Origin of the sequence: Neobacillus sp. OS1-32 (assembly GCF_030915425.1) — a bacterium.
In the GTDB taxonomy this organism is placed as follows: Bacteria; Bacillota; Bacilli; order Bacillales; family Cytobacillaceae; genus Neobacillus; species Neobacillus paridis.
Genome location: NZ_CP133263.1, coordinates 863,636 through 921,306 on the forward strand (window position 1 = coordinate 863,636; position 57,671 = coordinate 921,306).

General features: G+C 39.7%; 53 protein-coding genes, 1 pseudogene and 1 riboswitch (1 of these 55 cut by a window edge). Of the genes and pseudogenes, 44 read left to right on the plus strand and 10 right to left on the minus strand.

All coding sequences use genetic code 11. The features are described 5' to 3' along the window. From RCG24_RS04530 to RCG24_RS04540, 3 genes are all read left to right on the plus strand, one after another. On the plus strand, nucleotides 1-297 hold the 3' portion of the coding sequence (locus RCG24_RS04530; RefSeq protein WP_202651611.1) for a BC1872 family protein. It extends 27 nt beyond the left edge of the window; the window shows 297 of its 324 coding nt (coding positions 28-324); the start codon falls outside the window, past its left edge; the stop codon is at nucleotides 295-297. Nucleotides 298-347: 50 nt separating this feature from the next. Next, a riboswitch (SAM riboswitch) is annotated at nucleotides 348-454 on the plus strand. A 70-nt stretch (nucleotides 455-524) separates the two neighbouring features. Then, nucleotides 525-848: a hypothetical protein gene (locus RCG24_RS04535; RefSeq protein ID WP_202651609.1), complete on the plus strand. Its 324-nt coding sequence runs from the start codon at nucleotides 525-527 to the stop codon at nucleotides 846-848. Nucleotides 849-1,096: 248 nt separating this feature from the next. Then, nucleotides 1,097-2,317, plus strand: coding sequence for an MFS transporter (locus RCG24_RS04540; protein WP_308078401.1), 1,221 nt, complete (start codon nucleotides 1,097-1,099; stop codon nucleotides 2,315-2,317). A gap of 57 nt (nucleotides 2,318-2,374) precedes the next feature. Here RCG24_RS04540 and RCG24_RS04545 read toward each other — a convergent pair whose 3' ends face one another. Then, nucleotides 2,375-3,676, minus strand: coding sequence for a helix-turn-helix domain-containing protein (locus RCG24_RS04545; RefSeq protein ID WP_308078402.1), 1,302 nt, complete (start codon nucleotides 3,674-3,676; stop codon nucleotides 2,375-2,377). Nucleotides 3,677-3,936: 260 nt separating this feature from the next. Here RCG24_RS04545 and RCG24_RS04550 point away from each other — a divergent pair, with 260 nt between their 5' ends. The 20 genes from RCG24_RS04550 (at nucleotide 3,937) to RCG24_RS04645 (ending at nucleotide 24,485) form a co-directional block, all read left to right on the plus strand. Beyond that, complete coding sequence (locus RCG24_RS04550; RefSeq protein WP_235887805.1) at nucleotides 3,937-4,410, plus strand: flavin reductase family protein; 474 nt, start codon at nucleotides 3,937-3,939, stop codon at nucleotides 4,408-4,410. A gap of 20 nt (nucleotides 4,411-4,430) precedes the next feature. Further along, the gene (locus RCG24_RS04555; protein ID WP_202651602.1) at nucleotides 4,431-5,894 is read left to right on the plus strand and encodes a 4-hydroxyphenylacetate 3-hydroxylase family protein; all 1,464 of its coding nucleotides are present in this window, start codon (nucleotides 4,431-4,433) and stop codon (nucleotides 5,892-5,894) included. A 27-nt stretch (nucleotides 5,895-5,921) separates the two neighbouring features. Then, entirely contained in the window at nucleotides 5,922-6,488 is a 567-nt protein-coding gene (locus RCG24_RS04560) for an FAD synthetase (RefSeq protein ID WP_202651600.1), read from the plus strand. 77 nt (nucleotides 6,489-6,565) lie between these two features. Continuing rightward, nucleotides 6,566-6,877, plus strand: a complete 312-nt coding sequence (locus tag RCG24_RS04565) for a hypothetical protein (RefSeq protein WP_308078403.1) — start codon at nucleotides 6,566-6,568, stop codon at nucleotides 6,875-6,877. A 46-nt stretch (nucleotides 6,878-6,923) separates the two neighbouring features. After that, the gene (locus RCG24_RS04570) at nucleotides 6,924-7,904 is read left to right on the plus strand and encodes a hydantoinase/carbamoylase family amidase (protein WP_308078404.1); all 981 of its coding nucleotides are present in this window, start codon (nucleotides 6,924-6,926) and stop codon (nucleotides 7,902-7,904) included. A gap of 237 nt (nucleotides 7,905-8,141) precedes the next feature. Further along, nucleotides 8,142-9,608: a 4-hydroxyphenylacetate 3-hydroxylase family protein gene (locus RCG24_RS04575; protein WP_308078405.1), complete on the plus strand. Its 1,467-nt coding sequence runs from the start codon at nucleotides 8,142-8,144 to the stop codon at nucleotides 9,606-9,608. A 37-nt stretch (nucleotides 9,609-9,645) separates the two neighbouring features. Beyond that, entirely contained in the window at nucleotides 9,646-10,815 is a 1,170-nt protein-coding gene (locus RCG24_RS04580) for an ABC transporter substrate-binding protein (RefSeq protein WP_308078406.1), read from the plus strand. 10 nt (nucleotides 10,816-10,825) lie between these two features. Continuing rightward, nucleotides 10,826-11,692 carry a branched-chain amino acid ABC transporter permease gene (locus tag RCG24_RS04585; protein WP_308078407.1) on the plus strand — a complete coding sequence of 289 codons (867 nt, stop codon included), beginning with the start codon at nucleotides 10,826-10,828 and terminating at the stop codon, nucleotides 11,690-11,692. A gap of 13 nt (nucleotides 11,693-11,705) precedes the next feature. Beyond that, entirely contained in the window at nucleotides 11,706-12,728 is a 1,023-nt protein-coding gene (locus RCG24_RS04590; RefSeq protein WP_308078408.1) for a branched-chain amino acid ABC transporter permease, read from the plus strand. Next, nucleotides 12,721-13,515, plus strand: a complete 795-nt coding sequence (locus tag RCG24_RS04595; RefSeq protein ID WP_308078409.1) for an ABC transporter ATP-binding protein — start codon at nucleotides 12,721-12,723, stop codon at nucleotides 13,513-13,515. Before RCG24_RS04590 ends, RCG24_RS04595 begins: the two co-directional genes overlap by 8 nt. Next, nucleotides 13,508-14,206, plus strand: a complete 699-nt coding sequence (locus tag RCG24_RS04600; protein WP_308078410.1) for an ABC transporter ATP-binding protein — start codon at nucleotides 13,508-13,510, stop codon at nucleotides 14,204-14,206. The genes RCG24_RS04595 and RCG24_RS04600 overlap by 8 nt, the downstream gene beginning before the upstream one ends. A 124-nt stretch (nucleotides 14,207-14,330) precedes the next feature. Further along, nucleotides 14,331-14,783, plus strand: a complete 453-nt coding sequence (locus RCG24_RS04605) for a RidA family protein (protein WP_308078411.1) — start codon at nucleotides 14,331-14,333, stop codon at nucleotides 14,781-14,783. 77 nt (nucleotides 14,784-14,860) lie between these two features. After that, on the plus strand, nucleotides 14,861-15,535 hold the full coding sequence (locus tag RCG24_RS04610) for a DUF1028 domain-containing protein (RefSeq protein ID WP_308078412.1): 675 nt from the start codon (nucleotides 14,861-14,863) through the stop codon (nucleotides 15,533-15,535). Nucleotides 15,536-15,575: 40 nt separating this feature from the next. Continuing rightward, complete coding sequence (gene nhaC, locus RCG24_RS04615) at nucleotides 15,576-17,033, plus strand: Na+/H+ antiporter NhaC (protein WP_202651583.1); 1,458 nt, start codon at nucleotides 15,576-15,578, stop codon at nucleotides 17,031-17,033. Between the two features lie 80 nt (nucleotides 17,034-17,113). After that, nucleotides 17,114-18,490 (plus strand): aminotransferase family protein, encoded by a 1,377-nt coding sequence (locus RCG24_RS04620; RefSeq protein WP_308078413.1) that lies wholly within the window; start codon nucleotides 17,114-17,116, stop codon nucleotides 18,488-18,490. 75 nt (nucleotides 18,491-18,565) lie between these two features. After that, nucleotides 18,566-20,047 carry an aldehyde dehydrogenase family protein gene (locus RCG24_RS04625; RefSeq protein WP_374049123.1) on the plus strand — a complete coding sequence of 494 codons (1,482 nt, stop codon included), beginning with the start codon at nucleotides 18,566-18,568 and terminating at the stop codon, nucleotides 20,045-20,047. A gap of 101 nt (nucleotides 20,048-20,148) precedes the next feature. Next, a complete protein-coding gene (locus RCG24_RS04630; protein ID WP_308078414.1) occupies nucleotides 20,149-20,454 on the plus strand; it encodes a BC1872 family protein in 306 nt (101 codons plus the stop codon). Next, nucleotides 20,441-21,781, plus strand: coding sequence for a hypothetical protein (locus tag RCG24_RS04635; RefSeq protein WP_308078415.1), 1,341 nt, complete (start codon nucleotides 20,441-20,443; stop codon nucleotides 21,779-21,781). The genes RCG24_RS04630 and RCG24_RS04635 overlap by 14 nt, the downstream gene beginning before the upstream one ends. 162 nt (nucleotides 21,782-21,943) lie before the next feature. Continuing rightward, the gene (locus RCG24_RS04640) at nucleotides 21,944-23,410 is read left to right on the plus strand and encodes a C69 family dipeptidase (RefSeq protein WP_308078416.1); all 1,467 of its coding nucleotides are present in this window, start codon (nucleotides 21,944-21,946) and stop codon (nucleotides 23,408-23,410) included. Between the two features lie 220 nt (nucleotides 23,411-23,630). Continuing rightward, nucleotides 23,631-24,485 (plus strand): HAD family hydrolase, encoded by an 855-nt coding sequence (locus RCG24_RS04645; protein ID WP_202651571.1) that lies wholly within the window; start codon nucleotides 23,631-23,633, stop codon nucleotides 24,483-24,485. A gap of 143 nt (nucleotides 24,486-24,628) precedes the next feature. On the opposite strand, the gene RCG24_RS04650 is transcribed toward RCG24_RS04645, so the two are convergent. Beyond that, entirely contained in the window at nucleotides 24,629-24,946 is a 318-nt protein-coding gene (locus RCG24_RS04650) for a hypothetical protein (RefSeq protein WP_202651569.1), read from the minus strand. A 237-nt stretch (nucleotides 24,947-25,183) separates the two neighbouring features. Here RCG24_RS04650 and RCG24_RS04655 point away from each other — a divergent pair. The 10 genes and pseudogenes from RCG24_RS04655 to RCG24_RS04700 all read left to right on the plus strand — a co-directional run. Continuing rightward, a pseudogene (locus tag RCG24_RS04655) lies at nucleotides 25,184-25,324 on the plus strand (N-methyl-L-tryptophan oxidase); the annotation flags it as partial. An 86-nt stretch (nucleotides 25,325-25,410) separates the two neighbouring features. Further along, nucleotides 25,411-25,986 carry a YitT family protein gene (locus RCG24_RS04660; RefSeq protein WP_308079111.1) on the plus strand — a complete coding sequence of 192 codons (576 nt, stop codon included), beginning with the start codon at nucleotides 25,411-25,413 and terminating at the stop codon, nucleotides 25,984-25,986. 200 nt (nucleotides 25,987-26,186) lie between these two features. Next, a complete protein-coding gene (locus tag RCG24_RS04665; RefSeq protein WP_202651565.1) occupies nucleotides 26,187-26,369 on the plus strand; it encodes a Fur-regulated basic protein FbpA in 183 nt (60 codons plus the stop codon). A gap of 302 nt (nucleotides 26,370-26,671) precedes the next feature. Beyond that, the gene (locus RCG24_RS04670) at nucleotides 26,672-27,250 is read left to right on the plus strand and encodes a DUF2087 domain-containing protein (protein WP_308078417.1); all 579 of its coding nucleotides are present in this window, start codon (nucleotides 26,672-26,674) and stop codon (nucleotides 27,248-27,250) included. A gap of 64 nt (nucleotides 27,251-27,314) precedes the next feature. Beyond that, nucleotides 27,315-27,557, plus strand: coding sequence for a hypothetical protein (locus RCG24_RS04675; protein WP_235887803.1), 243 nt, complete (start codon nucleotides 27,315-27,317; stop codon nucleotides 27,555-27,557). After that, nucleotides 27,521-28,534 (plus strand): MFS transporter, encoded by a 1,014-nt coding sequence (locus RCG24_RS04680; protein WP_308079112.1) that lies wholly within the window; start codon nucleotides 27,521-27,523, stop codon nucleotides 28,532-28,534. The genes RCG24_RS04675 and RCG24_RS04680 overlap by 37 nt, the downstream gene beginning before the upstream one ends. A gap of 95 nt (nucleotides 28,535-28,629) precedes the next feature. Continuing rightward, the gene (locus RCG24_RS04685) at nucleotides 28,630-28,767 is read left to right on the plus strand and encodes a hypothetical protein (protein WP_308078418.1); all 138 of its coding nucleotides are present in this window, start codon (nucleotides 28,630-28,632) and stop codon (nucleotides 28,765-28,767) included. 147 nt (nucleotides 28,768-28,914) lie between these two features. Then, nucleotides 28,915-29,175, plus strand: coding sequence for a CGCGG family putative rSAM-modified RiPP protein (locus RCG24_RS04690; protein ID WP_308078419.1), 261 nt, complete (start codon nucleotides 28,915-28,917; stop codon nucleotides 29,173-29,175). Nucleotides 29,176-29,562: 387 nt separating this feature from the next. After that, entirely contained in the window at nucleotides 29,563-30,414 is an 852-nt protein-coding gene (locus RCG24_RS04695; RefSeq protein WP_308078420.1) for a DUF6612 family protein, read from the plus strand. 487 nt (nucleotides 30,415-30,901) lie between these two features. Next, complete coding sequence (locus RCG24_RS04700; protein WP_308078421.1) at nucleotides 30,902-31,315, plus strand: YjdF family protein; 414 nt, start codon at nucleotides 30,902-30,904, stop codon at nucleotides 31,313-31,315. A 103-nt stretch (nucleotides 31,316-31,418) separates the two neighbouring features. On the opposite strand, the gene RCG24_RS04705 is transcribed toward RCG24_RS04700, so the two are convergent. After that, on the minus strand, nucleotides 31,419-32,831 hold the full coding sequence (locus RCG24_RS04705; protein WP_308078422.1) for a glutamate decarboxylase: 1,413 nt from the start codon (nucleotides 32,829-32,831) through the stop codon (nucleotides 31,419-31,421). A gap of 329 nt (nucleotides 32,832-33,160) precedes the next feature. Here RCG24_RS04705 and RCG24_RS04710 point away from each other — a divergent pair, with 329 nt between their 5' ends. Next, nucleotides 33,161-33,547 (plus strand): hypothetical protein, encoded by a 387-nt coding sequence (locus RCG24_RS04710; RefSeq protein WP_308078423.1) that lies wholly within the window; start codon nucleotides 33,161-33,163, stop codon nucleotides 33,545-33,547. Nucleotides 33,548-33,758: 211 nt separating this feature from the next. Then, entirely contained in the window at nucleotides 33,759-34,247 is a 489-nt protein-coding gene (locus RCG24_RS04715) for a prolyl-tRNA synthetase associated domain-containing protein (RefSeq protein ID WP_308078424.1), read from the plus strand. Between the two features lie 112 nt (nucleotides 34,248-34,359). Here the strand turns inward: RCG24_RS04715 and RCG24_RS04720 are convergent, their stop codons facing one another. Then, entirely contained in the window at nucleotides 34,360-35,079 is a 720-nt protein-coding gene (locus tag RCG24_RS04720; protein ID WP_308078425.1) for a hypothetical protein, read from the minus strand. 147 nt (nucleotides 35,080-35,226) lie between these two features. Here RCG24_RS04720 and RCG24_RS04725 point away from each other — a divergent pair, with 147 nt between their 5' ends. The 5 genes from RCG24_RS04725 (at nucleotide 35,227) to RCG24_RS04745 (ending at nucleotide 41,455) form a co-directional block, all read left to right on the plus strand. Further along, nucleotides 35,227-36,099, plus strand: a complete 873-nt coding sequence (locus RCG24_RS04725) for an SDR family oxidoreductase (RefSeq protein ID WP_308078426.1) — start codon at nucleotides 35,227-35,229, stop codon at nucleotides 36,097-36,099. 154 nt (nucleotides 36,100-36,253) lie between these two features. Beyond that, entirely contained in the window at nucleotides 36,254-37,570 is a 1,317-nt protein-coding gene (locus RCG24_RS04730) for an IS1380 family transposase (protein WP_308077762.1), read from the plus strand. Nucleotides 37,571-37,997: 427 nt separating this feature from the next. Beyond that, a complete protein-coding gene (locus tag RCG24_RS04735; protein ID WP_202651550.1) occupies nucleotides 37,998-38,402 on the plus strand; it encodes a DnaA N-terminal domain-containing protein in 405 nt (134 codons plus the stop codon). 846 nt (nucleotides 38,403-39,248) lie between these two features. Continuing rightward, on the plus strand, nucleotides 39,249-40,346 hold the full coding sequence (locus tag RCG24_RS04740; protein ID WP_308078427.1) for an N-acetyltransferase DgcN family protein: 1,098 nt from the start codon (nucleotides 39,249-39,251) through the stop codon (nucleotides 40,344-40,346). Then, a complete protein-coding gene (locus RCG24_RS04745; protein ID WP_308078428.1) occupies nucleotides 40,343-41,455 on the plus strand; it encodes an alanine/ornithine racemase family PLP-dependent enzyme in 1,113 nt (370 codons plus the stop codon). Before RCG24_RS04740 ends, RCG24_RS04745 begins: the two co-directional genes overlap by 4 nt. 218 nt (nucleotides 41,456-41,673) lie before the next feature. Here the strand turns inward: RCG24_RS04745 and asnB are convergent, their stop codons facing one another. The 4 genes from asnB to RCG24_RS04765 form a co-directional block, all read right to left on the minus strand. Next, a complete protein-coding gene (asnB, locus tag RCG24_RS04750) occupies nucleotides 41,674-43,527 on the minus strand; it encodes an asparagine synthase (glutamine-hydrolyzing) (protein ID WP_308078429.1) in 1,854 nt (617 codons plus the stop codon). A 184-nt stretch (nucleotides 43,528-43,711) separates the two neighbouring features. Beyond that, nucleotides 43,712-48,208: a glutamate synthase large subunit gene (gltB, locus tag RCG24_RS04755; protein ID WP_308079113.1), complete on the minus strand. Its 4,497-nt coding sequence runs from the start codon at nucleotides 48,206-48,208 to the stop codon at nucleotides 43,712-43,714. Nucleotides 48,209-49,272: 1,064 nt separating this feature from the next. Further along, nucleotides 49,273-50,487 carry an MDR family MFS transporter gene (locus RCG24_RS04760; RefSeq protein ID WP_308078430.1) on the minus strand — a complete coding sequence of 405 codons (1,215 nt, stop codon included), beginning with the start codon at nucleotides 50,485-50,487 and terminating at the stop codon, nucleotides 49,273-49,275. Between the two features lie 384 nt (nucleotides 50,488-50,871). Then, nucleotides 50,872-51,153, minus strand: a complete 282-nt coding sequence (locus RCG24_RS04765; RefSeq protein WP_308078431.1) for a hypothetical protein — start codon at nucleotides 51,151-51,153, stop codon at nucleotides 50,872-50,874. A 135-nt stretch (nucleotides 51,154-51,288) separates the two neighbouring features. Here RCG24_RS04765 and RCG24_RS04770 point away from each other — a divergent pair, with 135 nt between their 5' ends. Then, nucleotides 51,289-52,284 (plus strand): LysM peptidoglycan-binding domain-containing protein, encoded by a 996-nt coding sequence (locus tag RCG24_RS04770; protein WP_308078432.1) that lies wholly within the window; start codon nucleotides 51,289-51,291, stop codon nucleotides 52,282-52,284. Between the two features lie 88 nt (nucleotides 52,285-52,372). Here RCG24_RS04770 and RCG24_RS04775 read toward each other — a convergent pair whose 3' ends face one another. Both RCG24_RS04775 and RCG24_RS04780 read right to left on the minus strand, forming a co-directional pair. After that, nucleotides 52,373-53,020: a thermonuclease family protein gene (locus RCG24_RS04775; protein ID WP_308078433.1), complete on the minus strand. Its 648-nt coding sequence runs from the start codon at nucleotides 53,018-53,020 to the stop codon at nucleotides 52,373-52,375. A 196-nt stretch (nucleotides 53,021-53,216) separates the two neighbouring features. Continuing rightward, on the minus strand, nucleotides 53,217-54,260 hold the full coding sequence (locus RCG24_RS04780; protein ID WP_308078434.1) for a phosphotransferase enzyme family protein: 1,044 nt from the start codon (nucleotides 54,258-54,260) through the stop codon (nucleotides 53,217-53,219). A gap of 287 nt (nucleotides 54,261-54,547) precedes the next feature. Between RCG24_RS04780 and RCG24_RS04785 the strand changes: the two genes are divergently transcribed. The 3 genes from RCG24_RS04785 to RCG24_RS04795 all read left to right on the plus strand — a co-directional run bounded on the left by RCG24_RS04785 (nucleotide 54,548) and on the right by RCG24_RS04795 (nucleotide 57,538). Beyond that, on the plus strand, nucleotides 54,548-55,714 hold the full coding sequence (locus tag RCG24_RS04785; RefSeq protein ID WP_202651522.1) for an acyl-CoA dehydrogenase family protein: 1,167 nt from the start codon (nucleotides 54,548-54,550) through the stop codon (nucleotides 55,712-55,714). 284 nt (nucleotides 55,715-55,998) lie between these two features. Beyond that, complete coding sequence (locus RCG24_RS04790; RefSeq protein WP_308078435.1) at nucleotides 55,999-57,138, plus strand: acetyl-CoA acetyltransferase; 1,140 nt, start codon at nucleotides 55,999-56,001, stop codon at nucleotides 57,136-57,138. After that, nucleotides 57,092-57,538 (plus strand): Zn-ribbon domain-containing OB-fold protein, encoded by a 447-nt coding sequence (locus RCG24_RS04795; RefSeq protein WP_308078436.1) that lies wholly within the window; start codon nucleotides 57,092-57,094, stop codon nucleotides 57,536-57,538. Before RCG24_RS04790 ends, RCG24_RS04795 begins: the two co-directional genes overlap by 47 nt. The last annotated feature ends 133 nt before the right edge of the window (nucleotides 57,539-57,671 follow it).

Sequence of the window (57,671 nt, forward strand, 5' to 3'; positions counted from 1 at the left end):
AGAATTATGGGCTGGAAATTAAATCGCTGGGATCGCTGGTACGACTATGAAAAGGGGATTTTCATACAAGATACTGAATTCCAACCGGAGCAAAACCTTAACCATGCGTTGCAAATTGTGGATCGTTTGGAACAGTTGGGTTATACCTATACGGTTAAAGGGACTTCAAGGGTTTGCTTTAATGAAATTTGCGCAACTGGAGAAAACTTAGCCCAAGCGATCACCAATGCTGCCTATACCATCATCGAACATCATTCCATTCCTGACACGACAAGAATGTGGCAGAAATTATGCTAAAATTGTAATAGATATATTGGGATAATTGTAGTACAATAATAATAATTAAATAGTTATCTAGAGTGGCTGAGAGAACTGGCTCAATGACGTCACAGCAACCTGCAGAACGTAAGGTGCTCCCACCAGCAAAGCAATAGACTGCTTTGGATGATAAAACGGCTTTTACCCCCTTTTGGATCCAATGCAGAAGGGGGTTTTATTTTTTAAAACGGAAGGGGAAAGCGAACGTGAATATTAACGGCTATGCAAGGACCTTAAAGGCGCGGGATTTGAATGTCGAAAAATTTCTGTTGTATGTTGCCGAATGTATTGAGCGGCAGCTAAAGGAATGGGATCAACAGTATGAGGTACTGGTCATGAAACTGCAAGACTATCAACTGATTGTAAAATATGGGGAGCGGGATTATAGTGTAAAACTGTCGGAGGAGGAGGCTTTCTTACTGCAGAAAACGAGCCCATACCGTCTCGACCAAGAGATTTGGAAGGGCTTAGAAAAGCAAGGTCTGGAAATTAAAAAGGGTTTTGGCAATTATATTGAGGCGGTTTTATAGCAGAACAATGTGAAAGATCCATTTTTTAAAAGTTTTGTATTGTCATAGTGTTGTCGAAGTGCTAAGATAATAAAGAAAATTTTCCTTTAATTCTGGTCCAGAGAGGCCAAAAAGGGCGAAAGTAATGATCGTATATATGAAACTGTATGTATGAATGCCCTTTTGTTCTATCGGATCAAAGGGCATTTTATTTTTGCCCGAATTCTTTAAATCATAGTCCTGAGAGGCTTGGAAGGAGACTGACAAAAGTGGATTATCAGAAAAAAACTGTTGTAGCATCAGTAGCAGGGTTAACGTTAGAGGGTATGGACATCATGTTTATTTCCTTTGCGATGTCGATGATCATTGCGGAATTTCATTTGGACATGGCAACGGGCGGTCTAATTTCTTCAATTACGAACTTAGGGATGCTGTTTGGAGGAATTATCTTCGGAATCTTAGCTGATAAATTTGGCAGGGTAAAGGTGTTCACGTATACCGTTTTATTATTTGCCATCGGTACAGCGTTAACCGGATTAGCAACAAATGTAGAGCAAGTTTATATTTTTCGGTTTATTGCCGGCTTGGGAGCGGGCGGCGAATATGGAATCGGGATGACATTGGTTGCCGAAGCATGGCCAAAGAATAAGCAGGGACGGGCCTCTTCTTATGTAAGTATCGGTGCCCAATTCGGGGTGATTCTCGCGGCTCTTTTAAGTGCCATCCTTTTACCGCTATGGGGCTGGAGAGGATTATTCTTCGTCGGAATTGTTCCGGTTATATTCGCCTTCTTTGTCCGGAAAAATTTAAATGAATCACCTGAATGGCTGGCAGCTCAAAGAGAAAAACAGCATGTGAAAAAGCAAGGTAGTGTCAAGGAGTTATTTTCCAGCCCAAGAATAGCCTTTACGACCGTCGCCTTAGCGGTGATGGCCACGGTGCAAATTGCCGGCTATAACGGCTTAATGATCTGGCTGCCGTCGATCCTCCAGAAATCACAAGGACTTTCGGTTTCAGGTTCGGCCCTTTGGACGATTAGTACGGCTGTTGGGATGATTGCCGGGATGTTAACATTCGGACAAATTATCGACCGACTGGGAATGAAGAAAGCATTCGGTATCTTCCTTTTTGCTTCAGCCGGGGCGGTATACTTGTACTCCTTTGCGACTGGAGCAGCCGGGGTGTTAATTGGCGGAGCGGTCGTCGGATTTTTCTCGAACGGAATGTTTGCCGGCTACGGTGCTTTAATCAGTCATTATTATCCAGTCGAAGTTCGCAGCACCGCGACCAACAGTATTTTCAACTTTGGCCGGGCATTGGGTGGACTATCACCAATTCTGGTAGGATTCATCTTACAACATGCTAACGTTACCGTCGCCATGACCTACCTCGCTATCCTATACTGCATCTCCTTTATCGCCATGCTAAGTCTGGGAAAAGGGGAAGTCGAGGAGAAGAAGCCTATTAAAACATTAACAGAAGCGATATAAAAGAATCGCTACCAGGCACCATGTGATTTTTCACTTGGTGCCTTCCTCTTTTTATATTTAAAAATGATTAACTCGATATATTTTCCTCGGCCTTCCTTTAGAGGTAGGGGCTTCTTCACCAATGATATCGGCAATGCCATTCTCGACTAACCCTGTTAAAATTCGGCGGGCATTTCTAGGTGTCATTTTAAGCCAATCCGAAATTTGATTAGCAGTGATAGAACCGTTACCCATTCTTTGTTGAACCGATAAAATTTTGTTAAATGTTGTTATAGTTATTCCGCAATGTTTCAGTTTTTCACTAATTTCCTTATTCTCTGTCCGGTATTGGTAAGTGATTGACTCCTGTTCTTTTAATGGGCCTTCAATCGTTCCAGTGTTATCTACAAGGAAAGCGCTAAAAGAATCATAGTTTTGAGCATGATTTAAGGCAAGCCGTGCATTTTCTTCAGCCGTAAGCGCGGTATCACCATAGCCAATTCCAATATTTGCTGAAAAATCGGAAATTAGCGCCAATTCTTCTAACAGAAAACTAATTGGTTTCTTACCTTTTTGTAAAGATCCCCTTGTTGAAAAAATTAAAAATATTCCAGTTCCAATCGAGACAAAGGAACCAGAGATAGTCTCTGCAAAATGTAGAACTGCAGCTTGAATCTTCAAATTTAGACGATGCAAATCATAAGACACCATATTATGGTTATCTTTCTTTTCCATCCCTTGCACTTTTACAAGAATTGCTGCAATCTGTGATTGTTTAAAGTGTATTGTTTCCCATTGTTGAATTGCTGTTGATAATGTTTCTCGGATATTGCTTCTCGTTGGTGTAACCCGATATGTGGGAATATTCTGGGAACATAGCTGTTCAAAGATGGAGCGCAAACAAGTGATGCAAAGTTCTACTTTACCTTCCCGATAAAGTTGTTGATGAAAGGATAAAAGATTTTCAATTGGAGTTTCATTTGTATACTCATGAACGTGGACATGGTTACTAGCAATCCGAAGATCTCGGTAAGTTTCATAAACGTCCCGCTCTGAAAGCATGTCAATGCTAACAGATTCAAGCTGCTTTTTATCATTGTAGCCAATCTCTACTAAAGTCTTTGTTAAACTGGCACCGTCCAATTGCAGGAGAAAAAACGGTTGGTTAATGCCACTTTTTTGAATCTCAATAAACAGGGCGGGTCCTGCAAGAATCCAAAAGTCAACTAGTTGCTGATTTTGTTGAAAAATACTCGCTGCTTGATCTGTATTTTGATAAATAAATGGAACCGGTTGGAGGCGGTCTCGATATTCAACTGCTATTTCAGAAATAAGTTGGACGGTATCTTCTGGTCCAATAATTCCTGCTCTTGGTTTCAAATTTCTCTCCCCCAATTATAGTTTGTTATTTAATTATAACAATAACGATATGAATAAGGAATTAATTTCCTCTCCACTTTTTCAGATAGAAAAAAGAATATTTTCGTGGATATTTTAATGAATTTTTTGAAAATTCTGTTGACACATTTGGGATATATCTGTATATTTTTATTAAAGGAATATATAAAGAATTTTTCCATAATTGAAAGGAGAGGCATTTATCAATGAGTGGAATAAACAAGAACCAGGGGGTTACAACTTTGATTGATGAAACTCAATTCAAGCATGTAATTGGACACTTCACGACTGGTGTATCCGTAATCACTGTAAGGAATAACGGAATTGATTTTGGGATTACTGCTAGTGCTGTTAGTTCTGTTTCTGTTGAACCGCCAATGTTGCTTGTTTGTGTCAATAAAAATACGGGAACATGTCATGCCATTGCAAATGCCAAAACATTTACCGTAAACATCATGAAGGAAACACAAACAGAGTTAGCCCTGAGGTTTGCAAGGGCAAATACAGACAAATTTAGTGAAATTGATTTTACTTGCGGTCATTTAGGGAATCCAGTTTTGGAAGATACATTGGCAACTCTTGAATGTCGAGTGGTAGAAGAAGTGAATGGTGGTACCCATACCGTTTTTTTAGCGGAGGTTCAAACCGCAGAGGCAGCTGATGGAGAACCATTAGTCTACTATCGGGGAAAATTTGGTCAGTTTAACGAGTTTTAATATTTTAGGAGGAATGTGTAATGGGTTTAATGACAGGAAAGCAATACCGTGAATCATTAAATGATGGAAGAGAAGTGTATATTGATGGGGAAAAGGTAAAAAATGTCGCAGACCATCCAGCGTTTAAACCAATTGTTGATGTAAAAGCGAGAATGTATGATATGGCATTTGAAAAGGAGTTAGCTGACAAACTAACTACCACACTGCCGGATGGCGAAGTTGTATCCAGAGCATATAAAGCTCCGGAAAGTAAAGAGGATTTGGCAGCAATACGAAAGCATGTAGAAACAGTATTGGATGACCTCGGAGGGATCGTATACCGAGTAGGGGACGAAACGATCGGTGAAATGTGGTCACTATATGATGCTCAAGATCGATTGAATCAAATTGACCCTACTTATGCTGAAAATATTCGTTATCACGTTGATCGAGTGGCAAGAGAAGATCTCTTTCACGTTTCAGCCAACACCGATCCAAAAGGCGATCGAAGCAAATTATTCAGTGGCAAAGATGGAGGAACCTTGCTTCATGTTGTAGAGGAGAATGATAAAGGAATCGTCGTCAAAGGAGCGAAATTCGAAACAGCTGCTGCCTATGCTCATCAGGCTTTTGTCAAGCCAACCATTTTGGATTGGAATGCTGGGTCAGAAAAAATGGCACCATTTGCCTGTGGTTTTATTTGTGATATGGGCTCACCGGGATTAAAGCACATTTGTCGATCCCCGCTTGGGTTAGGCCAAAACCCGGAGGATTATCCGGTTTCCACGAAATTTGATGAAATTGACACCCTACTTATTTTTGACAACGTTTTAATACCTTGGGAAAATGTTTTATTTCATCGCTCCTTAGAATCAGCCGCGTATATTCGCTCTACTGTTCATCGTTATTCTGCTTATAATTATACCCTAAGAATGCTGCGCAGAGCTGATTATTTAATTGGGATCGCATTATTAAATGTTGAACAAACAGGTTTAAATCAGCTTCAAGCCGTAAAAGAGAAAATTTCCCAGCTCATTAACTACCGTGAAGGGATTAATGCCCATTTAACGGCTGCTGTAACGGAAGCAGAAAGAAGTCCCGGCGGGTTAATGATGCCGAATCAATCCCTTCTTTACACAGGTCGCATGTTTGCCTTGAGAAATTTCCCGGCAATGGCGCATCTAACTAGAGAGCTTGTTGGCGGACAACTGGCGGTTACTCCGGATACTGCGACAATGGCCGATCCGGAAATTAAGCAATATTTTGATCAATATTATGCGGTTGGGGAGTGGACACCTGAGGATCGCGGAAAATTACTTTATTTTGCTAGGGATCTGTTAAATTCTTCTTTTGCAGGCCACTTAACCACCTTTGAATTATTTGCTCAAAGTCCACCTTTTGCCCAGTATGCCGCTGTATTTAATAACTTCGATATGGAACCACAGCGTGAATTAGTGCGCCGCGCTGCTGGACTTAAAAAGAAAGAACCGGTTGTCAGCATCTAAATTGTCCAACGAAAGGAGTTTTTTCTATTGGAAATTCATACACCAGGCAGGTTAAGACTCCCTGCATCGACACTCACAATCGGCGCCCTTGACGGTGTCCACCGGGGGCATCAAGCATTATTGTTAAAAACAAAAGAACGGGCGGCAGAGCTGGGAGTTCCCTTCGTGGTGTATACCTTTGATCCGCCCCCAAAGGTGTTTTTTCAAAAAGGTACTCTGATTACGACACTGGAGGAAAAGCTTAACCGGCTTGAGATGCTTGGCGTAGATCATGTGATTGTTGGGAAATTTAATGAAGCATTTATGCAAAAGACGGTGTCAGACTTTATTGATGAGTTAAAGTTTTTGGACCCGGTTGAAATATGGGAGGGTCCAAATTTCCAATTTGGTAAAGATCGGAAAGGAACGATAGAGGATTTAAAAGGCCACTTTAAGGTTGGAGTTTTAAAGCCATTGAAATGTGAACATGGTGAGTTAATCTCTTCAACCCGTATTCGAATGCTACTACAGCAGGGAAATTATTCATTAGCAAAAAACTTATTGGGAGATATTCGATATATTTCTTTCCTAGAAGGAAAAAATTACGCTGTTTAAAAAAATGTAGCAAAAGGAAGGCAGCAATTAGAACTTCTAATTGTTGCTTCCTGTTTTTTGCAAGTAAAAGTTCCCGATTGGAATTTCGCAAGGCTGGAAATGTATATCTGCAAGAAATAAACCAGAAAGTGAGGGATGGCAGTTTGAAAATAAATTTACATCGTTTATTAGTAGATATAGAGAAGTATGCAGAGTTCGGAAAAAATGAATGTGGGGGAATCACCAGGCCGAGTTTTTCATCAGCTGATCATCAAGTCCGCGAAATGTTTATCAAAGAGTTAGAAGAAATGGGGCTCACTGTAACGATAGACGGTGCAGCCAATATTTGGGCAAAACTGAAAGGTAACGGGAAAAAGAACGGTAGTCTTGTCATTGGCTCTCATCTTTGATTCAGTACCAAATGGAGGGAAATATGACGGTTCTCTTGGAGTCCTCATGGCAAAAGAAATTGTAAAAACAATTATTGAAAATAAAGTTAATCTTGATCACGATCTTGAAATTGTCTCTTTTACTGCGGAAGAATCCAATGATTTTAATTTATCCACCTTTGGCAGCCGCTCATTCGTCGGAAAACTTACAGCGGATCAATTAAAAGAATCTCGGGATTCAACAGGAGCTCTTTTGAATGGTGAATTAAAAAAGGTCGGCGGTGGACTGAACCAATTTCCAGCAATGAAGGACATGCAAGCTGAAAAAAAAGCATTTATTGAACTGCATATTGAACAAGGGAAAAGGCTGGAAAGTGCCGATATTTCGATGGCCGTTATTCATAGCGTCGTCGGGACATATCGCAGTTTTATAAAAGTGATTGGCGAACCAAATCATTCCGGTACGACGATGATGGTGAATCGAATAGATGCCCTTACTGCCGCCGCAGAAATGATTCTTGAGGTTGAAAGATATTGCAGGGAGAAAGGGAATGTGGTTGGAACAGTCGGAAAAATAGCGGTAACACCGAATGCAGCCAATATTATTCCGGGAGAGGTCGAATTTATTTTGGAAATCAGGGCGGAGAAAGAGGAGACGATTGAATTGGCAGTTAACTCCATCCAAGAGGTGTGGGCAGAGATAATGAAAAAACGAGGCGTCCAACTTCATAAAGAGGTAATTCTTGATCAAAAACCGGTAGTTTTGGATCAAGAATTGGCAGCTATTTTCGAAAATACGGCCAGGCAAATGAATGAACCGTATTTGACTTTGCCTAGTATGGCCGTTCATGACGCCGCTCATATGGCCAGTATCACTAGATCAGTGATGGTTTTTGTTAAAAGTATAGCTGGAAAAAGCCATTGCCCGGAGGAATATAGTGAACCTGCTGACATCGAAAAAGCAGGAAATTTAATCTTACATGGAATCATCAACTTAGACCGGGCTCTACCCGAAACGAAGGACCAACTCCAAGTAAATAATAAGTAGAATTACGATTGATTAGTTGAAGGCTGTCCTTAAAAGGAGATAGTCTTTTTTTGATGATTTCTGGTGGATTTTAGAAAAAAGGAATAAAAAAGTTTAGTTTATAAAATATAGAATTTTTTGAAAATTTAATTGACATTATTACTACAATGATGTTATTTTTTAATTAAAAGAATAAATAAAGACAAAATCCGAAAATAGCAAGATATTATCATTTAGTGTTCAGAGGGAGGTAAATTTATGACTTTAATGACAGGTGAGCAATACCGCGAGTCATTAAATGATGGTAGGGAAGTCTATATTGATGGGGAAAAGGTGAAAAATGTCGCCGAGCACCCATCATTTAAGCCCATCATCGATGTAAAAGCAAGAATGTACGACATGGCTTTTGAAGAAAAATTTAAGCCTGTACTAACGACCACACTGGTGGATGGTGAGGTGGTTTCCAGAGCATACAAAGCACCAGAAACAAATGAAGATCTGGCCGCCATTCGAAAACACGTTGAAACCGTTTTGGATGATCTTGGCGGTGTCGTTTACCGGGTCGGAGATGAAACCATTGGCGAAATGTGGTCTTTGTATGATGCTCAAGATAAATTAAACGAAATCGACCCCACCTACGCCAAAAATATTCGCTACCACATTGATCGTGTCGCCAGAGAAGATCTTTTCCATGTTTCCGCAAATACAGATCCAAAAGGGGACAGAAGTAAATTATTCAGCGGGAAAGATGGGGGAACTTTACTTCACGTTGTTGAAGAAAATGATCAAGGCATCGTGGTCAAGGGGGCGAAATTTGAAACAGCGGCTGCCTATGCCCACCAGGCCTTTGTCAAACCAACGATCCTTGACTGGAATGCGGGATCAGAAAAAATGGCTCCATTCGCCTGCGGTTTCATTTGTGACATGGGTTCCCCTGGTTTAAAGCATATTTGCCGTACATCACTCGGAGCAGATCGTAATTCAACCGATTATCCAATTGCTACAAAATTTGAGGAAATTGACACCCTACTTATTTTTGATAATGTTTTAATTCCATGGGAAAATGTACTATTTCATCGTTCTTTAGAATCAGCCGCTTACATCCGTTCTACACTTCATCGTTATTCTGCTTTTAATTACACCCTTAGAATGCTCCGCAGAGCCGATTACTTAATCGGAACCGCTCTATTAAATGTTGAACAAACTGGTCTAAATCAACTCCAAGCAGTAAAAGAGAAAATTTCTCAGCTCATCAATTACCGTGAAGGAATAAACGCTCATTTAACGGCAGCCGTTGCCGAGGCGGAAAGAAGTCCCGGCGGATTAATGATGCCGAATCAATCACTTTTATATACGGGGCGCGTATTTGCCCTTGCTAATTTTCCAGCAATGGCTCATTTAACAAGAGAGCTTGTGGGCGGTCAACTGGCAGTAACTCCTGATTCTACTACAATGGCTGATCCGAAAATCAAACAATATTTCGATCAGTATTATTCTGTAGGAGAGTGGACACCCGAGGATCGTGGGAAATTACTTTATTTTGCAAGAGATTTATTGAATTCCGCTTACGCAGGGCACCGGACAACGTTTGAATTATTTGCTCAAAGTCCGCCATTCGCTCAACAAATGGCCGTTTATAACAATTTCGACATGGCCCCACAACGTGAATTAGTGCGCCGTGCAGCAGGGCTTAAGAATAAACACTCATCTATTAAAAGTTTGTAACTTACAAAAAGAGAGTTTGGATTAAGGAGGGTTAAAGGTGAGATTGTCTAAAAAACTACCAATAAAAAAACTATCCCTGTTTATCATTTTGGCTGTTTTTTTAGTCGGGTGTTCGGCTACTAAATCAACATCAGGAGGTGGAAGTTCCTCATCAAAAGAAGGTGAAACGATCAATATAGGGCTACAAGCACCAATGACGGGGGACAATGCCCAATATGGACAGGATATGAGAAATGGCGTAGAGCTTGCGATTAAAAAAATTAATAGTGAAGGCGGAATCAATGGAAAACAACTAAAACTGATTGTTGGAGACGATAAAGCAACACCATCAGAAGCGGTAGCTGTTGTCAACAAAATGATTATGAATGATGGCGTAAAAGGCATAATTGGAGGATATAATTCCTCCCCTACACTGGCGGCTCAAGATGTTTCGGGACCGGCTAAGGTACTTCATTTAAACATGGGGGCAAGCCCAGATTTGTCTAAGACGGGTAATAAATATCTTTTCCGGGTCATTTTAACGGGTTCTGTTTATGTTCCAGCGGTTTTGAAATATATGGCCGAGGAGAAAAAAGTAAAGAAAATTGCTGCTCTCTTTGAAAATACTGACTATGGAATCACTATGTATGATGCCGCAAAAGAATCAGCAAAAAATCTCGGGGTGGAATTTGTTACAACCGAAAAATATAACCCCGGTGATAAAAACTTCTCCGCACAATTATCAAAGATTAAAACTCTTAATCCAGATGCCGTAATGGTAGTTGGCTTATACAATGAGGTGGCCTTAATTGAACAACAAGCAAAACAGGCCGGATTAAAGGTTCAATTCTTCTCACCGGATGATTCAATGTATTCGCAGCAGCTAATCACATTGGGCGGGGCTGCTGTTGAAAATCATATTTTTGCCTCGATGATTGACTTAAACGCGGATACGGAAGAAATGAAGGAATTTAAAAAAATAGCGGAAGAAAATAAAATTCCAGCACAAGCCAATACCGCTATTGCTTATGATGCCGCAATGGTCCTTGCTAAGGCATTGGAAGAAGGGAAGGGTGACCCTGAAAAATCTCGCGAATCATTAGCAAATATTGATTATAAAGGGATTACAGGACCGATTAGATTTGATGAAAATGGTGACCGTTCCAATTCCCCGATGATTATGCAGGTACAAAAAGGTGACTTTGTCGTAATAAAAGAATCGGAATAGGGTGGTAAAGATGTTTTTCGATCAATTAATAAATGGAATTGTCCTTGGCAGTATTTATGCCTTAATGGCAATTGGTTATACAATGGTTTGGAATGTGCTTCGTTTTATAAACTTTGCACATGGTGAGGTATATATGGGAGGGGCATTCGTGTCCCTTTATCTTTTATTATTGGACACTCCAATATGGTTAGCATACCTTGGCGGCGTTCTGGCGGGTGCTCTCTTGGGATATTTGATGGAAAAAGCAGTGTATATGAGGATGCGAAATGCCCCAAAATTAAATTTATTGATTGCCGCCATTGGGATATCTATCTTTCTACAAAATCTAGCTCAATATATTTGGGGGGCAACTCCGGAGAGATTAACATCGCCATTTCTCTATAAAAATATCCAAATAGGCGATATGATGATCAATCAACACTATATTTTTATCATCATCTTAACGATTCTTGTCATGATGGTTTTAGAGCTATTCATGAATAGGACAATTATGGGGAAAGCAGTTCAAGCCGCATCACAAAATATCAGTGCAACGCAATTAATGGGGATCAATGCCAATAAGGTGATTTCTGTAACCTTTGCCATTGGCTCTGCAGTCGGGGCACTTGCCGGGATTCTAGTAGGTCCGGTATTTTTGGTTTATCCTACCATGGGAATATTTGCTGGACTAAAGGGATTCACAGCCTCGGTTATGGGCGGCATGGGAAATATACCAGGTGCCATGGTTGCTGGACTGCTGCTGGGAATAATTGAAAGTTTTGCAGCTGGCTTTATTTCCTCCGGCTATCGTGATGCAGTGGCAATGGTTATCCTGTTATTTATCTTGTTAGTCCGTCCCCAGGGTATTTTTGGGAAAATTGTCCAACAAAAGGTTTAAAGGAGGAAGAGGGATGGAACAAACGAAAAAATCATATTTTCAAAAAATCATACTCATTATCGTTGGAATCGCCTTATTTCTCCTACCGTTTGCAATCACAAATCCATACATTATGTACATTATTAATCTTATATTAATTTACGCCCTGCTTGCTTTAGGCCTGGATTTAATTGTTGGCTATACCGGTCAAGTGTCAGTCGGTCATGGGGCATTTTTTGGAATTGGTGCCTATACAGCAGCGATCGTTGCTAAAAAAGTAGGCTTATCATTTTGGTTAACACTTCCATTTTCGATTGTTATCACGGCCGCTATTGGATTTATCATTGGATTTATTGGGTTAAAGTTAATCGAGGAATATCTTGTTATGGCTACCCTTGCTTTTGGGACAATCATTTGGCTTATTTTTCTCAACTGGACAGATTTAACGGGCGGCCCGATGGGGATAGCAGGAATTCCAGCACCGCCAACCATTAAGCTGGGGGGATTTGAATTCCCGTTTCTTCAATATCATGATTATTATCCTCTGCTATTGATTTTTGTGTATCTCGGAATTTTGATTACTAGGCTTTTGATTAAGTCGGGTTTTGGTCGCGCCTGTACCGCGATTCGTGATGATGAATTAGCTGCCCAAGCTATGGGAATCCCCGTATTTAAGACGAAAGTGACGATGTTTACGATTTCTGCTACGTTTTGTGGTGCAGCGGGGGCATTATATGCTCATTTTCTGCATGTTGTCAGTCCCGAAACCTTTACTTTTAGTATGTCTGTCACGATTTTAACGATGGTGATGATCGGCGGACAAGGCTCCATCGCAGGTGCCATTATTGGAGCATCCATTCTGACGATTTCCTCGGAAGCATTACGGGAAACACCAGAACTAAGAATGTTAATCTACGGATTTTTGATAGTCATTATGATCATGTTTTTCCCTAAAGGGATCATGGGATTAATCCAAATAATAAAGAGACGTTTCCTTCAAAGAAGTATACTGATTGAGAAATCATCAGTCGAGAAAGAGGGGCTAGGCTATGAGTAATGAAAAGGGATACGATACAGCCATTTTAACTGTCGAGCGTCTTTCTAAGGCTTTCGGGGGTGTAAAGGCCGTGAATAATTTATCATTTTCCGTTACCCAGAATGCGATACATGCCATAATTGGCCCAAATGGTGCAGGGAAAAGTACATTGTTCAACCTGATTACAGGCGTAATAGCTCCCGACGAAGGGAAAATAAAATTATTTAATCATGACATCACTTCTTTACGACCGGATAAAATTGCTCAGTATGGTGTTTCTAGGACGTTCCAAAATATTCGTCTATTTCCAGATATGACAGTGTTTGAAACCGTTTTAATTGGAACCTACTTATTAACAGGCGGAAAACTTCTGCCAGCATTATTTCGTTCCAATGAATTTCGGAAGAGGGAACGTCAGGCAAAGGACCGAATTAAAGAAATTTTGCAGTTTGTCGGGTTGTGGGATATGCGAAATGAATATGCCGCAAAATTATCCTATGGGAATCAAAGAAGGGTGGAAATAGCTCGAGCTTTAGCAACAAATCCACGTTTATTACTGCTTGATGAGCCTACAGCAGGGATGAATCAGAAAGAAACGAAGGAGTTGATGCAGTTATTTTCACAGGTGAATCAACAGGGGATTACCATTTTAATTATCGCTCATGATATGCACTTAGTGAATACATTGTCGAACCAAATCACAGTTATCAATTTTGGCGAAAAATTGGTTGAAGGGCCTCCAGAAGTGATTCAAAACCATCCAGCAGTAGTTGAAGCATATATGGGGAGGGCTGAAGCCAATGCTTAGAGTACAAAATATAAGTACATATTATGGGCAAATATGTGCTTTAGACAATGTTAGTTTAAAGATAGAGGAGAATGAAGCCGTTTCGGTAATAGGTGCGAATGGCGCGGGAAAAAGTACGCTATTGAAAACGATCATTGGGGAACTGCGGCCCAAAAGTGGAGACATTCTACTAAATGGGCAGTCGATCATTTATGAAAAAACTTTTAAGCTTGTGAGTCGTGGTATGACACTTGTTCCTGAAGGCAGGCATGTATTTCCATTACTTTCTGTTTGGGATAATCTAATCTTAGGCGGCTATACGTTACCTGCAAAAGAGCGGCAACAAAGAGCTGAAGAAGTTACCGAGCCTTTTCCTATTCTTAGGGATCGAAAAAATCAATTAGCGGGATTACTTTCGGGTGGGGAACAGCAAATGCTGGCTATTGCCCGTGCGATGATGACGGCCCCAAAACTATTATTGCTTGATGAACCGTCCATGGGTTTATCGCCGAAACTAGTTCTAGAAGTCTATGATAAAATCACCGAGTTGCATAAGCAGGGGACGACGATTCTGTTAGTAGATCAAAATGCGGAGATGGCTATTGATTTTTGCAGCAGGGGATATGTATTAATGGCAGGCCGATTAGCTGGTGAAGGAACAAAAGAAGAGCTGAAGCAAAGCGAGATTGTACAACGATCTTATTTAGGCTAATCTAAGGTAAGGTTATTTTTAAAACTTGACAATTTTCTGAATATATTTTAAATTACATTTAAGGTATATAAAAGGATTTATTCTTTAAATAACAATAATCTAATTTATGGGGAGGATATTGAAAATGTCAATCCATGGTGAAACGAAAAAAGTAGAGATTCAGAGATTTCGTAAGTTTAAAACGGAGCAGTTTTATCCAAAACATTTAGGGAAGCCGGAACATCATATTGCAAATGAATTTTGCATGGCTGTCCGCGCAGGAAATCGGGTTTTCTTAAGAGGTCAAACCGGATTTGATCTGAATGGTAACTTCCATGGAATTGGCGATGCAGCAGCCCAAGCCGAGGTGGCTTGTACTTGTGTAAAGCAATTACTGGAAGAGGCCGGGGCTTCAGTAAAAGATATTTGCAAAATTACCGTTTATTTATTGCATCGGGAAGATCGTAGCAAAGTATATCCTGTCATTGCTAAGCATTTTAAAGATGTTTATCCATGCAGCACAGGGTTGATCGTAAACGGCTTGGCGATGCCGGAAATGTTAATGGAGATTGATGTAGAAGCGGTTATTAGTGAATAGGGATTAGATTTATTACAGTTAATTATTACTATTTGCATGGTGCATAAATATTTTTTATTGCTTAAGGAGGGTTTTTCATGACATTTTCGGTTGCGGGACGTTGTGCCACAACAGGGGAATTCGGGGCAATTGTTACCTCTAGCAGTCCATCTGTTGGTGCAAGATGCCCATGGGCGAAATCAGGGGTTGGTGCTATCTTAACCCAAAATGTAACAGATTCAAGGTTGGCAACCATTGGCTTTTCAGTGTTAGAAAACGGTTTTGATGCCGAGTCGGCAATTCGCTCAATGAAGGGGGCTTCACCTTATCCGGAATATCGGCAGCTGGCAGTGGTTGATGCAAAAGGTAACTCAGCTGCATTTACCGGTAGTAAAGCATTAGGTGTGCATGGAGAGTTTTGCAATAAAAATGTTGCCAGTATCGGCAATCTTTTAAGTGATCCAACCATTCCTGAAGCTATGGGGAGGGTATTTTTACAATTGGAAGGCCAGCCTTTAGCAGAAAGATTAATCTCGGCAATCGAAAAAGGGTTTCAAATGGGTGGAGAACTTGACCAAGAGCATTCAATCGGGCTTTTAGTCTATAGAGATCAGACTTTTCCATATGTTGACTTAAGAATAGATTATAGTGAACAGCCACTTGAGGATTTAAAGAAACTTTGGCAAATATACGAACCCCAGGCAAATGACTACGAAGCTAGAGCCGTGTACCCTGAAGCAGCCCCTTCCTACGGGGTGAAGGGTGACGAATAAAAGTTGGGAGCCTTTCATATCGAATGTGAGGAGGAAGTGAATGAAAAAGGAAAACAATCATAACGTGGATAAATTACCATCGGTTTGGGTTGCATTAATTCCTATTGTTTTTATGGGTGTATCACTTGCCTTTGGAATTGGTGTTTATGGAGCTGATCCACATGTGCCGCTTTTGCTTAGTACGGTTGTCGCGGTATTAGTTGCTTTAAAACTGGGCCATTCATTTCATTCTATTGAAGAGCAGATTACGAAAACAATTAGTGTTTCGATTAAGGCATTACTTATTTTAGTTATTATTGGGGCGTTTATTGGTTCCTGGGTGGCGGCAGGAATTGTTCCTTCTATGATTTATTACGGAATTGGGATATTGTCACCAACCTATTATTTGTTAACCGCATGTATCATTTCAGTATTTGTGAGCATGGCGGGGAATGCGTGGTTTGCTGCCGGGACAATTGGTGTTGCCTTAATGGGTATCGGCCAGGGATTAGGAATACCATTGCCAATGGTTGCCGGTGCAGTCGTTTCAGGTGTGTATTTCGGCGATAAAATGAGTCCGCTATCAGATGTGACAAACTTTACCTCAGCAGTAGTCGGAATCGACCTTTTTGATCATATCCGAAATCTTATGAATACAACATTACCGACACTCATTATTTCACTTCTTTTGTATACCTTTATTGGCTTTAAATTTCACAGCGATGGGGCAAATTTATCACAGGCTGCGGAAATTCAGAAAATTCTTTCAGACAACTTTGTCATTTCACCTCTGTTATTAATTCCACTCCTAATCATTGTTTTAATTTTTGTGCTAAAAATTCCCGCTATTCCTGGATTATCAATCGGAGTCATCATTGGAGCATTAATTGCCGTATTCGTTCAGCAAGCACCACTAGGTGATATGCTTTCGATTATGAACAATGGATTTACAATTGAAACCGGGAATGAAGTGACAGATGAACTATTAAATCAGGGTGGAATCCAGAGCATGATGTATACGGTTTCACTAATTCTCATTGCGTTATCATTTGGTGCTACCCTTGAAAAGGCAAGAATATTGGAGGCCATTCTTGGTGCGTTACTTAATAGAGTAAAACGAACAGGCAGCTTAATCTCAGCAACTGCTGGTACTTGTATTGCGTCAAATGTTGTTGGCTGTGATCAGTTTATGTCTGTGGTCATACCAGGAAGAATGTATTTGAATGAATATAAGAAACGTGGGTTTCATCCAAAATTATTAGGCCGTACATTGGAGGATTGTGGAACAGTCACAGCCTGCCTGCTTCCATGGACGACCTGTGGGATTTTCATGTACTCAGTGCTGGGAGTTTCCGCACTTGAATATGCTCCATACGCCTTTTTCTGCTATTTAAGTACATTTGTGGCCATCACATATGGATATTTTAATTTTAGGATTAACCGGTTATCTCCGGAGGAACAGGCAGAGATGGGGATTGTAATCGATGGGGCAAAAGAATCCAGCGTACCAACTTCATAGGTATTTAGAAACATATTATCAAGACTGCATCCAGATGGCTGAAATATTTCATTCATATTTTAATTAGGAGGTTTTAAAGAATGGCAAACCCACAAACATTATCACAAATTCAAGAATTAATTGAGATCGATAAGAAGTATTACTTACACCCGACAACGGTACCTAAGCAATTTTTAGAAAAAGGTCCAAAAATTATTTTTCAAGAAGGGAAAGGAATTAGGGTAACGGATGTAAAGGGTGATACGTACATTGATGGCGTTTCCATGCTATGGAATGTCAACCTAGGTCACGGAAATCAGGAGCTGGCACAAGCAGCCTATAATCAAATGAGCACAATTGCATATAGTTCTTCATTCTATAGTTATTCCAATCCGAATGCAGTCCGTTTGGCTGAGAAGGTTGTTTCCATTGCCCCTGGCGATTTAAGCGCCATTTTCTATACATCCGGCGGCTCTGAATCCAATGATACAGCCTTCAAATTGGCCAGATTCTACTGGAATTTGAAGGGGCGGCCCACGAAGAAGAAAATTATCTCGATTACCCGCAGCTATCATGGAGCTACTGTATCTGCTGGTACGGCTACTGGAATCGATGCCTTCCATAGCTTTGCAGGTTCAAAGGATAGCGATATTTTACATGCACGTGGCCATGTTACTAACTGCGAGCTAGGTGATAAAACTGATCCAAACTATGAAGGCTGTATCCGTGACACGATTGAAAAGGTAGGTGCGGAAAATATTGCTGCGGTCATTTTAGAGCCAGTTCAAGGTGCCGGCGGGGTTCATGTTTCTCCAGATGGTTACTTAAAGGCTGTAAGAGACCTGTGTACAGCAAATGATGTTTTATTAATTGCTGATGAAGTCATTTGTGGTTTTGGTCGTACCGGTAAATGGTTTGGCGTTGAAAATTGGGACGTTGTACCTGATATCATGAGTGTGGCAAAGGGAATCACCAGCGGTTATGCCCAATTAGGCGGAGTATTAGTTAACAAGGAAATCAGAGATACCGTCGTAGAATACGATCAAATCCTTGGACATGGATTCACGTACAGTGGTCACCCAACTGCCTGTGCTGTAGCTTTGAAAAACTTGGAAATTATCGAACGTGATCATTTTGTTGAAAACGCCAAAAATATGGAACAGGTTCTGAAAAAAGGCTTTGACTATTTAAGTGATAAACATAAACATTTTGCTAAACCAAGAGCTGTTGGACTGCTGGCTGGTTTTGATTTGCAAGCCGATCCTGATACTGACACACCTTTTGAACAATCGATTCGGGCCGCAGCATTTGTTGTTGAGCATTGCTTTACCAATAAATTAATCTTAAGAGCGGCTGATTTTGAAGAAGGAAAGAATATTGTTGCGATTGCACCGCCTCTTATTATTAATAAAGAAGAAGTAGAAGAGATTATTAGTATTGTAGATGATGCACTAACTGCATTTGAAAAAACACTTTAATCCCAATAGGGCATGTCAGAGATAATATCCGTTTGTCTCTGACATGTTTATTTTTTAGTTAAGGAGTGAGTTTAATTGGTGAATCAAGTTCAAGAATTAAGCAATAGGGTGATTGAGTTTTTAAAAGGGACAAAAAAGCTTTATATAAATGGGAAGTTTGTGGAATCTGTCTCTTTAAAAATGTTCGACACTTATAATCCGGCAACTGGAGAAGTTTTGGCAAGCGTTTATGAGGCAGGTGTTGAGGATATTAATCAAGCCGTAAAGGCGGCGAAGGATGCGTTCGAAAAAGGACGATGGTCAACAATGCGGCCTGCTGACAGAGGGCATCTTATATATAAATTGGCAGACCTGATTGAAGAACACAAAGAAGAGTTGGCCCAATTGGACAGTCTGGATAATGGGAAGCCAATCAACGAGACGCGTGCAGTCGACCTTCCCGGAACTATTGAGCAATTTCGTTATTTCGCCGGCTGGGCTACAAAGAATATGGGACAAACGATTCCTGTATCTGATTCATTCTTAAATTACACACGCCACGAACCTGTTGGCGTAGTTGGACAAATTATTCCGTTTAATTATCCAATCAATATGCTTTCCTGGAAAGTTGCTCCTGCACTTGCGGCTGGTTGTACCATCGTGTTGAAGCCAGCAGAACAGACGCCGTTATCAGCTATTTATTTTGCTGAACTGGTTGAAAAAGCTGGCTTCCCAGCTGGTGTTGTAAATATTGTACCTGGTTTTGGTGAAATTGCCGGTAATGCGCTAGTGGAACACCCGAATGTCGATAAAATTTCGTTTACCGGATCTACAAAGGTTGGTAAAAAAATTATGAAAAAAGCGGCTGACACGATGAAACGCCTGACCCTTGAACTGGGGGAGAAATCACCGAATATTATTCTGCCAGATGCAGATTTAGAAAAGGCAATCCCCGGAGTTTTTAACGGTATCATGTTTAATCAAGGGGAGGTTTGCAGCGCCGGTTCCCGTGTTTATGTACATCGGAGCCAATACGATGAGGTTGTGGCAGGAATGGTGGAGCTGGCGAGACAGGTGAAGCTTGGCAATGGGTTGGATGAAGAAACAACAATGGGACCGCTCGTGTCAAAAAAACAGCAGGAACGTGTTTCTGAATTTATCAATATAGGAGTAAAAGAAGGGGCAAAAATTGCATTCGGAGGTGGAAAATCGGATACAGGATACTTCATAGAACCGACAATTTTTGTTGATGTTGAAGAGAATATGAACATCGCCAGGGAAGAAATTTTTGGTCCGGTTGTTGTGGTGATGGCGTACGATTCAGTGGAAGAAGCGGTAGAACGTGCCAATAACTCTCCATACGGGTTAGGAGCAGGTATCTGGACGGAAAATGTAAAAACGGCTCATAAAGTGGCGAATCAAATCAAATCGGGCAGTGTCTGGATCAATTGTTATGACGCTATTGACCCGGCCTCCCCATTTGGTGGTTATAAACAATCAGGCTTTGGCAGAGACTTAAGCGCCTACGCACTTGAAAGTTATACAGAAGTCAAGAGTATATGGGTTAATTTGGAATAATGGCATCACATAGGCACCATGTGATTTTTCACTTGGTGCCTTTTTCAATGCAGCGGGGAATGCTAAAATAATGGAATCAAGGCAGAAGGAGTAGTCACCTCATGAATAAAGTGGAAATTATTGCGCGAAGAATACTAGGTTGGAAATTAAATAGATGGGACCGCTGGTTTGATTATGAAAAAGGAGAATTTATTTCCGTTTCAGATTTTCAACCGGAGCAAAATCTCGACCACGCACTGCGGATTGTGGCGAGAATGAAGGAACTAGGGTTTACCTATACAACAGATGGCCGAACGACGGCATGCTTTGGGGATGTTTGCGAGACGGGCGAGACTTTGGCGGAAGCCATTACTAATGCCGCTTTTTCGATTGCCGATAATAGCTCGGTTCCTGATGAGTGGTTGTGAATATTTTCTGAGCGATCACATCTATTCAGCACAAACAGAAGACGACTTGTCAACCAGGGAGGGAGTTAGAGAGTTAGAACCAACCGTGGCTGAAAGATTTTACAAACGATATCACCAGCTTCAGCCGCTCCCAGTTTTGGAAATTGCTAATGACCAAGAATACATAACAGCTGTTGATGAATATTTACGACAACATCATCTCGATACCTCAAAAGATCCGCTGCTGGAGATTCTTGGAGTCGAGCAGGCGCGAGCTGTATTGAAACAGTATGATGATAAGTTTGGCAAACTCTCATGGACGGAGTGGGATTACGGAGTGGTCGCCCTATCGGCTTTGTTGGCAATACTCGTAGATTTTTTCATTGTCAGAATTCCCTGGGATATGAATTTCAAGGGCCAGGAATATAAAGGAAGCCCAGTGACAAAATTTTTAAATAAACAAAGTGACATGATTATGGGAAAAGCTCCATCGGCCGGTAGTAATGGAAGAAGCGGTCGGCGGCCGAATCAGTTTGATGAGACGAAGGACAATGGCTTCTATCAATGGCTTCGGGAAATGCAAAAGAAACTTGAGGAATATGCCAAGGTCCCTTATGATATCAGCCATAATGATAAAGGGAAGGGAATAAACATTGATGGATTAAGACCGAGTCTCCACCGATTGATGAGTCCAGGGCATGACCCGATCCTTGGTTTTGTCTTCGGGGTCATCGATATTTTGCGGGGAACGATGACAACGATTGACAAAAATGGTGTTTTCCATATGTTGAAAACGGGCGATGGCAGCGGGAACGTTTTGGAGGCGATTTTGCAGGTGTTTGCCCATACGTTATCGGATATTCCCACTTCTTCTGGTGTTCAGCCGCCTTTTTTTACAATGTTACAGAGCATCAAGAAGGAATCACCATTTACTCTCAAAGAAAACGGCGAACAGGTTACATACCCACATTTAGCGCGGTTTATGTATTCTAATGGCTATGATTTGCGCCATTTTGCGACGATGAGTCTCGTCCCGGCAACGGTTGAGATTGTGATTCGTTTATATTACAATATCGCGAATTTTGATTTTTTATTTGTGAAAAACATGAGCACAGCACATAAAGGCAAGCTTTCCTCGATGCTGACACTGGCTCACAGCTTGACAATGGGTGGTAACATTGTGAAGCTGTGGAGCTATGGCTGGAATCCGCTTGCTTTCAATTGGGCGGAATTACTGGCATTGTTGAGCTCGTTTATTACTTTTTTGAAAAAACAAAAGAAACGGCAGCACGAAATCGACGCGTACTTACTGGAAAGCTGGGAAACCTTGTACAAGCAGACTCGATAAAAGTAAAATTCGCCTAAAAACGGGTCAGTAGCTCCATTCAGCCAACGGAAATTATGAATTTTTTGTGTGCATATACAAAATGTGAAAGTGCTAACATTTCCTTTTCTTAACTGACGTTATAATAAGCTTGTTCCAATAAGAGATATAAAGGGAGGAAAGAAAATGAAGGCACACAGGATGAAAAGAGCAATAGCTGCAGTTGCCAGTACGGCCTTATTAGTTGGAGGCTTTGCATTTCCTGCGAGCGCTTGTACATCGGTTTTTGCCGGAAAAAAGGCGACCGCAGATGGCTCTGTCTTGGTTGCGCGCAATGAGGATGTATCAAGCGCATGGTCAAAACATGTCAAGGTATTCCCTCGAAAAACGCACAAAAAGGGAGAAAAACAAAAATTTGTCACGGGTTTAACGGTCACGCAACCATCAGTTTCTTACAAATATATTGCGGTACCAGACTGGGATCCTTCAGAAGGGCCTTTCGAGGAAGCAGGAATTAATGAATACGGCGTTGCGGTTTCGGCTACAAATAGTGCGTACGCCAATGAAAAAGCAGAAAAAGCCGATCCATTTATTGCGAAAGGTGTGACTGAATCGGTCATTCCGTCATTGATTTTACCACGTGTAAAAACAGCCCGTGACGGTGCCAAATTACTTGGTCAGTACATTGAAAAATATGGTTCTGCCGAAGCCAACGGACTGGCCATTGCCGATAAAAATGAAATCTGGTATTTTGAAGTGGCCACAGGCCATCAATGGGTGGCTGAAAGAGTGCCTGACACTAAATATCTCATTGTGGCCAATGGATTAAGAATTGATAATTACAATCAAAACGATACGAAAAACTTCATGGGATCGAAAACAGTTATTTCTTACGCGGTTGGAAAAGGTCTAATTACCAACTATAGTAAAGATAAACCATTTGACTTTGCCGGAACTTATGGAGAAGTTGGCCAAAAATACAATTCCCGCAGAGAATGGTGGGGAGAAAGAACCTTTACTCCGTCGATTACGCAAAATGCTGAATTACAACGTTATCCATTATTTATGACGCCAGATAAGAAAATTACGCCAAAACAAGTCATGAAATTTTTGGGATCTCACTATGAAGGGACTCCGTATGATCCATCTACCCCAACTGGTAAAGATGAACGGGCTGTAGGTGTTGACCGGACAGTGGAATCTCATGTGATTCAATTGAGAGCGAATAAAATTAACAATGTGATGTGGCTTAGCTTAGCTAATCCGGAATACAGTGTTTATTTGCCATTTTATGCAGCAATTCTGGACACTCCTACTGCTTATAAGCATGGCAACAACATTTTTAGCACTGATTCAGCTTACTGGGCTTTCCGAGCTCCTGCAGCTTTAGCCGCAACAGACCCTGCTAATCTTGGTGTTGGCGTGAAAAACTATTGGGGCAAATACGAAGATAAATTATTGGCCAAACAGCCTTCAGTTGAAAAAGAAGCTTTGAACTTATATAAAAAGGATCCGAAAAAAGCGATTGATTATTTAAATAAATATAGTAATAAAACAGCTGAAGATGCCTACTCAAAATCTAAAACCCTACGAAATGAATTAATTACGAAGATTGCCAGTCATTCAAAAGGTGTCTTCAATCCAGATCTATAAAATAAAATTGGCAAGTGCTAAAAGCGCTTGCCAATTTTTGGTGAATAACAACACCAGTGCCAGGCACCATGTGAAAACATGGTGCCTGGCACTTTTTAAAAAGGGAAAAGCAAGTGCTAAAGAATGGTGCGCAAATTGACAAGCTTTTTTGGCAGCAGGACGCATGACGGTGTATACTAGGGGAGACATCATTTTTTTACATAGGTGGAGGAAAAACGGCATGGAATATACAACAAAGGCAATATTTTTAGATATGGATGGTACGATTTTAAACCATCAAAATAGAGTAAGTGTTCGTACGAAAGAGATCATTGATAAACTAAGGGAAAAAGGAATACTAGTCTTTATTGCGACTGGAAGAGCATATGAAGAAATTGAAGGATTGGTTCCACCTGGTTTTCAAGTAGATGGGGTTGTGGCTTCAAACGGAATGGCCGGTTACGTTGGCGAGAAAATCGTTTTTAAACATACCCTGCCGCTTAATCTCGTTGAAAAAGTGGTTCAAATGGCGGAAGAACATAAAGTGTACTATGAACTTTTTCCATACGGAGCCCCTCGCATTGCCCTAAAACAGGATCAAGCATTTATGGAAGCTGAGATTGAGGATCCGAAGCCGGAAAGCGTCGGGATTAATGAATGGCTTGAGCGAAAGAAAGCAATTACAGAAGGAATTGACTGGAAGGACGATATTACAGGAAAGGAATTCTCCAAATTTTACTTTTTTGCTCGAACAAAAGATCATATTAATAGCTGGAAAAAAGAACTGGAGCAATTGCAAAAAGAAATCGAATTTACGATGTCAGTATCATCAGAGCACAATGCTGAGGTGATGGTAGCGAACGTAGATAAAGCAACAGGGGTTCAACAGATGTTAAAACACTTTGGTTTATCTATTAATGATGCGTTGGCTATTGGTGATAGTGACAATGATTTGCCAATGCTGAAGCTGGTCCATCAAGCAGTTGCGATGAAAAATGCAACAGACCGGGTGAAAAAAATTACCGATGAAGTGACGAATTTCACTTGCGACGAAGACGGAGTTTACTATTACTTGAAGGAGAAATTCTTGGTTTAATTAATTATGCTGCAACATGTATCTTAGCTAATAGGATGGGCAAAAAAAGGATACGAGAATCTTGTGATTCTGTATCCTTTTTTGGGGATTTCATCGTAAGGACGTGGCAGACTTTTCAGAGGTTCTATGTAATTTTAAAAAAATTATCGGTTTACTTCTGTATGCTGATATCCGTTTTGGGTGGCATATACTTCATACCATTGATATGTCGGGGCTTTGAACCACTCGTATTTCGGCAAATATACTAAATATCTGACATTGCCATCAATGTCGACCATCGATTTAAAAATCTTAAAGGCGCCAATGCCGAACGTTTGCTCCAAGTATCCTTCCATTCCACCTTTGACGGTATTTTTTGCCTCTTCTTTTTCTAACTTATATTGCTCGATCAGCCCTTCAAAGAACATACTGAATAAAACAAGATTAATAGCAATGAGAACAAATACCAATATTTTAAGCATGATCTTACCTCCTCCTTTAAAAAACTTTTGAGGATCTTCCCCCTGAGGTTAATTGATTTAAAAACGACTCAATAAGTCCCCGCGAAGGCCTCTTCCTTACTGATAAATTGTACCTTCGATGATTAAGCGAAGGTGTGATGAAAATTACAGGATCGATTGAGGGACGAAATTGTAAAAAAATATTCAAATTTAATAAAACCTACAGTTTGAATATTAAAAAGCTTTAAACTAGTTTGTGTGGCAATCGCCGCAGGGTTTTCCGGTCACGGTTTTAAATTTAGCAGTGCGGTGGGCGAAGCTTTATGCAACCTAATTATTTCTGGAAAAAATGATGTCGATATTTCGCAGTTTTCCATTAAGCGTTTTGAAAAAAACTAAAGTCGCAATTTGTTTAAAACTGATGGCTTAAATCAAATTCTGAATTGGAAAAATCAATCATAAAATAAACCAAAAAGTTGGTCAAGGTGATTGTTATTTTTTCGAAATTTATTGCGACGATTGTTGGGAGTATGTTATTGGCCGTTGGGATTAATGCTTTTTTAGTACCACATCATTTAATCGATGGTGGAATTATTGGGATAGCGCTCATTCTTCATTATTACTTTCATGTTCAGACAGGGATGACGATGCTTTTTTTAAGCCTGCCGATTTGCCTGCTGGCCGCTTATTATGAAAAAGCCTATTTTTTAAATAGTTTGGAAGGTTTATTGGTTTCTTCTTTATTTATTGATTTGTTCTCACCGATTCGCTCGCAATTTCATGCAACAACTCTTGAAAGTGCTTTGTTAGGCGGGATCATTATTGGGATCGGAGTGGCTCTTATGCTTAAATACGAGACAAGCACCGGTGGAACGGATTTATTGGCAAGAGTGATTTCCAAAACAACTTCCATTAACATCGCCATCATCATAATATTACTTGATGGGCTCATCGTTATGGCCGGATTTGCCTTATTTGATCTGAAAAGCTTTCTGTGTTCCTGTCTGGCTATTGTTATAGTCGCGTTTATCACATCTTCCATCGTAAAAAACGAAGGATAAAGGGGAGAAGACATAACTAAAAGTGAAACTCCCGTAGATTGGGAGTTTTTCCATGTGTTAAGGTGATTTTTTTGTATTTTAATTCATACTTTACATATAGGAATTATAAGTATAAAATAGAAATAAGTTAAGAAACTAAAAAATCATCAGTTGTCGGGAATCGGACGCTAATGTTAAGTTAAATGCAAGGAGTGTTTTTCATGAAAGGTAACGTTGAAAAAAAGAGACAAAAACTAATCAATAAACTTATTTTTTTTAACGTGTTTACAAAAGAAGATAAGCGGCTAAACGAATTGTCCCTTTCAAAATTGGAATATGAATATAGAAGATTTAAATCACAAAATCATCCGCATGGTGAGTTTGGCTCTATTCAGTGGATTTAACATAAAAAAAAATATTCAGCTGTAGAATAGAAAACAATGCTTGCTTTAATCCGTATGGTGTTACCGCACCAGCGGTTTTTTATTTTCAATATCTAAATGAAAACCTAGGAAAGCATTCATTGCAAAGAAAGGGATAGAACATTGCGGTTCTATCCTCTATTTGTAGTGCCATTTTGTGAAGTATACGGAACGTCATGAATTTGTAGGGAACTTTTTTGGAAAAAGTTCATTTACCTCTTGATAATCATATCAAATTAGATTAATATCTAATTTGATATTAATCTAAGTAGGTGGTTCAAAAAATGCAATTAAACAAAATGGTTGAATTTCATAAGGCACTGGGGGACCTAACTCGAATTCGTATTATTGCGCTGTTGAAGCAGGGTCCATTGCATGGCCAAGCAATGGCCGGAAAGCTGGGACTGAAACCGCCAACGATCACTCATCACATCGCAAAACTGAGGGAAGTCGGACTGATAAAGGAACGACGTGACAAAAACACCATCTATTTTTCGCTGAATATAAAAGCATTGGAGATGGGCGCGAAGGCGATTTTAAACATTGGAATGGGGGGAGAAAACAATATGGAAATGGTAGTGACAGCAGAGGAACGCAATGCAATTATTCAGAATTTCTTTACAAAAGATGGAAAATTGAAGAGCTTCCCGGCGCAGCGCAAGAAAAAGCTCGTGGTGCTTGAGCATATGATTAATGGATTGGAAATGGGAAAAGTGTATCCGGAAAAAGAAATCAACGAATATTTAAAGCAATTTCATGAGGATTATGCTACATTACGCCGCGAACTGATTATGTGCCAATTTATGTATCGGGAAAATAACCAATATGAGTTAAATCCGGTTGAGTTGTGGTGGCTGCGTTAACAGAGAAATTTTTTTTGAAAACAAATTAGATAAGTATCAAATTAGATATTTATAAAAGAAGGTGATGAAATTTACTGCGTCTTTTGTAAAACAAGAAAAATATTATTGTAGGTTATTTCTGGTAGGGGTAGTGAATGGGATTGGGGACCGGTTTAGTTCTGTCGCGGTTCTTGCTCTCATTTTAGAGTTAACTGGTTCCGGTCTAGCTGTCGGTGTGACCTTAGCCATTCGGCTCTGCCTTATCTCATTTTTGCACCAATCGGAGGGAGACTGGCAGACCGTTTTTCACGAAAAAACATCTTGGTAACAACTGATCTCGTACGGATTGTGTTTGCCTTATCCTTTCTAATGGTTCATGGTAAAGAGGACCTTTGGATCGTCTACGTAAGTACCTTTATGTTAGCCGCAGGGGAGGCCATTTATAGCCCTACGAGAAAATCGGCCATCCCACAGCTGGTTAATAAAGAGAATCTTATAAAGGTGAATAGTCTGGAACAAGTATTAGTCGGGATCGTCTTAATTGTCGGGGCCATTTCTGGCGGGATTGTTTCCTTTCTCCTTGGGGAAGAATTGACGTTTTGGATCAACGCAGCCTCCTTTTTAGGGGCAGCAGCTCTTATTTCCACAATAAAATTTCCTGAAAAGAAACATCTCCAAGAGGAAAGGGGATTCAATAAACAAGTTTCAGCACGAACAACCTTCAAAAAAATCATCTTCCTATCAATACCGATACAAATTCTTCTCTTCTGCGAAATCGTCATAGCCTCCATGAACGGAATTGATAACGTTCTTATTAGTGTCTACGCAGTGAATGAATATAACTTGGGAAATATAGGTGTTGGGCTTTTTTATGGAGCGTTAGGGATTGGCTTAACTTTAAGTTTTCCGATCGCTAACCGGCTGCGGAAAAATATCCTTGGCATCGGCTTGGTCTGTCTCTTGCTTGAAGGAACTTTTCTCGTATTATTGAGCCAAACCCATTTTGTCGCTGTTGCATTTATCCTGTTTTGCGCTGCCGCATGTATGTCGGGGATTGGCAATACTTGTTTTGATACGGTGCTGATGAAGGAAATTCCCGAGGAACATCATGGAACCATGTTTGGATTATTGGCCTCCATCAGTAACCCTTTATTGGGGCTTTCGATGCTATTATCCGGCTTCGCTTTAGAATACATGACACCACGGTCCTTAGGTTTAATTGGCGGGGGCGCTTATATGTTTGTTGCCCTTTTCCTAATGGCCATTCTTTCTATAAAAAAGATTGGTGCGAGAGATGCAGTTTAAGTAGTAAAAATAATACAAAAATCCATGCACATTTTTTAAAGTCCTTCATATAGTAACTTCTGTGTGGGAAAAATGTATGAGAGGAAGTAAGAACAATGAGCAATGTTAAATTACAAACATCCAAACAAAATGAATGCAAAGACGGGCAAAACGGATACAAAATCATTGAATTCAATGTATCTGACCCCGCGGAAAGTTTATTTGCGGTTGTCACTCCGGTTAAAAAACATTAAAAGCCAAAAAAACTATCTTTTTGTGTTAGTGCATAGAAAGATAGTTTTTTTTATTTCTATAACCAATTGTCAAGTTTTCTAAGTAAGTGAAATATATCATCCCCCGCTTGTTTTATTCGTTTTAAAATAAGTAAAGAGGTGATGGATATGGAAAAGAATTGGTCGATCGCACTTGAACATGATGAATATGAAACAGACCGTTCATTAGTGATAAACGACGCAATCGATGCCGTAAAACAGACAGCAAACGGTTGTTATGTGAACATTGTAACTCCTGCTGCCTTTGGAAATCCTGATGATTATTTAACTGAAGAGCTGAAGCAAGCTTTCGAAAATGAAATTGATGTGAAATTTATCGATCAATGTGGCTGTGGAGGATATGTGTTAAGAGTATGGAAAAACAACTAGATTTAAAGGTTTTTACTAACTATCAAAAACTCCAAGTCATCTTAGCAAAGTGTCAGGCACCGTCATTATGGTTGGTGCCTGACTTTTTTAGTATTCTCCTTAAAATAACTGCATCTGTTCCATTTTGTTTTTTAACAGAACCATAGCCCATTAATTAATAATGTTTCAAACATTTGATTAATGGCGTGTCTGGAATCTTTTTGCAATGTTCAAGTAGAATTTGCCCAACCTCTTCTTTGAATACCGAGAGTCAACAATTTCCAACCTTCTTTAGACCTGTATTTTTATGTTTTTTTCGAAGGACATTTCCCCTTTTTTTGTAAATTTTATTTTTTTGAAACTTTCATTAAGTATATAATAAGGATATCAAAAGGGGGATAATTTATTATGAAAAAATTTGCGATCAGTTTACTTTCGTTTTTGCTCTTATTTAGTTTAGCTGCCTGCAGCCAGAAAGCAGATCCAGTCGATTCAAAAACGAAAGAGAAAGAAAGCTTAACACTTGAAGAAGTATTTACAAAAACAACCGCTGCATCCAAAAGTTTGAAAAGTGTCCATTCAGATATGGAACTTAAGCAAACTATGAGTGTGCCAGATCAACAATCACCAATGGACATTCAGTCAACAATATCTGTTGATATGGTATTAAATCCAATGGCGATACATCAAAATATGAAAATGAATGTTACCGGCGGAGATGATTCTATTGAGCACCAAGCGATGAATACAGAGGCATATTTAGCAAAAGAAGGTTTCTTCTTTAAGGATCCGACTTCAAAACAATGGATGCAAATGCCTGGAGAGCTTTCCAAGCAAGTTTTACAAATGCCCCAGCAGCAAGCCAACCCGGCAGAGCAACTTAAACAATTACAGCAATTCGTCGATGACTTTTCATTTAAACAAAATGATACTCAATATATTTTGAAGTTGAAAGCATCTGGTGAAAAGTTTAATCAATTTTTAAAGGGAAATACCGAAAAATTATTACCGGATGCACTCAAGCAAAATGCCGATGTTCTTCAAAACATAAAATTTAAAAATGTTGACTATGAAATTTTCATTGATAAAAAGACATTCAATATTGCTGTGTTAAATACGAATCAGGAAATGGAAATGGCTATCCAAGGACAAAAATTAAATTTGAAACAAGAGATGAAGAGTACTTACTCCAATTACAATAAACTAGGAGAAATTAAAGTACCTCAGGAAGTATTAGACAATGCTAAAAAAGTGCAATAAATAAGGGAATGGGGCTTGGAAAAGGGTTGGTTAGCTGACTTTTTTCTAAAGTCCTTTTTTAATATGAATATTTAAAGATACAAACCCATTTTATCCCAACCTTCGTAAAAAAGGATCGGAATTATGTAAAATTGTGCATGGAATTTGTAAAAAAGTGATCCGATTTTGTAAAATAACTACTTTATACTAAGGGGTGTGATCCTGTTTATCCTATAATTTGTAAAAATGCAGCGTGATTATGTAAAATTATGAATGGAATTTGTCAAAACAATCCATGAATTTGTAAAATAACTTCTTTGTAATGAAAATATCCTTTTTTTGTAACAGAAAATATTAACCAATGAACTGGTTTATTGTATAATAATGGCTGGAATGAAAAAACACGATTCGGTTGGTAGTCCGAATGCATTATATGATCAATGTCAGTAACCTTCCCCTCCTCGGGATGTCCATCATTCCAAGTTATTTTATAGAGGAGGGACCTACAATGAAATTAACTATTACCTATGATGGTCAATTCTATGTGGGTATTGTAGAAACGATTTCTGAAAATACGCTTAAGGCTTACCGCTATGTATTTGGAAATGAACCAAAGGACCAAGAAGTTCTAGATTTTGTTAATAATGACTTGTTAAAGTTAATAACAAGCCATTCACAAGAAGGAGTACCAGCTAACCATACTTTAAAGCGCAACATTAATCCCAAGAGGCTCCAAAGGCAAGCAGCGAAGGAATTAGCCAATACAAGTATTTCATTTAAAGCACAGGAAGCGATAAAAAAAGAATACGAACAACGAAAGAAAAGCAAAATTAACGAAAAGAGAAATTTAAAAGAAGAACAAAAGCAATATAAGTGGGATTTGAAAAAACAAAAGGCAAAGAATAAGCGAAAAGGTAAATAAATGAGACGTTTCTACAAGGGGCTATCCAAAAGGTTGAGATTGACTCACTTTTTGGATAGCCTTTTTTGGTAGCGATATTTTGGTAATTTTGAATTTTTCTGGATCAATGATGAAAACCATTATCGCATTTAGTGTCATGGGGAATTGGATCATCGAGGGAATCCAGAAAGGAAACGGACTGTTTTAGATTTTCAAAGAACAAGTGAGCCAAGTCCATGGAAAAACCATTACGAACCACAACGCGCATTATCGTAACCTCTTCCATGTCTGGAGGTAAAGGATATGCTGGCACTTGCCAGCCAAATGTCCGTAATTGCCGGGACAAGTCATAGAGATTCCAGTTGGATGCGTATCCTTCTTTCAGCCGCCAAGCAAATACAGGAAGATCCGAGCCGTCTGAATAGAGTTCAAAAGGTTCCATGTCCCCAATTGCCTTGCTGAGGAAATGTGCCACATCTTGACAAGCCTTTTGCACTTGATAGTATCCCTCTTTGCCTAAACGCAGAAAGTTATAGTACTGCAGGAGGACTTGGGCACCGGGCCGTGAGAAATTCAAAGCAAACGTCGGCATGTTTCCGCCTAAATATGACACTCGAAAAATGAGTTCCTCAGGGAGATCTTCCGCCTCACGCCAAATGACCCAACCAAGCCCCGGGTAAACTAAACCATATTTATGACCGGAAACATTGATAGATTTCACCCTGGGAAGCTGAAAATCCCATATCAGGTCCGGCTGCAGGAACGGTGCGATAAACCCGCCGGAAGCAGCGTCCACATGGATGGGAATATCGAGACCCGTTTTAGCTTGGAGCTCATCCAAGGCTTTCGCAATCGCGGCGATTGGTTCGTAAAGACCGGTATAGGTCACTCCAAGAATCGGCACCACACCAATCGTATTTTCGTCTACGACAGCGAGTACACCTTCGGGATCCAAATAAGGATGATCTGGAGTAATGTTTACATATCGTGGTTCCACCTCCCAATAATTGGCGAATTTTTCCCAAACGACCTGGACAGCGGAACTGAATACGATATTGGGCCGGTCAACTGGTTTGCCCTGTTTCCTGCGCGCGTTTTGCCAGCGCCGCTTTAACGCAAGTCCCCCAAGCATACACGCTTCCGATGAGCCCGTTGTCGAAACTCCAATCGTATCATGCGGGGAGGGTGAATGCCAGAGATCGGCTAAAATTCGCACACACCGTTCCTCGATCGCCGCTGTTTGTGGATATTCGTCCTTATCAATCATATTCTTGTCGACTGATTCGGTATATAAGTGATCTGCAGCGGGTTCCATCCAGGTGGTAACGAATGTGGCAAGATTGAGACGGGCATTGCCATCCAGTGCAATTTCATCGTGGACAATTTGATAGGCAGTTTCAGGCAGCATGCCTTGATCTCGCATTTGAAAACGTGGAACAGCCTCTTCTCCTTTTCGGGCAAAAAGAGGATTTACCGAGAATTCTGCAGGCATCATCCTTTGTTTAATTTGCGTGCGCCGCGGTTGCCATTGTGGCATATAGGATCCACTCCTTCACGGGAATAAGATTTCTTATATTGGTTTGTGAAGAACGGGCATGAAATATTCATCATTCTTTGCAATGTTTTCTTCACTTCAACCAATATCAGCCGTGTTAATTCTAATCTGAAATATTATTATCAACATTATGTGACAAAGAAAAGTGGTTCAATTACTAGTATCTTTGCGGCGAATTTTGAGCCATAGGGCCGTTTTTAAAAGGTAAACACCCATCATTTGAAGAATATGTAATAGAAAGCATTAAAGAAATTTGTTATTTTATGCAAAATGGTAATATTGGATAATTATAATCCCTTTAGGAGGCAATTATGAGGGTCAGAAGTGTTCTCTATATGTTAACAGTCCTTTATTTGCTGGTAGGTTGTAATGGTTTGAAGACAGTAACGTTTGAACAGCTATACAATAAAGATTTAAACAAGGTTTCTAAGATCGAAATTCGCAGTGGCAGTACGGGAGAGTTAAAGTCCATAACGGATAAGACCATTATCAATAAGTTTTTAGTAAAAGTGAAAAATGTTAAGCTGATTCCAGATAATGACCAAAGGGAGATGAAAGGCTATAAATATCGGGTCACACTTTACGATAGTGAAGGTCAAACATTTGAATTCACATCAACTGAATTTAATGGCCATTATTATCAACCAGACCATGATATCTTAAAGGTTATAGAAACGATCTTTAATGAAACGTTGTGACAAAAAACACTTGATGTATTTTTGCCGCCTATTACGTTGCTGAACTGCAGCTAATAAGACAAAAATAATGATTTGGGAATAAGTTGATTTTCAAAGGATAATACTGACTTGTTTTTTTTCTGTATAATAGATGTTATCAATATCTTAGTTATATGAAAGACGAATAACTGCAAATGAAAAATCAAACAAACAGAAAGGGAGAGTAGAGCAAATGTCGCAAAAACAACAAGTGTTAGATCATTTAAAAAACTTGGGAATAGAGTATAAACTGCTGGATCATCCAGCTGTTTTTACAATAGAAGAAATGGATCAATTGAAAATTACTGAACATGGAGCGGTATGTAAAAATTTATTTTTACGGGATGCAAAAGGAAAGCGTCACTTTCTTGTTGTTGTAGACAAGGACAAACAGGCTGATTTAAAAAGCATTCGGGAACAATTGGGGTGCACAAGGTTAAGTTTTGCCTCTGATGAAAGACTGCAGCATTATTTACAATTGCAAAAGGGTGCGGTGACCCCACTTGGAGTCATCAATGATTCTGACGCGGCGGTCGAAATCGTGTTGGATAGCAGCTTGGAAGGAAAAGAACAGCTCGGATTTCACCCAAATGACAATACCGCAACAGTCTGGATTTCATTTGCGGATTTATTAAAGTTCATTCGCACGAATGGAAATACCATTCATTTTATTGAAATGTAGACGAACTATTGTTTAGGTTAAGAATATAATTTACTTGGACATGAGACAGTAGAACGGGACTAACCATCAGTTGGGGATGAAGGAAACCCCACTGATGGAAGTTTCACTTTATTTATGGACGGTATGTTCCATCGTTTTTCGGCAGGAAATCACTGATTTCTTTCGATAAAATGGCTGTATCCGCAGGATGCCAATAATACGTGTTCCCATCAAATTGCAGATCAAATTTATAGGCAACCGGTTTATCAGTGTAAAAGACCATTTCATAATAAGTCGGGTTTCCATGCTCCGTATTAGGCTGGAAATTCGGGCTTGATTCACCGTTGTTTAAAATTTGCAAAAATCGCTTGACCTCTTTAGTGTTATTTATTTCTACAATTTTTTTACTTCCATTCGGTGTGTAGGCTAGGTAAATCTCGATTCGCTGAACCTTTTCCGTTGGCATGTCCATGAAATGCCATTTGTATTCACTATCGTCCCTCGAAAAATAAACGCGATACCCATGTATGTCACGGGAAGATTTTACGGCAATCAATTGCGGATAGCCTTTGATCGTGAAAATTTCAGTCCCTTTTTCATGAAAGGCGGCATCGCCATTGCGAATTTTGTAATTTGGATTCGTTACATTGTCAGCTACTTTGAACTTTACTTCGCCAAGTTTTTCGCCAATGAACTTTTTATCGGCCAAAACCCCTGTATAAATGCCATCATAACTTTTGCCATCCCATTTCACAAAATCAACCCAATCAATTGATATTTCTGGACTAAATGGGGTGGAGCGGCAGCCGGTTAATAAAACTATAAATAAAACGAAGACACTCCATTTTTTCATTGGCAGCACCCCTTTTGAAAATAGACGGAAAACTCTAGATGTTTGTTTCAGGTTAGTGTTTTTTTTAATACGATTTAGGAAAAAGAGAAAAATAAATAAATACATGTCATTATTGTTGTTACAGGAAAACTGAATGGGAGGATAAGAATGAAAATATTAGTTACAGGAGCAACAGGGAAATTAGGTTCAAAGGTTGTAGAATCATTATTGAAATCTATACCTGCAAGTGAACTGGCAGTAAGTGTTCGAAAACCGGGAAAAGCGGAGGGACTTCGGGCACGTGGGGTGGAAGTTCGCCATGGTGATTTTGATCAGCCGCAAAACTTAGAGAAAGCTTTTGCAGGGATTGATCGTTTATTAATAATCTCTGCGGATGGCGATAATAAAACAAGAATTCGTCAACATGCAAATGTAGTTCAAGCAGCCGAGCGTGCAGGGGTAAAATTTATTGCTTATACAAGTCTAGCCAATGCAACGGAAAGCAACAACTTATTCGCTCCAACTCATGTTGCGACAGAAGCAGCCATCATTAAGACGGGGATCCCATATTCTTTCTTGCGTAACAATTGGTATTTGGAAAACGAAATCGGAAGCATTCAAGGTGCTATAGCAGGAGCCCCATGGGTAACTTCCGCTGGAAAAGGTAAAGTAGGCTGGGCACTGCAACAAGATTACGCAGATGCAGCGGCAGCGGTTCTTGTTGGAAACGGTCACGAAAATACAGTGTATGAACTTTCTGGTCCACTTTTAACACAAGAAGAATTGGCATCTGCTCTTGGTAAGGTATTGGGTAAAAATATACCTGTACAACAAGTTAGTGACGAAAAATATGCTGAGATTATGAAAGGCTTAGGTTTACCTGATTTTGTGATTCCGATTACAGTAGGAATTCAAGAAAGCATTCGGAACGGTTCATTAGCTGTTAAAAGCCATGATTTTGAAAAAGTTCTTGGACGTCCTGTTACGCCGATCAATGAAGCACTGACTCAACTTGTTAATGCAATTTCACAAACAAAATAATACCTGAATTATTCACAGTTTTTTTGAAATAGGCTGCTTTCTCCTATTTAATCAGCTTTTCAGTCGATTTTTAATGCACTTAATAAATGAAAAAAGAATCCATTTCTGATAAGGTTAAAACAACTACGAAATAACCACAGAAAGGATTCTTATAATGGCTACTTTACCGCAATTAACCCTAAATTTCAATCGTCAAATTAAATTGTCAAATGATGGAGGTTCCCTTTCTTCTGATACCGGTGAATTCATTTTTAGAGAATTCGATGAGAAAATAGGGTTTTCAGAGACATTAACTAAATACCTACAACTAAAAGACGAAAGACTCTACTTTTTTCATTCGAATGAAAACTTGCTTCGTCAAAAGATTTATCAAATCGTTGCTGGATATTCCGAAGATGATGCAGCTGATCAATTAACGAAGGATCCCGTGTTTACGCAAATCATTGGAACAGAAGCATTAGCTTCCCAACCTAGCTTATCCCGCTTTTTTGCACGGTTTGATAAGGAATCTATTGTGCAATTAAATCAAGCTAATCAAGCACTTTTAGACAAAGTGAATCAAATTAGAGAGTCTAAGGCACTTATTATCGACTTGGATTCTACACATGCCGATACGTATGGAAAACAGGAATCCACATCTTACAATTCTCATTACGGAACAGTTGGTTTCCATCCATTGGTTGCTTTTGATGGAATAACTGGTGATTTTTTAAAGGCCCAACTAAGACCGGGAAATGTCTATACTTCCAACGGTGTCGTGGAATTTGTCAAGCCTCTTATCGAACATTATAATGAGAAATTCCCAGCGATTGTCCCATTCCTACGAGGGGATAGTGGCTTTGCTGTTCCAGCTTTGTATGATTTGTGTGAGGAAGAGTCGGTTTATTATGTGATTCGTTTAAAATCAAATGCCAATTTGCAACGTCTCGCTGATGAACTACATCCTGCCTCCATTCCAGCCGATACAACAAAACCAGAGATTTATTATGAGGAAACCGAATATCAAGCAAAATCATGGTCTAAGCCTAGAAAAGTTATCATCCAATCTGTTCGCCCTGCGGGCGAATTGTTTTTCACGAATTCATTTTTTGTAACGAACTTGATAGACGCATTTTCCCCGAAGGATATCGTGAATGCGTACAAAAAAAGAGGCACAATGGAAAACTATATCAAGGAAGCTAAGAATGGATTTGGTTTGGATAAAATGAACAGCCATTCTTTTCAAGTAAATGAATCCAAGATGATGTTGAGCTTGTTGGCATATAACCTAACAAATTGGCTTCGTACGCTTTGTTTTCCAGAGGGACAAAAAAGCATACAAATCGAAACCATTCGAACAAGACTGATAAAGGTCGCAAGTAAATTAGTGAAATCAGGACGATCACTTTACTTTAAGTTGTCTTCCAGTTTTGTGTACCAAGAATTCTTTTGGAAAGTATTACAGAGAATTCAACTGCTAAAGCTGGAATAAAACTTATCTGCTATCTAATTTGGGCTGTGTTAATGTGCGATTTTGATTTTTACACACTGTTGATTGAAGTGGAGGGCGCTTGACTCCTGCGGGATGTAGAGGAAAAGTCGAGACCCCACAGGCGGAACGCCGAGGAGGCTCGACTTCCTCCCTGCGGAAAGCAAGCGCCCGGAACGGAAATCAACAGACAAATGTAATGCAGCCAATATTTAAAAACAACTTTCAAGACCAAGGGAGTAGTATGCTCAAAAACCTAACATTTTAAGACATGCCACTTAGCGATTTCCATGAATAGGTAACTTACAAATAAATTAATGGCAATTGTGCACCAAATTGAATTTCTAGATTTCTTTTTATTGACTAATGTGCAGGTATGAATAATTCAGGTAATAAAATTTTATAAATTTAGTTAAAGGTGTGATCCCCAATGGACCTTTGGTCTGAGGTTTTAACAAAATTAAGTGAAAAAATTTCAAAACCTAGTTTTGAAACTTGGTTTGCCGGTACTGAAGCGGAAATCATCGGAGAAACGCTTCTAATAAAACCAAAAAATTCATTTGCGGCAGACTGGTTACAGGAGCGATACCATTCTTTAATATCTGAAACAGTCAATAAAATATCTGAAAAAACTTATGAGATTAAGATTGCAGGCGTTGAATTGCAATTAGAGAATAATTACCCGGCTTTTTCAAGTCCCGCTAATAGTGCCTCTTATCTTGATTTTAAAAAAATAATCGAAGAACAGAATGAGATCCTGCTAAAGCAACAGCGGAAAATAGAAGAACTTGAGAAAAGGGTACAGGCTTTGGAAAAACAACGGGTTCTCTTTTGAAGTGCAAAAAGTGAAAAAACAAGTTAAATAACTTATGAAAAAGCATGGGAACACTATGCTTTTTATTTTCTTTAAACTCCAAAATGGGATAGGCTGATAATTTCCGACTAATGTATATAGGGGAGGCTTATTTAGCAAATATAAGCGGAGATATTCCGATTAACATTACCCTATTTGAATTGCGATTTGCTGTTATGCTGTACCTCAAAAGAGAATGTCTTATTTGGAAAAAATCTATCCTTAAGTCAGCGGCTTAGGTGGATCCTTTTGCCTTTTTGCCAACCTTCTAAAAGGGTACCGTCTATAACGTCCTAAAGTTTATAAATGTGAAACTATTCGAAATTTATAGGTTAAGTATTGAATTCTCTTTTATTTTTTTGTATATTTTAATTGTTAGCACTCGCTGATATTGAGTGCTAACAACATTATTTAAGGAGGTGAGATTATGAGATTAAATTTGTTGTAATGCATTATTGAATGGACGGAATATTAGAGCCATAGTTCAAATGTTAGGTAAACATGTGAAACTATTAAAAGTATTTTACCAAAAAAATTTCGGAACTTAATCTATGCCAATCCTCATATATTTTTCAAAATATTGTTGCTGGTTTTCATAGCTTATTTTCTGAACTTTAAGGAATCGCTTTGAAGGAGGTATTATAAAAATGTTGGACTATGAATGCGTATATTGTGGTGAACCACTTTCAAAATGGGAGAATACTAGAAGTTATTGTTGGAATTGTAATGAATTAACCACATCTGAAGCTTTTCACGAAGAACATGATGATCATCGTTTAACTTAATTTATGGCTAAAATTGAATTCACATTAAACGGAGGGATTGTCAATGAAAAGACGAGCAATCATTTATTGTGAAAATCAATTTGGTTCCATGGATGGAAAGACCGCAAACGGGTTAATACGTGACCCGGGCTACTATCAAATTGGTGCTGTTATCGATAGCACGAAAGCTGGAAGGGATGCAGGGGAATACCTGGACAAGAAACGAAACGGGATCCCCATCTGCAGCAGTTTGGAGGAAGCAATTAGGGTTTCAAAAGTTAAACCGCAGTATTTTATTTTTGGCATTGCTCCTTCTAATGCCTTTTTGCAAACAGGTGAAAGAGAGATCCTAAAGAAGGCAATGGAAGCAGGAATGCATATCATCAACCCGCTTCAGGAATTCCTGACGGATGATGAAGAAATGGTTGAATATGCAGAGAAGCATGGAGTAACCATTCAAGATATTCGTAAACCCAAACCGAAAAAAGAGTGGAAAATGTTCACGGGGAGGATTTTTCAAATTGAAACCCCGATTGTTGCGTTCTTAGGTACTGATGGTGCCTGCGGAAAACGAACAACTGCTATGATTGTGGAACAAGAATTAAAACGAAGAAGCTTTCGAACAGCTTTTATTGCCACAGGGCAAACTGGATTAATCCAGGGGGCCTCATACGGGCTTGCCGTTGATGCTTTCCCCATGCAGTATGTGATTGGTGAATTGGAAAATGAAATTATTAAGGCTAACAAAATCGAAAAACCGGATGTCATCCTGGTGGAAGGACAAGGAGCTTTAAGCCACCCAGCATATGGCAGCTCTTTTAGTATTTTAAAAGGATCACGCCCTAAAGCCGTAATTTTACAGCACCCGCCAAAAAGAAAGGTATTAGGAGACTTTCCTTTTATGAAAATGCCTTCACTTCGAAGTGAGCTGGAACTAATTGAATATGTTGGTCATACAAAGGTCATTTCGATTACGCTAAATCATGAAGGCATGACGGAACGGGAGATCGAGAGAACGATCCTGGAATATGAGCAGCAGTTCCAATTGCCGACGACAGATGTTTTGTTAAAGGGACCCGAAAAAGTAGCTGACAGCATAATTGAATTTTTCCCTTCTTTAAAACAAAAACAACAAGAAATGTCAAGGATGGTCGCGATATGACCAGTAAAATCACGCCTAGAATTGAAATAAACTTAGAAAAAATCCGTCATAACACAAAGGTGTTAAAGAAATTATATGGCGAGAAAGGGATTCAGATTTCAGGGGTTGTCAAAGGGGTCTGTGCCAATCTGGAAGTGGCCAGAACGTTAGTGGAGGCAGGGATCACCAGTCTTGCTGATTCCAAGATTGAAAATATTAGAAAAATGAAAATGGCTGGTTTAAAATCTAAGTTAATTTTATTACGGACACCTGCTCTGAGTGAAGTGCAGCAGGTTGTTGAGTTTGCTGACATCAGCATGAATACAGAGCTTGAAATTATTCGGGCTCTCTCAGCAGAAGCCAAAAGGCAGAATAAAATTCACTCCATCATCATCATGGTGGAAATGGGGGACTTAAGAGAGGGGATTTTGCCGAAAGATACTCCTGCCTTTATTCGTGAAGTTTTAAGGCTGCCAGGGATTGAGCTGGCTGGGATCGGCACAAACTTTGCCTGCTTTGGTGGAGTTGTGCCGACAGTGAAAAAAATGCAAGAGTTCTCCAATCTTGTCAACGAAATTCAAAAGGAATTTCAAATAAAGCTTCCCATCGTATCCGGCGGAAACTCTGCAAATTACACTTGGCTGATGAATACCCATGATGCCGGTTCGGTAAATAACATTCGCCTTGGGGAGTCGATTCTTTTGGGGCGAGATCCGGTTTCAGGAAAAGTCATTCCCGGACTATACCCTGATGCTTTTTACTTCGTTGCGGAAGTCATTGAATCGAAACTCAAACCATCTGTCCCATCTGGTATTAGGGGGAGAAATGCTTTTGGGGAAAGAATATCGTTTGAAGACCATGGTTTGATGAGAAGAGCAATTGTTGGAGTTGGGAGGCAGGATGTATTAGTCTCGGGCTTATCACCTGTGCTGCCGGTTGAAATTATAGGATCAAGCAGCGATCATATCATCCTAAATACAAAACAAATCCATTTAAAACTAGGCGAGGAAGTTGCCTTTTTCCTCAATTATGGTGCTTTACTTTCTGTCATGACATCCCCATATGTATATAAAACATACACACGCCAAACGTCTAAAAGGTACAACTCGCTAACAAGAACACCCGCCTAGAAATACAATAAATTATGGGATAGAGAGGGGCAAAAATATATCATAGTTTTTTGTCCCTCTTTTTGTTACGATTTTTAGTAAGTTGAGCTGGGATTCAATGACACCGTTTTTAATCTTCAATGAAATAACTCCAGTTCAGGCTTAGGGGGTTTTTTTATGGTCAAGTTTTTAAGTGGTCATTGAGAAAGGGAAAAAATCAATTTCTTAACATTCATAGCTCATTGATCAACAATGTTGACGTGATACCGTTCAAGCCACATATTTATTTGGGCCAAATGGGCAATCAGCTGCGGACCTGTCATCAGCTGACCGAACCAAGGGACTTTAAACGAGGATCCGTTTGATTCAATAATTTCTTTTATCTTTTGTTTGGATACGAGTTCGAGCAGAGGGGCTGTGTTATTGTCGATTATCTTGGATAGCATCTTTTTAACGAGATTTAAATATTTTGGATTGTGGGTTTTTGGATAAGGATTTTTTTTACGATAAAGAATGTCATCAGGGAGGAAGCCTTCTAACGCTTTTCTCAAAATCCCTTTTTCCCGGCCATTGAACATTTTCATTTCCCATGGTATGTTCCATACGTATTCAATCAGTCGATGGTCCGCAAACGGAACACGTACCTCCAAACTGGCGGCCATACTCATCCGATCCTTTCGCTCTAGCAATGTCGCCATGAACCAAACGATATTCAAATAAAATAACTCCCGGCGACGACCTTCGATCGAATGTTCCCCATCTAATCGTGGAACCTCCTTTATTGTTTCTCTATATCTAGCTTTCACATAATCCATTAAATTGAGCCTTTGCTGCCAATGTGGCAAAAGAAGCTCGTGTCGTTCCTGTTCCGATTTCATCCAAGGAAAATGATCCTCATGCAACAATTCTTTTTTATAAAACCAAGGATAGCCGCCAAAGATTTCATCCGCACATTCACCTGACAACGCAACCGTGAAATCATGTTTGATTTCTTCAGAAAACCAGAGGAGGGAGGAGTCAATGTCAGCCATGCCAGGCAAATCTCTTGCTATTACCGCATCTTCTAATCTTTTGGCGAGCATCTCTTGGGTAATCAACGTGGGATGATGAACAACTCCTAAATAGCGGATCATTTTATCAATCCAAGGCCGATCTTCATCATGCTGGAATATACTTGATTGAAAATATTCACTGTTGTTTTCATAATCAATGGAAAACGTATGGAGCGTCCCTCTGCCTTCTTTTTTGAAAAACTGAGAAGCAATTGCACTGATGGCGCTTGAATCAAGTCCACCAGATAAAAACGTACAAACGGGAACATCTGCCACTAACTGCCTTTCAACTGCATCTTTTACCAGGAATCTTACATTTTCTACCGTTTCAGTTAATGAATCGTGATGTTCGCGGCTTTTCACATTCCAATAGCGTTTGATCGTAAGTCCGTTTCGGTTAAAAATGAGGAGATGAGCAGGCCGCAGCTCATCGATTCCTCTAAAAACCCCATGGCCAGGGGTTCGGGAAGGTCCTAAGCCAAATAATTCTTGCAGTCCTTCCCGATCGACCTCAGCTCTCACATCTGGATGTGCCAAAATCGCTTTAAGCTCGGATCCAAACAGGAGTGTATGATGGAGATGTTTATAAAATAATGGTTTGACACCTAATCGATCTCTTGCCATAAAAAGCTTTTCCTGTTGATGCTCCCAAATCGCAAAGGCAAATATCCCATTTAATCGCTCTACACAGTTTTCTCCCCATTCGATATAGGCTGTGAGCAGCACCTCTGTATCGGAATGAGAGTGAAAGGAATAACCTCTGCAAGTTAATTCCTTCCGAAGGTCTTCTGTATTATAGAGCTCACCATTGTAGACAATGGTATATGTTTGCCCTGATATCGATTTCTTTGTCATCGGCTGAGCGCCGCCGGCTGGATCGACAACAATGAGTCTTGTATGACCTAGTGCAGCGTGATGATCACAAAAGACATTGGAAGCATCAGGACCACGCTTCGATAATGTCTCTGCCATCTTTTGAACGGTGAAACCTTGTTGTTTTACATCTTGTTGCCAATCAACCCATCCTGTCATTCCACACATTTGTCATCACTCTTTCGCTGGCGTTTTTTGATAATCTTATACAATATTAAAATATCAACAAAAACTGTCCATCAGTGCCTTTCTCCAGGGAATATTATAAAATGTTGGGCTCTTTCGCAAGAATGAACAGTAGTTCTGATAACACCCTATACAATGAGAAATGTTTTAATTAATAGCGCAATCCTTAACGTGCTTCTTCTTGCAGCTGTAAAACTTTCTTATATTCTTTAGGAATGACTTTTATCCATTTCGTTATATGTTCTTTCCAATGGGTGAGGATATAGGAGGCCCGTGAACTTCCTGTGTTGTAAAAATGCTTGCTTAACAGTTGGTGTAGCTGCTGTTGGTCCTCTTCTTCCAACGGGTCGAGATCGACTAGCGTGTGATTACACTGCTGGTGGAAGGTATTTGTGTCTTCAGCTAGGACATAAGCAATACCGCCGGACATTCCCGCTGCAAAGTTTTTTCCGACAGGGCCAAGGACAGCGACGACACCTCCCGTCATATACTCCAGGCCATGATCTCCAATCCCTTCCACGACAGCCTTCATACCACTGTTTCTTACCGCGAAACGTTCACCGGCGAGCCCGCAAATATAGGCTTCACCTGATGTTGCCCCGTAAAAAGCGGTATTGCCGATGATGGTATTTTCCTCTGGGATAAAAATCGAGTTTTTATATGGGTAAACGATGATTTTTCCGCCCGATAAGCCTTTGCCAATGTAATCATTGGCGTCACCTTCAAGAGTTAACGTTATTCCCTGTGGAATAAAGGCTCCAAAACTTTGTCCCGCAGAACCTTTAAAGGTAAGTTCAATCATGTCCTCTGGTAAGCCTTCACGGCCATAACGGGTCGAAAGTTTATTGCCTAATAGAGTACCAACTGTTCTATTTATGTTTTGAATCAGGAAATGAGCCTTTACTTTTTGTCTCCTCTGCAGTGCTGGTTCACATGCGATTAACAGTTCCTTATAGTCAAGTGAGTGTTCAAGTCGATGCTGTTGTTGTTGTTTCTGCTGATACAACTGACCATTTGCAGATGAAGGACGATAAAGGATATTTGATAAATCAATATATTTTGCTTTCCAATGTGTTTTCAGCCGGCTGTTTGGACGTAATAAATCGACCCGGCCAACCATTTCATTCATCGTTCGAAAGCCTAATTGGGCCATGATTTCACGGACATCCTGTGCGATAAATCTCATGAATGTTTCAACATGTTCAGGTTTTCCAAGGAATTTTTTCCGTAATTCCGGATCTTGTGTCGCAATTCCAACAGGACATGTGTTCAAATGGCATTGACGGACAAGGACACAGCCTAATACAACTAAGGCCGAAGTGGCAAAACCAAATTCTTCAGCGCCTAACAATGCCGCCATAACGATATCGCGCCCCGACATCATTTTTCCATCCGCCTCCAGAACCACACGATCACGCAGGCCGTTTAAGACGAGGGTTTGGTGGGCTTCTGCGAGTCCAATCTCCCATGGAATTCCGGCATGTTTAATGCTTGATCTTGGTGCTGCTCCGGTTCCGCCGTCAGCGCCGCTGATTAAAATGACATCAGCTAATCCTTTGGCTACACCAGCAGCAATCGTTCCGACACCGGCTTTTGCGACCAGCTTTACACTAATTCTTGCCTTTGGATTGGCATTTTTTAAATCATGTATCAGCTGTGCTAAGTCTTCGATGGAATAAATATCATGGTGCGGCGGCGGTGAGATTAACCCGACTCCAGGGGTAGAACCGCGCACTTCCGCAATCCACGGATATACTTTATCTCCTGGAAGCTGGCCGCCTTCACCCGGTTTTGCCCCTTGAGCCATTTTGATTTGGATTTCATCAGCGTTGACCAAGTAATGACTAGTGACCCCAAACCGGCCAGATGCCACTTGTTTAATCGCACTTCGGCGGGAATCCCCGTTTGCATCGGGAATATAGCGGTCAGGATGCTCGCCGCCTTCACCGCTATTACTTTTTCCGCCAAGCCGGTTCATGGCAATTGCCAATGTTTCATGAGCTTCTTGACTTAGCGATCCATAAGACATCGCACCTGTTTTAAAACGGCGGACAATCGATTCAATCGGTTCCACTTCGTCAATCGGAATCGGTGTGGTGTCTTTAAAGGCAAGCAAATCACGAATAAAAATAAACTGTTCCCCGTGAATTAATTCTTTATATTTTTTATACAGTTGATAATCATTTTTCCGACAGGCATTTTTCAGCGTATGGATAGCAGTAGGGTAGAAGGCATGGAGCTCTCCATTTTTCCGGTATTGAAAATCACTACCTGGATTCAGTGCTGGTTCCTCATAATGGAAGGCTGATTGATGGCGCATAAGAACTTCTTTTGCCATGACTTCCAGGCTAATACCGCCAATGCTGGATGTTGTTCCAGTAAAATAGTGATCGATCACTTCACGAGATATTCCGATCGCTTCAAAAATCTGTGCGCCACGGTAACTTTGAATCGTAGAGATGCCCATTTTGGACATGATTTTGACGATTCCGTCTGTTGCCGCTTTGATATAGTTTTGAACTGCTTTTTCAACCGGGAGCGTTTCGTCAAGCTCTCCGTTCTTCACCATCTCGCGAATACTGGCAATGGCAAGATAAGGGTTAATGGCATCCGCACCATAGCCAATTAGCATGGCCAATTGATGAACGTCCCGGGCCTCGCCTGTTTCCATAATCAGACTGACTTTTGTCCTTGTTCCCATTCGGACTAAGTGGTGATGAAGCCCACTGACAGCCAGCAAGGCTGGTATCGCTGCTAATTCTTGATTCAAATATTTATCCGACAATATAATGAGGGAAACTCCCTCCAAGATGGCCTTATCTACGCTTTCAAAAAGAGCCTGTAAGGTTGTTTCTAAAGTATTTTCCTGTTGAGCTTGAAAAATGATCGGAAATTCTTTTCCTTTAAAACCGCTTTTCTCTTGATTTTTTAGCAGCGCAAGTTCCCGGTCTGACAGAATCGGTGTGTCTAAGCGGATCCGTCTGCAGTTGTCTTCGGCTGGATGAAGGAGATTCCCTTCAGCTCCAAGAAAAGTAACGGTGGACGTAACAAATTGTTCCCGTATCGCATCAATTGGCGGATTTGTTACTTGGGCAAATAGTTGTCTAAAATAGTTGTACAATAACTGTGAGTGATTCGATAGAACCGCTAGTGGCATGTCATTCCCCATCGAATTAATCGGTTCTTTTGCCTCAACAGCCATGGCACCAATGACTTTCTTTAATTCCTCCACCGTATAGCCAAATGCCTGCTGATATTTGGCAATGGGGAGGTTGCTATCTATTGGCTCTTCGTCCTGGACCGTTGAAGGATATAGGTGAAGCCGACTTGCCTCCAGCCATTGCCGATACGGAAGCTCGTTTGCTACTTTTTCCTTCACCGCTTGATCTTGAATGATTCGCCCATTTTTCACATCGACCACAAGTATTTTTCCCGGACTTAATCTTCCTTTTTCAAGAATTTGATCGGGCTCAAGGTCAATAACACCTGCTTCGGATGCAAAAATAATCGTGTTGTCTACAGTCACATAGTAGCGGGCTGGGCGGAGTCCATTGCGGTCTTGCATCGCTCCGATCAGTTCTCCATCTGTAAAGGCAAAGGCTGCGGGGCCATCCCATGGCTCGATTAATTGGCTATGAAATTCATAAAAAGCTTTTAGGGAGTCATCCATTGAGATATCTTTCTCCCAGGGTTCCGGCACCATCATCATCGCTGCATGCGGCAATGATCTTCCAGAGCGGACGAAAAATTCTAAGCAGTTATCGAATGAAGAGGAGTCACTGCCATTTACGTCAATGATCGGAAGCAGATCCTTTATCTTATCACCCCAGATAGGCGATTCCATTATTTTTTCCCGAGCTTTCATCCAATTTATGTTGCCATTGAGCGTATTGATCTCACCATTATGAACTAACATTCTGTTTGGGTGAGCCCTTTCCCAACTAGGAAATGTATTGGTACTATAACGAGAATGAATAAGGGCAAAGGCCGATTCAAACGCTTCATCTTGTAAATCAAGATAGTACTGCTCCAATTGTTCAGGAGTTAACATTCCTTTGTAGACAATCGTTCTTGCTGAAAGACTGGCCACATAAAATGTTTCATTCCCGGCAAGCTGTCCTTGTAGAATCCTTTTTTCTGTCCGTTTACGAATAACATAAAGCGTTCTTTCGAATTCTTCTTCATCAGTTAAGTAATTGGCTTTGCCAATAAAAAGTTGGCGAATAAAGGGCTGACTGTTTTTGGCATTTTCTCCGATCGTTGAATCGTCAACAGGGACGGTTCTCCAACCGAGCAGCTGCTGTCCTTCTTCCTTGATGATGGCTTGAAATGCTTCCTCACATTGTCTTCTTAATTCAGCATCATGGGGCAGAAACACCATACCGACACCATAGCTTCCTTGACCCTTCATCTTCATTTGCGGGCAAACTTTCTTAAAAAACAAATGAGGCAGCTGAGTCAAGATTCCTGCACCATCACCTGTTTGCGAATCACCGGCTTGTGCTCCGCGGTGTTCTAATCTGCGAAGCATCGATATACCTTGCTTCACCGTGTGATGGGAAGCGCCGCGGTTTAATTCAGCAATAAATCCAATTCCACAGGCATCATGTTCATATTTAGAATCATATAACCCTTGTTTAGTAGGTTGTTGACAGTATTGCATCTTCTCACCCTTTCTCAATGCTGGTGTTGGCAGAATCATAATTCAAACCCAATTTAATCACACTCGGAAAATGGGTGATTTTTATGGGTTTTCCAATCAGTTAAGGTAAAATATTAGACTTTTTTGAATTATTTTTCTTGTGTTATATTTTATGACAAGACAATCAATCTGAACAATATCAATTTTTTATGAAATTAATCTATTATTGAGATGTGTTTGAAAACAATCAGTCCGTTTGCGATGTATTTTCAATTGGATTAATAGCAGGAGACAGGTGGTGCTGATCAGTTGTTAAGGGACTTCGGGGGACCGTGAGCATCCCTTCGCTTGAAGCGATAAGGGGACAACGGAGCACATGTGAAAATGGTCTTGAACAGTTACTCAATATAGGGAATAAGCAAAATAGAGTTTACTACAATAATGTTATGTAAACTAATATATTAACAAGGGCTTAAGTGGAGAAGACAAAGAAAAAGATAATTTCTGGGAAAAGAGAAGGAGTAAGGATACCGAAAGGTTTAACAAGTGGAGAAATAAATTTCATATTAAAAATAGAAACGTATGTTCCAAATAGTTAACAGGTATGTTAAAATAAATAGGCAATAGAATAGGATTTCTCAAGGGTGGTCGGCACACTCCCAAAGTAGAAAGGGGGTGGTGCTGTATGACGGTTTTTGAATCATTAATGTTTGCAATTGGTTTTGCAAGTTTAATCGTTGCCATACTGTCGTTTAACCATAAAAAATAATCCACCCTTGAGTTAGCGGCTCAGGTGGATCATTCTGCCTTTTAGCCGACCCCCTAAAAGGGAACCGTCTATTGCTGGACCGGACATGTAGCAGCATGTTCGGTCTTTTTTAATTTGTGAATTTCTCATATATATTATAACCTAAATTTCAGAAAATGACACGGTTTTTAACTATTTCGGTTGAGGTGCACTAAATCTGATTTTCTTTTTTTCGTCCAAAAAATAAAACCGATAATGAAAAATCACCATCAATCCAGAAGAGGAGATCTGCATGTTACTTAAATTCACTGACACATCGATTTTTAAAAAAGATCTTTCATGATTCAGCTTCAATTGTTGTTGTCTTAAGAAACGTTCTGTGTCCGGCCGTGAAGAAAATAATACTGCTAAGAGAGACGATCGAAATAATCCAAAACATGAATTGACCAGAAATGTGGCCCAAAAAATATCCGCCAATAATCGGACCAAGGAAGTTACCAATTTTCCTAAACTGACTGGCACCAAAATACGTGCCACGCAGATGTTCCGGGGCTAAATTGTCGACCATCATGCTATTAGCCGGGAAGATTAGGATTTCCCCAATCGTTAATAGCCCCATTGCCAGGATTGCCGTCATCCAGCCATTAATAAAGCTAAATCCAATTAACCCTGCCACCATAAAGACCGCTCCGAAAATCATTCCCTGCATTAAACTAATTTTCTCGACAAGATGGCTGATCGGCATTTGCAAAAAGATCACCATGAATGCATTAATGGTTAAAAGTACTGAAAATATGACAACACCATCTTCCACGGATTTTTCCAAAAACTGAGGCAGAGTAGAATCCATTTGAGCATACCCAATATTAATTAAAATAATTCCGAGCAATAAATATCTAAATGCTCTGTCTGATTTGATAATCTTAAATGAATCTGTGGCGGAAACTCTTTTCTCCCGCGCTGTTTCTTTGGAGATAACCAGTTTTTTCATCAGCCAGGATAAGACTGTTGCATACAAAAGATATGTGCTGCCGGTAATAGCAAAGGATACTTTTGCCGATGTATTCGCAAAATAGGCCCCAAGGAGCGGTCCGACAGATGCCCCGATATTGATGGCGGTATAACGCAATGAATATACTCGCATCCGCTTTGTCTTTTCGGTTAAATCCGACATCAATGCTTGGGATGTTGGTTCGAAGAAGGATGTGCAAAGTCCATTAAGGGCATTTAATAATATAAACCAAATTTGTTCATTGGCAATGGTAAAGCCATAGTACACTAATGCTAGAGTAAATAAGGCTGTCAGCATGATAGGTTTGCGGCCGAACCGATCCGACAAATGCCCCCCGATAAATCCGCCGACAGTTCCCATTAATGGGCTTATCCCAACCGTAAAACCAATGATAAGCGGTGAAAGATCCAGATGCCGATATAGGTAAATAGATAAAAAAGGAAGTGTCATAAAGGAAGATGCCCTTGTTAGAACGGTACCTATTAATAAAACCCAAACGATGGGATTGAACTGGCTGATATATTTCTTTATTTTATTCATTGTATATCCCCACCCATTAGCGCTATCTCATTATTAAACTATTTCAAAATGGAAAAGTAAAGAATTTTTCTACATTTACTTACAAGTTCAAGGGGGAGATCCTAATTATTAATCACTTTGATCAATAAGCAGTACGTGATTGACAGCGCCAGATACTTTTCAGAAATTAGGAAGGTACTGGTGTTTCTTTTTGGCTTTTTCAAAAAGATTGTTGCTATTTTTGATTCGCTAATAAAACTCTCCAATCCGCTAATATATGACTCTAATTCGCTAATATACCCAAAAGATTCGCTAATTTATCTATAAAATCCGCTAATAATAATAAATTAGAGGGAAACCTAAATTGAAGGGTTTCCCAACTTTATATTTCCGACATTTTCGCTTTTAATAGATATTTTTTAGCCAAGTAATAATTCGAAGTACCTGAAATGGTTCAAACCAAATAATTAAAAACATCACAACGAAGAAGGAAATAAGTGATATGAATTTTAAGGTTCCATCTTCCCGTTTAGCAATTGCTATAAAACTTAGTACAATTCCGACTAAAAAAGAAATATAACCAAGAAGGACAATCGGTTCAGAATAGCCATCTATTATCCAATTTAATCCAAATAATAATAGTCCCATAATCATCAAGGTTATTGACAATATACTAAATCTTTTCACAATTACACCTCCAATATAATTTTACCATTTTATGGAGTGAATGATAATTATTTTTTGTAGCATATGAAAAAATAATAACTATAATTGAAACACTTTTTCCGATATTACCGTCTAATTCTTAAGGGGGAAATGACCATGAAGAATAAGAATTTGAAAAAATCAATTTTAAGTGTAGGTTTAGCGACTATGATTGCATTAGGTTCTGGGGCAGGAACACTTAATGTGAATGCAGCATCCAACTATAGAATGATTACCATTCAAAAAGGCGATACGCTCAGCGAGCTTGCTAAAAAATACAAAACTACCGTAGCCAAATTGAAAAGCTTGAACAAACTGAAGTCGGACCGTATATATGCTGGGAAGAAATTGAAAGTGCCAGTTTCTTACTCATACAAGACTGCAAAACAATATTATGCGGAGCTAGAAAAAGACAGATCATATACAACTAATCAAAAGAAGATGATTAAACGTTCGAAACTAATTGATTATATTGTATCTACCTATAAAGGGAAAATGGACATCACACTATATGTCACGGAAAATGCCGACTTGGAAGGTGAAAATCCAGCATATGTGTCTGTCGAAATGAAGGAAAAAAGCACGAACACACGTTATTTCGTTGCCAAAGACCTTGTTGGGGATCAAACGGAATATGTGTATGACAACTATATGTTGAATCTGATCAGCTATGAAGCTAGGAAGCTTGTTGAACCAAGCATTAAAAGCACATTTAATAAAAAGAAAGTGGAATTTCTCACAAAAGTAAGTTTAAGATCAGAGATTCATAAGAAATTAACTGAAAAGAAGCTAAAATGGGAATATAAAAATGTGAAAAACGACAGCAACACGCAAGTATTCCTTTTGGTTCCAGATACCAAGGAATATCATAACCTTGCCATTAAATATATCCAAGAGCAAAATAAGAGCAGCAAAATAAAGGTGGACGATTATGACCTTTATTTCTATTCTGGCAAGTATAATGCAAAAATAAGATATGTTCGTGTAAACGCAACCCAAATTGGAAAATTTGACACTGTTAGCAAACTAGTATCTAAATTGGCAAGTTCCTCTCTACTGGAATATAAAAACGATACGAGAAGTCTGGTGAAACAGACCAAAATCTACAAATAAATAGACTGCACCTCCAAATGTTAGATGCATAACTAACATTTGGAGGTGCTTTTTTCATTTGGAATCAAGCGGGTAAGAGGACTTATTCTTATCTCTCACAAGCGTATCCGTCTTTATCACGGTCCATTTTTGGATCATATGCCTTATGACCTTTTGGGACCCCGTTTGGATATACCTTTCTCAATTCGGTACAATTCTTAAAGCTGGTTTTACTAGTACTTGGTTTCTTTGTGGTGCTGTTGGATGATGAGGCTTTTTTCTTACTCCAAAGCCCAACCCTATTTTTTTGCGCCTGTTTTTGTAGCTTGATCAATTCTGATTCATAAGAATAAGTGCCATAGTCATAGAATTTTTCTACATATCCTTTTTGAACCAGCAACTTTTGCAGTAGTTTGCCATCCACCCATACCCAAACCAGAGTACGGTTATACTTGTCTTTTCTCGGACCATCGTATTGCAACTGAATTTTTTTGGCCTTTTTTAACATCGAGCATGTATAATTAGCGGCAGTTTTTCCATATGCTTCGTGTTGAATTGTGCTTTCCGGAGTGTCCACATAGAGGAAACGTGACTTACCGACCTTTGTAAAATAGGCTGTGTCACCGTCTACACATTTTGTTAGTTTTACTGTAAATTTGGCCCCTGCTCTTGCTTCAGCTTTTTCACCAGAAAAGACAAAAGTAAAGCCAAGAGTGAAAATCATGATGGCACTAATCACTTTTAATAATGATTTCATCCAATATGCCCCCTTTATACTTTTTTTACAGTAAAAAGAGTAACATATTTTATAAACTTAGTAATCAATTTTTTTATCAAGTTGAACAATTTATTTGAAGGAACGCCGACCTTGGTAAATAAAATTAAAAAAACTCTATCAAAGCTAGTCGGTAAGTTTTCATTTATCATGAGGGATACCCCATCACTGTATTTAGTTAAATTCCGATTTCCTTCAATATCAATTCAATATTTAAATCAGCAATTGGTTCATTCAGAAGCAGTCGATGTCTAATATCACTTAAAAATTTCAGTAGTTTTTCATCAGCTGTAGATAAATCTTCTTTTTTGTGAAAAACAGAATATAAAACAAGATCGCGAAGTTTGAGAAATAATGGCAGTTGTTGAAGCCAATAGGGATCGAGTTCATTCTCTGTGTAATATCCCTTTAAAAATTGTGTCGCAAAATTTTGGGCAAAGTTAGAGCGATTTTCCTTAGCTTCAAAGGGCATTTTATACCATACTGCATAATAAATCGGGATTGCAATATCACTGGCAAACCAATGGTAAGAGCAATCATCAAAATCAAACAGCTCAATTTTTCCATTTTCTACAAAGAAGTTTCCCTGGTGAACATCGGAATGAATAAGTCCATAGCAGTCAGGGTGTTTGTCAAGCTGTTGAACTTGTTGAAGTAAGGCTTTTCCTTTTTCCAACAGCAACTTATCATCAGCAGGAAAATACTTTTCAATGAAAATGAAATCTTCCTCATCCCATTCAGGCCTTTTGCCGATAGAACTGGGTTTTCGGTAGGTTTTGGTAACACGATTCATTTTCCCGACTAACTTTCCCCATTCATAAAACAAAGCATCATTGAAATTTTCACTTTTTGTCTTTACCATTCCTCCATTTGCCTTTTTAAACAGGCTGGCGAAAAAGAATGTGTCTTCTGATGCTAATGCTTCAACATAATTTCCATTTACAGAAGGAATGGCGTAACACACGTTGATTTTTTGCCCCGACAAAAAATTCAGCCAATCCAACTCTGATTCAATTTGTTCTTTTGTGCGGTGGGAGCTGTGAGTTAACCGCAAGATAAAAGGGCTGCCATTTTGATAGACCTCAAATATATAAGTTTCGAAGTCACCAAGCATTTTTGGTTCTTTTTCTGTCGCCGCAAATAACCTTAAAGCCTTTTGCAAAAGCTCGTTTGTAAATAATCTTGAAACTGATATTTCCATAGCCATATCCTCAGCTTTCAATTATGGTAAAAAACCTCTATATCAATATATAAACAAATTGACCGTGTATGATCCAGATTAAGGTTATCACTTTAAAGGGATAATTTTGAAACAAAAGGTCAAAAAGTGTCTAATGAAAACGCTTTATTTTTTAAAATGTGGATGATAGAATATTCTATAAATTAGATATTTTTTAAATATTCAAAATATAAAAGGGGTGTTATCTATAATTGGTTAAAAGTAATCGCGATCCACCTCGATATATGGGTGATTACTTGAATAAAATATCATAAGGGAGATGAAAAATCATGGATTTTACATTAACAGATGAACAAAAAATGATTCAGAAGACTGTTCGGGATTTTGTGAATAAGGAACTCAAACCACTGGAGCAGGAAGTATTAAAAAACGAAAGAGAAGGAAGGCCAGGTATTTCTAGAGAAAAAGTCAAGGAGCTGCGGTTAAAAGCAAAAGATATTGGCTTTTGGGGGATTAACACACCTGAGGAATATGGCGGGGCAAATTTGGGACCGATTATGTCCGTCATTATTGCGATGGAATTAGGAAGGACGTTTGTTCCTTTTAACTTTGGCGGTTCGGCTGACAACATTTTGTATGAATGTAATGAAGAGCAGAAACAAAAATATTTAATACCTGTTATCAACGGTGAAAGACGTTCTTGTTTTGCGATAACTGAACCAGGGGCCGGATCCGATGCGAGAAATATCAAAATGCAAGCAATTAAAGATGGAGACCATTGGGTATTAAATGGAGAAAAGGTTTTTATTACAAATGGGAATGAAGCAGATTTCGTAATGGTCTTTGCGGTTACGGACAAAGAAAAAGGAGCCGATGGTGGGGTAACTTGCTTCTTAGTTGACCGGGATATGGGCTGGAGATCCGAATATATTCATACGATGGGAGAATGGGGTCCTGCTACACTTGTTTTTGAAAATGTCAGAGTGCCTGAAGAAAATATTTTAGGTGAGCTTGGTCAAGGGTTCAAACTGGGAATGAAATGGATTGGCCAGGGACGTTACATGATTCCAGCCGGTGCAATTGGTGCCGCTGAGCGGTTATTACAAATGGCCATTGATTATTCGAAGACCCGCGAAACATTTGGCAAGCCAATTGCGGAACGGCAGGCCATTCAGTGGATGATTGCAGATTCTGCGGTGGAAATTGAAGCAGCGAAATGGATTGTATTCCGCGCAGCATGGATGGCGGAAAATGGAATGGATGCTCGTCATCAATCATCAATGGCAAAATTAAATGGGGCAATCATGGCCAATAAGGTGGTCGATCGGGTTTTACAGATCCATGGGGGAATGGGCTATACGAAAGAATTACCAATTGAACGCTGGTATCGGGAATTAAGATTGCATCGAATTTTTGAAGGAACGGATGAAATTCAACGTCGTACCATCGCACGCAACCTATTAAAGGGCCATATAAAAGTAGGAGAATTGCTATAAATGATTTTGTTTTCATATTAAAAACATACTATCCAGTCAGTTTATTTTACAAAAAAAATACTAACTAGTTAGTTAATTGTTCCGATGACATAGCCATCAGTTAGTTAGCTTTACGTATAAAAAACGAAAGGATCCGTTTATTGTTTTCGCAACATACTAACCGGTAAGTAAAAATATGATATAGCATACTAACTAGTCAGTTGGCGATTCATCTGGATCATTTTATGGATGAAAAAATCAATTTTTTCTTGTTTAATAAAGGGTCCTAGGAAAAGGGGGGCACGATGAAATCAGAAAGAGTTGCCGCAATTGTTGGTGTTGCCGAATCCGATCTTGGCAAAACTCCAGGGAAAAATGTTCTACAGCTGCAGGCACAGGCTGCAAAATTAGCGTTAGAAGATGCTGGATTGACAAAGAATGATGTGGATGCATTGTTTACAGCGGGAAATTGGGCGTGGGCTCCCAACCTGATGTTAGCTGAATATTTGGGCATCCAGCCAAAATATACAGATTCAACAAATATTGGCGGCGCTTCATTTGAGGCACATGTTGGGCATGCCGTTGCTGGAATTAATGCCGGATTGTTTGAGGTAGCGTTAATCACTTACGGAAGTACGAGTCGGACGAATCCAGGTAGATCGGCATTTCCATCTGCATTAACAGCTCAGTATGAATTACCATATGGGCTGCCGACTCCGGTGGGGGCTTATGCTTTGGCCGCCATGCGACATATGCACCAGTATGGTACTACCTCTGAGCAGCTGGCGGAAATTGCAGTGGCAACAAGAAAATGGGCGACTTTGAATGAAAAGGCTTATATGAGGGAACCAATTGAGATTGCGGATGTTTTGAATTCCCGGGTTATTGCTGAACCGCTCCATTTATTGGATTGCTGCTTAGTTACCGATGGAGGTGGAGCTGTTGTCGTAGCATCGAAAAGAGTTGCCTCCAGACTGAACAAAAAACTCATTTGGATTTTGGGGCATGGTGAATCACATTCCCATAATACCATTGCGAACATGCCTGATTTAACGATGACAAGTGCACGCGAATCTGGCAGAGCTGCTTTTGAAATGGCAGGTATTACCCATGATGAAATTGATATAGCGGAAATCTATGATTCTTTCACGATTACTGTACTATTAACCCTTGAAGCACTTGGTTTTTGTAGGCCGGGTGAGGGGGGAGCTTTTGTCAGTGGTCAACGAACTGCTCCCGGCGGTGACTTCCCAATGAATACCAATGGCGGTGGTTTATCGTACTGTCATCCAGGAATGTATGGAATATTTTTATTGATTGAAGCCGTACGACAGCTAAGAGGAGAGGGCGGCAAGCGCCAGGTAGAGAATGCAAAACTTGCATTGGTGCATGGTACCGGTGGGGTGTTGTCCTCCACGTCAACTGTTATTTTGGGGAGGGATTAAGCTGATAAAAGATATTCTTGAACCATCCATCGATCAGGAATCAAAACCATTCTGGGACGGGTTAAAGAACGAACAATTATTGATTCAATATTGTGATGATTGTCATAACTATATCTTTTACCCTCGTTCCATTTGCCCTCATTGTTTTTCAGAGAAGATCAGGTGGCGAAATTCTCAAGGTGCCGGGAAAATATATAGTTATACCGTTGTGCATCAAGCTTTTGGACCTTTTAAACAGGAAGTCCCTTTTGTTGTCGGGATTGTCGAGCTCGATGAGGGGGTAAGAATGATGACTCGTATCATTGGCAAGCGGGAGGATATCGCTATAGATAAACGAGTATCTGTTGTTTTTGAAAAGGTGGATGGTCCAATTGTTCTTCCTTATTTTCGACTAGTTTAGAGGGGATAACTTTCGCCCTTCTCCTTTAATCGAAAATATCGTTCCGTTTGCTTGGATTGAAAAAGGAACGGAAGAATTACCTTTCCGTTCCTTTAGAGCTAAGGGAAGTACATCTACCAAATTGCTGCTTCCC

Bases quoted from the DNA above. Each gene is read 5' to 3' on its own strand.
- RCG24_RS04665 (WP_202651565.1), top strand. From the start codon at position 26,187: ATGAAAGGTAACGTTGAAAAAAAGAGACAAAAACTAATCAATAAACTT.
- asnB (WP_308078429.1), bottom strand. From the start codon at position 43,527: ATGTGTGGAATGACAGGATGGGTTGATTGGCAACAAGATGTAAAACAA.
- RCG24_RS04745 (WP_308078428.1), top strand. From the start codon at position 40,343: ATGACCAGTAAAATCACGCCTAGAATTGAAATAAACTTAGAAAAAATC.
- RCG24_RS04730 (WP_308077762.1), top strand. From the start codon at position 36,254: ATGGCTACTTTACCGCAATTAACCCTAAATTTCAATCGTCAAATTAAA.
- RCG24_RS04735 (WP_202651550.1), top strand. From the start codon at position 37,998: ATGGACCTTTGGTCTGAGGTTTTAACAAAATTAAGTGAAAAAATTTCA.
- RCG24_RS04790 (WP_308078435.1), top strand. From the start codon at position 55,999: ATGAAATCAGAAAGAGTTGCCGCAATTGTTGGTGTTGCCGAATCCGAT.
- RCG24_RS04685 (WP_308078418.1), top strand. From the start codon at position 28,630: ATGAGCAATGTTAAATTACAAACATCCAAACAAAATGAATGCAAAGAC.
- RCG24_RS04785 (WP_202651522.1), top strand. From the start codon at position 54,548: ATGGATTTTACATTAACAGATGAACAAAAAATGATTCAGAAGACTGTT.
- RCG24_RS04720 (WP_308078425.1), bottom strand. From the start codon at position 35,079: ATGAAAAAATGGAGTGTCTTCGTTTTATTTATAGTTTTATTAACCGGC.
- RCG24_RS04705 (WP_308078422.1), bottom strand. From the start codon at position 32,831: ATGCCACAATGGCAACCGCGGCGCACGCAAATTAAACAAAGGATGATG.
- RCG24_RS04690 (WP_308078419.1), top strand. From the start codon at position 28,915: ATGGAAAAGAATTGGTCGATCGCACTTGAACATGATGAATATGAAACA.
- nhaC (WP_202651583.1), top strand. From the start codon at position 15,576: ATGAAAAAGGAAAACAATCATAACGTGGATAAATTACCATCGGTTTGG.
- RCG24_RS04630 (WP_308078414.1), top strand. From the start codon at position 20,149: ATGAATAAAGTGGAAATTATTGCGCGAAGAATACTAGGTTGGAAATTA.
- RCG24_RS04650 (WP_202651569.1), bottom strand. From the start codon at position 24,946: ATGCTTAAAATATTGGTATTTGTTCTCATTGCTATTAATCTTGTTTTA.
- RCG24_RS04700 (WP_308078421.1), top strand. From the start codon at position 30,902: ATGAAATTAACTATTACCTATGATGGTCAATTCTATGTGGGTATTGTA.
- RCG24_RS04725 (WP_308078426.1), top strand. From the start codon at position 35,227: ATGAAAATATTAGTTACAGGAGCAACAGGGAAATTAGGTTCAAAGGTT.
- RCG24_RS04570 (WP_308078404.1), top strand. From the start codon at position 6,924: ATGGCAAAAGAAATTGTAAAAACAATTATTGAAAATAAAGTTAATCTT.
- RCG24_RS04710 (WP_308078423.1), top strand. From the start codon at position 33,161: ATGAGGGTCAGAAGTGTTCTCTATATGTTAACAGTCCTTTATTTGCTG.
- RCG24_RS04645 (WP_202651571.1), top strand. From the start codon at position 23,631: ATGGAATATACAACAAAGGCAATATTTTTAGATATGGATGGTACGATT.
- RCG24_RS04555 (WP_202651602.1), top strand. From the start codon at position 4,431: ATGGGTTTAATGACAGGAAAGCAATACCGTGAATCATTAAATGATGGA.
- RCG24_RS04695 (WP_308078420.1), top strand. From the start codon at position 29,563: ATGAAAAAATTTGCGATCAGTTTACTTTCGTTTTTGCTCTTATTTAGT.
- RCG24_RS04605 (WP_308078411.1), top strand. From the start codon at position 14,331: ATGTCAATCCATGGTGAAACGAAAAAAGTAGAGATTCAGAGATTTCGT.
- RCG24_RS04740 (WP_308078427.1), top strand. From the start codon at position 39,249: ATGAAAAGACGAGCAATCATTTATTGTGAAAATCAATTTGGTTCCATG.
- RCG24_RS04770 (WP_308078432.1), top strand. From the start codon at position 51,289: ATGAAGAATAAGAATTTGAAAAAATCAATTTTAAGTGTAGGTTTAGCG.
- RCG24_RS04600 (WP_308078410.1), top strand. From the start codon at position 13,508: ATGCTTAGAGTACAAAATATAAGTACATATTATGGGCAAATATGTGCT.
- gltB (WP_308079113.1), bottom strand. From the start codon at position 48,208: ATGCAATACTGTCAACAACCTACTAAACAAGGGTTATATGATTCTAAA.
- RCG24_RS04635 (WP_308078415.1), top strand. From the start codon at position 20,441: ATGAGTGGTTGTGAATATTTTCTGAGCGATCACATCTATTCAGCACAA.
- RCG24_RS04675 (WP_235887803.1), top strand. From the start codon at position 27,315: ATGAAATTTACTGCGTCTTTTGTAAAACAAGAAAAATATTATTGTAGG.
- RCG24_RS04775 (WP_308078433.1), bottom strand. From the start codon at position 53,020: ATGAAATCATTATTAAAAGTGATTAGTGCCATCATGATTTTCACTCTT.
- RCG24_RS04620 (WP_308078413.1), top strand. From the start codon at position 17,114: ATGGCAAACCCACAAACATTATCACAAATTCAAGAATTAATTGAGATC.
- RCG24_RS04670 (WP_308078417.1), top strand. From the start codon at position 26,672: ATGCAATTAAACAAAATGGTTGAATTTCATAAGGCACTGGGGGACCTA.
- RCG24_RS04610 (WP_308078412.1), top strand. From the start codon at position 14,861: ATGACATTTTCGGTTGCGGGACGTTGTGCCACAACAGGGGAATTCGGG.
- RCG24_RS04595 (WP_308078409.1), top strand. From the start codon at position 12,721: ATGAGTAATGAAAAGGGATACGATACAGCCATTTTAACTGTCGAGCGT.
- RCG24_RS04715 (WP_308078424.1), top strand. From the start codon at position 33,759: ATGTCGCAAAAACAACAAGTGTTAGATCATTTAAAAAACTTGGGAATA.
- RCG24_RS04760 (WP_308078430.1), bottom strand. From the start codon at position 50,487: ATGAATAAAATAAAGAAATATATCAGCCAGTTCAATCCCATCGTTTGG.
- RCG24_RS04590 (WP_308078408.1), top strand. From the start codon at position 11,706: ATGGAACAAACGAAAAAATCATATTTTCAAAAAATCATACTCATTATC.
- RCG24_RS04575 (WP_308078405.1), top strand. From the start codon at position 8,142: ATGACTTTAATGACAGGTGAGCAATACCGCGAGTCATTAAATGATGGT.
- RCG24_RS04585 (WP_308078407.1), top strand. From the start codon at position 10,826: ATGTTTTTCGATCAATTAATAAATGGAATTGTCCTTGGCAGTATTTAT.
- RCG24_RS04640 (WP_308078416.1), top strand. From the start codon at position 21,944: ATGAAGGCACACAGGATGAAAAGAGCAATAGCTGCAGTTGCCAGTACG.